Raw genomic sequence first — 44,684 nt, forward strand, 5'->3', positions numbered from 1 at the left:
TACCGGGTGGTGGACAGCTTCAAGGCCGCCTTCGCCGTCGACGACTACGAGGAGTACGTCGAGACCCAGTCCGAGGCCGCCGTCCGGCACCTCGCCACGACGCATCCCTACGACGCGCACGAAGCGGACCGCACCAGCCTGCGCGACGGCGCCGAAGTGGCCGAGGAGCTGACCGTCGAACTGCGTGACCGCACCGAGATGGCGGGTATCGAAGTCCTGGAGGCGCGGATCACCCACCTCGCCTACGCGCCCGAGATCGCCCAGGCCATGCTGGTGCGCCAGCAGGCCGCCCAGGTGGTCGCCGCGCGAACCCGGATCGTCGAGGGCGCCGTCGGCATGGTCGGCTTGGCGCTGGAGCGGCTCGCCCAGCAGGGCGTGGTGGAACTGGACGAGGAACGCAAGGCGGCGATGGTGTCGAACCTGCTCGTCGTGCTGTGCGGTGATCGCGCCACCCAGCCCGTCGTCAACGCCGGTTCGCTGTACTCGTGAGGCGGGCGGCCCATGGCTGAGCGCAAGAAACTGCTGCTACGCCTGGACCCGGCCGTCCACGACGCCATCGCGAAGTGGGCGGCCGACGACCTGCGCAGTATCAACGCCCAGATCGAGTACGCGCTGCGTCTCGCGCTGGAGCAGGCCGGGCGCAAACCGAAGTCGCAGTGACACGACCTCGATACCGATCAGAGATGGTGCCCCGGCCCCATGGCGCGAAGACTGGCTAGGTGTCAGCGACTGTCCTGCTGTCCGCACCGGAAGGGGCAATCACCGAAAGGGGCAATGATGACCACGATTGTGCACATCGACGACACCGTGCGCGACTACGACACGTGGAAGCCCGCGTTCGACGGTCTCGAGCAGTACTTCGCGGAGGCGGGAGCCCGCAACTGCCGCGTGGCGCGATTCACGCACAACCCCAATCGGGTGATCGTCGAGCTGGACTTCGACACCGCGGCGGAGGCCGAGGCCTTCCGGGACGGTTTACGCCAGCTCATCGACCAGCCGCGGACGCAGATGCTGCTGGTCAGCCACGAGGTCTCCATTCTCGAGCTGGTCGACGACCGCCGCCTCACCGTCCGGGCTTCCTCGTGACGAGGATCGCCGTGCCGGGGAACAGCTCGCCGCGCAGCGGGCTCCACTGTCCCCATTCCCGGTCGAGCCATTCCGGCCATTCCGGCTCGACGATGTCCTCCACCACCAGTCCCGCCGCGACGATCTCCCGGACCCGGTCGCCGATCGTCCGATGGTGCTCGACGTAGGTGGGCACGCCGTCGCCGTCGACCTCCACGTAAGGGGTGCGATCGAAGTACGGGATGGTGGCGGTCAGGCCCGCCGGACCCGGATCGTCCGGGAAGATCCAGCGCATCGGGTGGTTCACCGAGAAGACCCAGCGCCCGCCCGGCCGCAGCACCCGCCCGACCTCCCGCATCACCAGCGCGGAGTCGGCGACGAACGGCACGGCGCCGAACGCCGAGCAGGCCAGATCGAACGACGCGTCCGCGAACGGAAGAGCCTCGGCGTCCGCCTGCACCAGCGGCACCCGAGGGCCGCCGCGCGCCATCACCGCCAGGCCCCGCTCGAGCATGCCGCGCGACAGGTCGAGCCCGACCGGCCGCGCGCCCTGCCCGGCCAGCCAGCGAGCGCACGGCGCCGAGCCGCAGCCGATCTCCAGCACCAGCTTGCCGGTGACGTCGCCGAGGAATCGCATATCGCCCTCGTGCAGGCCCTCCGGGCACCACACGAACTCGCCGCCGGGGGAGTCCACTCCGAGGAACTCCGCGTGCGTCTCGTGGTATTGGGCGGCGTCGGCGTCCCACCACCGCCGGCTGGCCAGCTTGCTGGCCGCCGATCCGATTCGGGTCCGCGCGATGCCCGTCGTTCCGAGCAGTGCGTTTGCTTGCGCATGGCGATCTTCCGACACGCCGATCAGACTATCGGCGTGGCGACCCGACGGTTTGCCCGGCCGGACCGAGGTCGCGTACGCTGAACGCGCGAGTGTCTTCCGTACAACCGTACCGAAGTTCAACCCGTGCTGAGTTTCACGCGCGTCGCGTGCGGTACGTTCCTAAGTGTCCGTCTTCACACCTCGCGGTGAGATCGCAGCGTACCGAAAGTTCCAATGTCCGCAACCGACCACAATCCGTCCGGAGCAAACCGACATATGCCCACCACCGTCACCTCGCCGCAGGTAGCCGTCAACGACATCGGCTCCGCCGAGGATTTCCTCGCCGCCATCGACGCCACGATCAAGTACTTCAACGACGGCGACATCGTCGAAGGAACCATCGTCAAGGTCGATCGCGACGAGGTCCTGCTCGACATCGGTTACAAGACCGAAGGCGTCATCCCCTCTCGCGAACTCTCCATCAAGCACGATGTCGACCCCAATGAGGTCGTTTCCGTGGGCGATGAGGTCGAGGCCCTTGTTCTCACGAAGGAGGACAAGGAAGGCCGCCTGATCCTGTCGAAGAAGCGGGCGCAGTACGAGCGTGCGTGGGGCACCATCGAGGAGCTCAAGGAGAAGGACGAGGCCGTCAAGGGCACCGTCATCGAGGTCGTCAAGGGCGGCCTGATCCTCGACATCGGCCTGCGCGGCTTCCTGCCCGCGTCGCTGGTCGAGATGCGCCGGGTCCGCGATCTCCAGCCGTACGTCGGCAAGGAGATCGAGGCCAAGATCATCGAGCTGGACAAGAACCGCAACAACGTCGTGCTGTCCCGCCGCGCCTGGCTGGAGCAGACCCAGTCCGAGGTCCGCAGCGAGTTCCTGCACCAGCTGCAGAAGGGCCAGGTCCGCAAGGGTGTGGTCTCCTCGATCGTCAACTTCGGCGCCTTCGTCGACCTGGGCGGCGTGGACGGTCTGGTGCACGTCTCCGAGCTGTCCTGGAAGCACATCGACCACCCGTCCGAGGTCGTCGAGGTCGGCAACGAGGTCACCGTCGAGGTGCTCGACGTCGATCTGGATCGCGAGCGGGTCTCGCTGTCGCTCAAGGCGACCCAGGAAGACCCGTGGCGTCAGTTCGCCCGCACCCACGCGATCGGCCAGATCGTGCCGGGCAAGGTCACCAAGCTCGTTCCGTTCGGCGCGTTCGTCCGCGTCGAGGAGGGCATCGAGGGCCTGGTGCACATCTCCGAGCTGGCCGAGCGCCACGTCGAGGTGCCGGACCAGGTCGTGGCCGTCGGCGACGACGCGATGGTCAAGGTCATCGACATCGACCTGGAGCGTCGCCGGATCTCGCTGAGCCTCAAGCAGGCCAACGAGGACTACCACGCCGAGTTCGACCCGTCGAAGTACGGCATGGCCGACAGCTACGACGAGCAGGGCAACTACATCTTCCCCGAGGGCTTCGATCCCGACACCAACGAGTGGCTCGAGGGCTTCGACAAGCAGCGCGAAGAGTGGGAAGGCCGCTACGCCGAGGCGGAGCGTCGCCACAAGATGCACACCGCGCAGATGGAGAAGATGGCGGCCGACGCCGCGGCCGAGGCCGCGAACGGCGGCGGCGCGTCGAACTACTCCTCCGAGAGCGGTTCGCAGTCCTCCGCCAACCAGGCCGAGTCCGCCGGCGGTTCGCTGGCGAGCGACGCCCAGCTGGCGGCTCTGCGTGAGAAGCTGTCCGGCAACGCCTGATAGGCAATAGTCCGAACGACTGTGCCCCAACCGGAATCCGGTTGGGGCACAGTCGTTTCCGCTGCGGTCTTCAAACGTTCTCGCGGCGCGAGGGTTTCGTGGTGCCGCGATTGACTTGTGGCGCGTGGGCGGGCCGCCGCGCCGCCTCATGTGGCGCGACCATCTGCGCGGTGGTGAGCGCGACGACCTGAATTTGCTCCAGCCGCAACCCGAGCGAGGCCAGCCGGGCGATGACGCCCAGCCGATGCTCCGGCAATCCGGGGTGGATCACCAGCGGATCCCGCTCCGGACGACGCAACACGTAGGCCCGGCGTTCGGCGTCGAATCGCACGGGTACGCCGTCGCGGATGGCTCGGTAGGCATCCAGATCCAGCGTGCTGTGCCGGATCGGGTCGATCATCAGCGACTCGACGAATTGCTCCGCCTGCCGCAGGAACGGCTCTTGGTCCGACGGGTCCAAGTGCTCGATCCGCTGGGCCACGCGCCACCGATAATCCTCCGCGGCGTGGCGCAGCAGAGACCGGTGCCGCTCGATCTCGGCTGCGAAGGCCACGAGTTCCTCGTGGTCCAGGGCGCGTGGGTCGGGCGTCGAAGCTTGGACGTCGGGCATGGGGGCCCCTATCTCTCGGGTTGCGGATTACATTGCGTGGCAACCAGATCGACGTCCGACACTGTTTATTGTGCCGGAGGGGTCCGACAGAAACGGCGTACGGTCCGTCCGCTCAGTAGCCGACGGTGAAGCGGCGCTGCACGAAACGCGGTAGCTCGGCTTCGTCGAGGATCGCGACGGCCACGTCTTCGGCGGAGATGTCCCGGCCTCCGACCAAGAGCTGATCACCGCCGATCCGGAAGCGGCCGGTGCGCTCGCCGGGATCGATCCGCCCCGAGGAGGGGCTGAGGTAGGTCCACTTGCGGTTGGACAGCCGGTAGATGTTCAAGGCGTCGCGTAGCGCGCGTACCACCTGGGCGTACTCCGCGGGTACGTCGAGCACTTCGGTGAGGGTGCGAGTGAATTGCGCACCGGTGTCCAGCAATTGCGTGCCCGGCGTGACCTCCAAGCTGCCCGCCCCGCCCACGGCGATCAGCCGGACGCGCGGCTGCCGGTCCAGCGCGGCGACCATCGCCCGCGCGCCCACCACGAAGTTGTCGGCCGAGGCGATGGTGTCGGTGATGCCGCGCCCGGCGTTCACCGCGCTCACAACCACGTCGAGGCCGGCGATGGCGTCCGCGATGCTGCCCGCGTCCAGCCAATCGGCCACCGCCCACGTCTCCTCCCCGCGCCGGGCCGGGAAGCGCGCGGCGTCGCGCGTGAAGGCGGTGACCCGATGCCCCCGCCGCACTGCTTCGGTGACGACGCGGGAACCGATGACGCCGGTAGCCCCGAAAACCCCGATATCCACGAGCACTCCTCAACATTGTTCATTTACTACACGCCGTTCAGTTCAGATACGGCAGATAGTAGCCGAACGCTGTAGGGTGTCAACCGTGGCCGAGATCGTGAGAAGTCGCCGGGAGCGCCTGCGCGCCCAGACGCTGGAGGACATCGAGACGATCGCCATGCGGCTGCTCGCCGAGGGCGGGCCGGACGCGATCTCGTTGCGCGCCATCGCCCGTGAGATGGGCATGACGGCGGGCGCGATCTACGGCTACTTCGCCACCCGCGACGACCTGATCTCCACCCTCATCTCGAACGTGTACACCGCCCTGGTCGACCGGCTCGAAGCGGCGCGCGATGCCGTGGCGGTGGAGGATCCGGCCGGGCGCATCATGGCTTGGGCCGAGGCTGTACGCGCGTGGGCGGTGCAGCGGCCGGCCGAATTCCGGCTCATCTACGGGGATCCGGTCGCAGGCTATCGGCCCCCGCCGGGCGGACCCGCCGCCGCGGCGGAATTGCGGGCCTGCGCCGGCCTGGTCGGTCTCGCGGCCGCCGCGTGGCCCCACGCCGCGGCGACACAGGCCGCCGACGACTGCGCGTGGTCGGACTTCGACGCGGATCTGGCCGCGCATGTTCGCACCGGCTTTCCGGAGTTGCCTCCCGATGCACTCGCCCTCGCGCTGCGTATGTGGGGCCGGATGCACGGACCGATCGCGCTCGAGGTGTACGGCCATCTGCGCCCGCAATCCCAGGACCCGGCAAAGCTTTTCCGCGCCGAAATGAGCGACCTGGTCCGCTCGCTCGGGCTAGGTGAACCCGACGGTGTAGGCGGGTCCGCGTAGCCGCCGGAGCGGCCGGTGACCTAGCGGGCCTGCGGTGCCGTCGCGAGCGACTCCGGCTCGGTGGGGCCATGTGCGATGTCGTGAAAAGCGTTCCGTAGCAAAGCGATGATCCGTTGCGGCGGCGCGTCGCGCAACCCGTCGAGTTCGAGCAGGTGGCGGCCGATCACCACCCCGATGGTCAGGGCTCCGAGCAATCCGGCGCGCAGGTCCGCCTCGTCGTCGGCGAGCTGCCCCGCCGCTTCGCGCTGGCGCGCGGTCATGGCCGCGCGCACCTCGTCGGCAGCCTCCGGGACGGTGAGCATCGAGCGGATCGCCGCCAGCGTGTTGATCGGCCGGTCGGCGAGTTTGATGGCGAGCGCGTCGAGCAGGAGCTCGGCCACCTGCTCCGGCGTACCGGTGATCGGGTGGTCGTCGGCGAAGACCGCGACGCGCGCGAACAGATTCTCCTTGGACCCGAAATAGCGCATCACCAGGCTGGGATCGGTGTCCGCCTCCGTCGCGACGGCACGGATGGTCGTCCGGTCGTAACCGATCTCCGCGAACAGCCGGCCCGCCGCCGCCAGGATCCGGTTCTCGGTGTTCCGGCGTTGCTGAGCGCGCGTGGGGGTCGAATCCATGAATTCAGTCTACGTCTGTTGACTCAATAGCCGCGCGGCGGTAGGTTTCGGTCTACAACTGTTGACTGAACTGGAAAGTGAGGTGGTTCCGATGTGGTCCACCGTCGCCCTGTCGCTGGTCGCCGGGATCCTCGGGGTGAACGCCGTTCCGCACTTCGTGAAAGGCATGATGGGGGAGGAGTTCCCGAACGTGACGGGTAACGCGCCGGTCCGCAACGCCGTGGCCGGATTCCTCGGACTGCTGCTGACGGCGATGATCGCGTCCTGGGCCGACCTGCCGAGTCATCCCTGGGCCGGCGCTGTGGGGATCGGCCTGGGCGGCCTGAGCATGGCGATCTTCCACGGCCTCGGCGGGGCCTACCGGCTCAACACCGCGCTGGGTCTGCCGAATCCTCCTCGTCAGCTGCACTCGACGGTGGCGTGATCCGAGATTCACGCCGGTGGTGGACCTTCGACGAGGCCTCCCGTGGCTGCCTCGTCGTCGGTCTCTCCGCCCTTCGGCGATCATTCGGCGCCTCGAGGGCGCGGGGTCACCGAGTCGGCGCCGGGGAGGTACCGGCTCCGGCTGTGATGCCGACTCCGACGAGCACCGCCGCCAGGGCGAGAATCGCCGAACCGGCTTCGAACGCGAGCCGGAAACCCTGAGTGAGGGCGGCCTCGACGGGCGTCCCCGACGCCAGCGACGCGGTACTCCGGTGGATCGCGAGGGTGCTGAGCAACCCCAGTCCGAAAGCGCCCCCGAGTTGTTGAGTGGTGGTCACCAGTCCGGAGGCCAAGCCGGTGATGTCCTCGTGGGTTTCGCCGACAGCGGCGATGGTGATCGATACGAACGCCAAGCCCATGCCGAATCCGGCCGCCAGCATGCCCGGCAGTAGCTCCAGGTATCCGTCGGTCGATGACAGGCGCGACAGCGCGAGCATGCCCAGGCCGCAGGCAACCATGGCGGTGGTCAGTACCGTGCGGACGCCCAGGCGCGGGGTCAGGGTCGCCGAGGTCGCGAAGCCCGCGATCACCAACGCGCAGAACGGCAGCCACGCCGCGCCGGTGCGAGCCGGGGTGTAGTGCATGACCTGCTGCAGATGAGGGTGAGGAAGAACAGCATCGACAGGATCGCCGAGCAGAACATGACATTGGCCGTATTGGCGACGGCGCGATCGCGATCACGGAAGAACGACAGGGGTACCAGCGGTGATTCGTGGCGCCGTTCGCGCACGACGAACGCGATCAACAGCAGCAGGCCGCCACCCAGGCGCAACGCCGTCGTCGGCCAGGCGGCCCGGCCGCTGTCGATCAGCCCGAGGTCGAAGGCCGCGACAGCACCGGTGATCAGGGCCGCGCCGAGCCCATCGACGCGCGGCCCGCCTCCGGTCGTGCGTGCCTCCGAGGTGACCAGCCGGGGGATCGCGACCAGCGCGACCAGCGCGATCGGCACATTGATCAAGAAGCACCAGCGCCAGCTCGCGTACTGGGTGATGACGCCGGAGAGCACCACGCCGAGCGTGGCGGCCAGGCCGCCGAGACCGGCCCAGATACCCAGGGCGCGACTGCGTGCTCGCGGATCGGTGAACAACCCCGCGACGATGCTGAGCGCCGCCGGACTGGCGAGCGCGCCGCCGATGCCCTGCCCCGCACGGCTCGCGATGAGCATGACCTCGTTCTGGGCGAGACCTGTTGTCAGGGAAGAGGCCGCGAAGACGGTAACGCCCACGAGGAAGACTTGTCCGCCGCCGAACAGATCGGCGCACCGGCCGCCGAGGATCAAAAACCCCCGAACAGCGGGAGGTAGGCGTTGACGACCCAGGTCAGCGCGCTCTCGGACATGCCGAGCGAGCGCTGGATCGTGGGCAGCGCGACGTTCACCACGGTGTCGTCGAGATTCAGCATCATCTGGACCGTGCACAGCAGGGTCAACGCCGAATAGGCCGTCGGCATCGTGCGCGGCGCGATAGTCGGAGCGGTCATACTGTCCTCTTATTGGTGGTGTACCACTAATGTCTGCGCCATCATGGCATCGGCACATACTGGTGGTCAACCACCAATTGTTTCGGTTCTGGGTAGGCTGGGCGAGTGAGCGAACCCCGGGAGACGCCGAGCACGGCGGAGTTGGTCGACGTGCTGCAGCGTGCGGTCGGCTTGGTGCGCACGCATTTCGCCGCCGCCACAGCGCGTTTGGGGGTGACTCCGGCGCAGGCGAAAGCCTTGGGGCGATTGGCGACGCCACTGACACCGAAGGATCTGTCCCTCCAGCTGGGTGCCGACCTGTCGAATACCGCGAGCGTGGTGGATCGCCTGGAGGCGCTGGGCCTGGTGCGCAAGGAGATTCACCCGTCCGATCGCCGTGCGCGCCTGCTGACGCTCACCGACCGGGGGGAGGAGCTGCGGAAAACGCTCGACCGGGAGGTGTTCGGCGACGTTCCCGCGCTGGCCGTGCTCGACGAGGCGGAGCGCAAGCAGCTGTACGGGCTGCTGCGACGTGTGACAACCGGCTGAGCCGGTCGGTCTGGGCGCCGCTGGGCGGTCACTGGAGGAGGGGCGCCGCTGCGTCCGGCCGCCGAGTGGTGAGGAAACGGTCTCGGATCGGTGACCGTGTCCAGGAATTTGCCGTCATCGGTGTATCCCGGGCTCCCCGACGACTCGGCGGCTCGGGCTCGTATGGGGTATGCGAAACATGGCACATCGAAATGGCGGACGGCGATGCCGCTGTTTCGCGGTCTTTCGCGCAGTGCCGCGATTAGCGAGAAAATCGTCCTGGGGGTGCGGGAACTATCTCGCCCGCGGCGATTGTCGTCCGAAATGGAATCGAGCGCCCGCGTAGTCCGGCCACCGCGGCGGTACCCCGCGTGCTCGTCGCTCGGTCATGAGAATTCTTCGGTGAAATTCTGCCGGTCGACGAACGGTGATGCCGGACGGTGCGCCGCTTCATTCCCGACCGTGCTCCGGGCGCGCAAAACAGTGGCCCAGCCTTGGCGAGAGGCTGGGCCACTTCGAACTCGGGTTCAGCTTGCGGTAGCAGGTACCCACCGGACCGCGGGTGCGGCCGGACGGTTCCGCATGGCAGCGAAACTGTGCCGCGCGGGACTGATGAACGCGGTGAACCAAGAGCGGCGGTGCTCGGCGAGCGCCGCCGCGACAGCAGGGATGTGAATGCAGTGCACTCGCCCCGCCATGCCCAGGCGGTGGCGACCCGTCTGGTTGATTCTGGTGCCCAATGGTGTTCCTTTGCTTCGCTGGTGTCGGCCTGGATCGCCACGGCGAAGATTAGCGGAACGAAACTGCGGGGCAGAGTATTTTGCCCGAGTAATTGCCTCGGCGTGTCGGAAAGTCGCCGCGGCCGAACCGTAAACTTCCGGAATTGTTGCGAATCGGTCTCGGCGCAGTCACGGATCGGGCAAATAGCACCACCGGTGGTGGAATGCGCAAGCCCACCGGGTGATCGACCGGATCCACCGTTCCCGCGGGTCGGGACCCGATCGGGGCGGCGGATGCCCGCGCGCGGGCCGGATGCGAGACTGGTCGAATGTTACGAATCGGCCTCACCGGAGGCATGGGCGCGGGGAAGTCGACGGTGGCTCGGGCACTCGCCGACCTGGGCGCGGTGGTCATCGACTCCGACCTGATCGCCCGGGAGGTGGTCGAACCGGGCACCGAGGGGCTGGCCGCTCTGGTCGAGGCGTTCGGTGCCGACATTCTCGCCGCGGACGGCAGCCTCGACCGGCCTGCCCTGGCGGCCAAGGCCTTCGGTGACGACGCGGCGCGCGCGAAACTGAATTCGATCACCCACCCGCTCGTGGGAAAGCGCACCGCGGAATTGATCGCGGCCGCGTCCGCGGACGCCATTGTGGTGCAGGATATTCCGCTTCTGGTGGAAAACGGCCTTGCGCCGCTGATGAATCTCGTGCTCATCGTCGACGTCGACGCCGAAACACGTATTCGCCGCCTGGTGGAATTCCGTGGTGTGGCGGAAGCCGATGCGCGGGCGCGTATCTCGGCGCAGGCCACCGATGAACAACGCCGAGCCGTTGCCGATGTGTTGCTGGATAACAGTGGCGCACCCGGTGTCGTCGAGGCCGAGGTGCGCAGGCTGTGGGCCGAGCGGTTGGTGCCGTTCGAGCGCAACCTGCGTGCCGGGACACCCGCGCGCCGTGACGGCATCCGGCTCGTGCCCGCCGATCCGGCCTGGCCCGCGCAGGCGCAGCGGCTGATCGCCCGGCTGTGGGTCGCCTGCGGCAGCGCCGCGTCACGCATCGACCACGTCGGGTCCACCTCGATACCGGGGATGCCCGCCAAGGACGTGATCGATCTACAGATCACGGTCGCCGATCTGGCCGCCGCCGACGGTTTGCGCGACGCCCTCGGCGCGGCCGGATTCCCGGTACGGCCGGAGACCACCCAGGACAATCCCAAGCCGACACCGCAGGACCCGGCGGGCGTCGATGCCGCGCTGTGGACCAAACGTTTCCACCAGAACGCCGACCCGGGCCGGCTGGCCAACGTGCACGTGCGCGCCGAGGGATCACCCGGGCAGCAGTACGCGCTGCTGCTGCGGGATTGGCTGCGCGCGGACGACGAGGCGCGCGCGGAGTACCTCGCCGTCAAGCGCGAGGGCGAAGCCGAAGCCGCCGGGCTGACGGGCGCGGAGGCGACCGCCGCCTACCTCGGCGTCAAGGAACCGTGGTTCGACGCCGCCTATGCGAGGGCTCTCGCTTGGCGGGACACGTCGGCGCCCTAGGCCCCGACGAGCGTCCGAACCGGCGCCGGCAGCGTCCCGCAGGGGGCTACAGCCAGGTCAAGGTGATGTCCATGGTCTCCAGCCAGCCCTCGAAGGTGTGGCCGTTGGCGGCGATGCCGTCGATGGCGGCGGTCGCGTGCTGCACGGCGGCCTCGGCGTCGGTGAGGGTGATCAGCCCGGCCGCGTGCGCGGCGATCAGCTCGTCGACGTCGAGCAGCTGGGTATCGCGCGAGGAGCGCACGATGATGTCGAGATAGTGATCGACGGCCTTCCACTTCTTCGGGGCGACCGCCGTGAAATCACCGACGTCGAGGTAGTAGTCCTGGTCGCGCCGATGCGCCGGGAGGTAGTGGAAGACCGTCGCGCGCAGGTGCAGCTTCGGCAGCAGCCAGGACTCGATGTAGTGGAACTGCGGATGGTCCGACGTGCGCGCCATGTACAGGCCCCACGGCTCGACGCGGTACTTCTCGACCGGGCGCACGAAGCCTTTCGGATCCGTGTTCGTCAGATCCGCGATGTTGAAGTACTCGACCTTCGGGCGGTGCACGTCGACGATAGGTGCCTGCGTCATGCATCAAGAATCTACCGTCGCTCTCGACCCGTCGAGTCGATGGAGTGATCGGCGGGCTACATCCAGGTGAGCGTGATGCCGTGGGTGGCCAGCCACTGCTCCACGCAGTGATCGTGCGCGGCCAGCCCGTCCAGCACCGCCGTGGCCCGCTCGAACGCTCGGTGCGCCTGTGCGGTGTCGACAAGCCCGGCGGCATGCGCGGCAAGCAGCTCGTCGACCCCGAGGAGTTCCGCGGTGTGGCGCGGGCGCACGGCGATGTCGAGGTAGTGGTCGACGGCCTTCCAGCGCTTCGGGCCGACCCGGGTGAACTCTCCGATGTCGAGGCGATAGACGCGTTCGCGATGGTGTGCCGGGTTGGTCCGCGTCAGCGTCGCGCGCAAGGAGAGTCCCGGCAGCAACCAGGATTCGAGGTAGTGCGAATCCGGTCCGGCGACCGGCCGCGCCATGTACAGGCCCCACGGCTCGACGTGGAAACGCTCGACCGGGCGGACGAAGCCCTTCGCGTCGGTATTGGTGAGTTCGGCCAGATTGAAGAATTCCACCCTGGGCCGGTGCGGCGCCGGGGCGGCCGCGGCGAGTGGCCCCGGTGGGGCGGCCGTGGCGCCGCCGCCGACGGAGGGAACCACCGCGCGGATGTCTCTGGCGACGTACCCGGCGAGGCCGGTCACGGCCGGCACGGCGACGAGCAATGGAATCAGACCGCTCATGGCTCTTGTCCTCACGTCCGAACAACCAGATCAGGTTACACCTGGGGCGGGGCCACCGCGCGGTTCGAGATAAGCTGTTCTCGAACACGAAACCTATTGCGGCAACGGACATTTCGGACATGTAACCGAATGCGCCGAGCGGGCTCGGCGCGGCTGTGAGGCCGCCGGCGCGCCGGCGGCCACGCGTCTGCTTCCGGTAACCCCGTGCCACCGTGAGTGATCGGGAGTACGTCCGCAGCGTTTCGTCGAAAATGGTTGGTACGACCCGAGATCGGTGTACCCACGACGCGCAGTCGCGTATCGCTTTGTTTCGGGGTGGCGCCAGGGTTTCCGGGTAGGCGCGGACTCGTCCCCGGCTCTCGCGTCCGGCGGCCGGTGGGTCGCCGTCCACTCCGAGTGTGACCGGCTTCACATGGTGGGTTCGGTCCAGTGAAATCCCGGAATCGGGCCCGCCCGCCACCCCGGGAAAGCTGTCGGTGGGTGGGCCTACGCTGGTGAGCATGGCATTCGCAACCGAGATTCCGGCGGAGGGCTTCGAGGACAGGGCGGCCGAGCAGCCGCTCGCGCACTCGGAGTTCCGCCCCGTCGGCGAGATCGAGCGCGTCGGCGGCCGGTTCGAGGTGGTCAGCGAGCACCAGCCAGCGGGAGACCAGCCCGCCGCGATCGCCGAATTGGAGCGCAGGATCAAAGCCGGGGAGCGCGACGTGGTGCTGCTCGGCGCCACCGGTACCGGAAAGTCGGCCACCACGGCCTGGCTGATCGAGCGGTTGCAGCGGCCCGCGCTGGTGATGGCGCCGAACAAGACGCTCGCCGCCCAGCTGGCCAATGAACTGCGCGAGATGCTCCCGCACAACGCCGTCGAGTACTTCGTCTCCTATTACGACTACTACCAACCCGAGGCGTACATCGCGCAGACCGACACCTACATCGAGAAGGACAGCTCGATCAACGACGATGTCGAGCGGCTGCGCCATTCGGCGACATCCAGCCTGCTGTCCCGGCGCGATGTGGTGGTGGTCGCGTCGGTGTCGTGCATCTACGGCCTCGGCACGCCGCAGTCGTATCTCGATCGGTCGGTGCAACTGCAGGTCGGCACCGAGATCGACCGGGACGCGCTGCTGCGGCTGCTGGTCGACGTGCAGTACACCCGCAACGACATGGCGTTCACCCGGGGCTCGTTCCGGGTGCGCGGCGACACCGTGGAGATCATCCCGTCCTACGAGGAGCTGGCCGTCCGCATCGAGTTCTTCGGTGACGAGATAGAAGCGCTGTACTACCTGCACCCGCTCACCGGTGACGTGGTCCGCCAGGTGGACATGCTGCGGATCTTCCCCGCCACCCACTACGTGGCCGGGCCGGATCGGATGGAGCGCGCGGTGCGCGACATCGAGGCCGAACTCGAGGATCGGCTCGCCGAGCTGGAACGCCAGGGCAAATTGCTCGAGGCGCAGCGACTGCGCATGCGCACCCAGTACGACCTGGAGATGATCCGTCAGGTCGGGTTCTGCTCCGGCATCGAGAACTATTCGCGTCACATCGACGGCCGCCCGGCCGGTTCGGCGCCCGCGACGCTGCTGGACTACTTCCCGGAGGACTTCCTGCTCGTCATCGACGAGTCGCACAACACCGTTCCGCAGATCGGCGGTATGTACGAAGGTGACATGTCGCGCAAGCGCAACCTGGTGGAATACGGCTTCCGGCTGCCCTCCGCGGTGGACAATCGGCCGCTGACCTGGGAGGAATTCGCCGATCGGATCGGGCAGACGGTCTACCTGTCGGCCACCCCCGGCCCCTACGAGCTCGGGCAGACCGGCGGTGAGGTGGTCGAGCAGGTCATCCGGCCGACCGGCTTGGTCGACCCCAGGGTGGTGGTGAAGCCGACGAAGGGCCAGATCGACGATCTGATCCACGAGATCCGGCAACGCACCGAGCGCGACGAGCGCGTCCTGGTCACCACGCTCACGAAGAAGATGGCCGAAGATCTCACCGATTACCTGCTCGGGCTGGGGGTCCGCGTGCGCTACCTGCACTCCGAGATCGACACCTTGCGCCGGGTCGAGCTGCTGCGGCAGCTGCGACTCGGCGAATACGACGTGCTCGTGGGCATCAACCTGCTGCGCGAGGGCCTGGACCTGCCCGAGGTGTCGCTGGTGGCGATTCTCGACGCCGACAAGGAAGGATTCCTGCGCAGCACCACCGCGCTGATCCAGACGATCGGCCGCGCGGCGCGCAACGTCTCCGGCGAAGTGCACATGTACGCGGACAAGATCACCGACTCCATGCAGTTCGCCATCGAGGAGACCGAGCGCCGCCGCGCGAAACAGGTCGCCTACAACGAAGAGATGGGCATCGATCCGCAGCCGCTGCGCAAGAAGATCGCCGACATCCTCGACCAGGTGTACCGGGAGGCCGACGAGACCGAGGTGGAGGTCGGCGGCTCCGGCCGCAATGCCAGCCGCGGCAGGCGTGCGCAAGGCGAGCCAGGACGAGCGGTGAGCGCGGGCGTGTACGAGGGCCGCGACGTCAAGTCGATGCCACGCGCCGAACTCGCCGATCTGGTCAAAGAACTGACGGCGCAGATGATGAACGCCGCGCGCGAGTTGCAGTTCGAGCTCGCCGGACGTCTGCGCGACGAGATCGCGGATCTGAAGAAGGAACTGCGCGGCATGGACGCCGCCGGATTGAGTTGACCCGGATCGCAGCGGCGCTGCCTCCGCGGGCCGTTCGCCGGACAACCGCGGAGGCAGCCGAGCCGTCAGGACTGGGTGGCCATCCATTCGTTCACCCGGCGCTCGGCCTCTTCGCGCGAGACGTCCTCGACCTTGGTGAGCACCGCCCAGCGGTGGCCGAAGGGATCGATGACCACGGCGAACCGATCGCCGGTGACAAAGGTCTGCGGCTCCTCGACGCTGCGGGCGCCGTGTTCGACGGCGCGCCGCACGACCGCGTCGACGTCCGGGCAGTAGTGCACGATCGAGGTGTGCACCCACTCGCCGTTCGGTGCCAGGACGCCGTTGTCGGGAATGGGCATCCCCATCTGCAGGGTCGAATCGCCGATCTTCAGTTCCGCGTGCGCCGGCTGACCATCGGGCAGGTCGTTGCGAGTGATCACCTCGGCCTCGAAGACGGCGGTGTAGAAATCGATCGCTTTGTTGCCGTCGCCGACCGCGAGAAAACAGGTGATCGAGTGGTAGCCGTCGGCGATGGGATTCACTGTGTTCGTCATGCCCACCACTTTCGCCGGTCGCGGCCGGTGGGTCTTGTAAGAAAGCGACACCGTGGCGCCTAGTGCCGAACCCGCCGCCGAGCCGCCGCAGGCCCGCAACCCCGCCGCGCCCACCGACACCAAGGGGATCTTGCATCCCGACGAGCAGGCGAAGCATCGCTCCCTGCTCCGCTTGCCGCCGAGCCCGGCGGTGGACCGCTACGTCGAGTGGTACTGGGCGGTGCAGTGGGATCTGCGCGGAAGGCCGCCGTACCGAGCCGAGGTGCTGTCCTACCCGAGCGTGAACCTCACCTTCGAACGGTCCGAGACGCGCACCGGTGGATTCGTCAACGGCGTGGTCACGACGAAATTCATTCGGGAACTCAGCGGGCAGGGGGAGACGTTCGGGATCCGTTTCCGCGCGGGCGGGTTCGGCGCGTTCACCGGCCTCGATGTCGGCTCGTTCCGCGACCGCGCCGTGCCCATCGGCGACGTGCTGCCCGACGCCGCGAGCCTGACCGAGCAGGTGTTCGACGCGCCGACCGCCGAGCGGCGCCGCCTTGTGGTCGAGAACTACCTCGCGGACCATCCCGTCGTGGCGGACCATACGTATCACTTGGTGCTGCGCATCGTCGACGCCATGGCCACCGACCAGGAGCTGACCAGGGTCGATCAGATCGCCGAGCGATTCGATGTGCCCGCCCGTACCTTGCAGCGCATGTTCCGCCGGTACGTCGGTGCGGGTCCGAAATGGGTGCTACGGCGCTACCGGTTGCAGGACGGGGCCGATCTGCTGGCGAGGGGCCGTACCGAAGATCTCGCGGCGTTGGCCGCGGAACTCGGTTATTTCGACCAGGCGCACTTCTCGCGTGAGTTCACCGCGGAAGTGGGTATGGCCCCCCTCGAATACGCCAAGAATTCGCTACGCTTCCGCAACGAGGTCACCGCGAAGGTCGTACGGACGCGGGATTAGTTGCCGGACTGCCGACGAGGAGCCGGACATGGACGTCGTGGTGTTGATCGGACGAGTGTTGTTCACGGTGCTGTTCCTGACTTCCGCCGTCGGGCACTTCACCCGGACCGAGGCGATGGCCGGGTACGCCCAGAGCAAGGGTGTCCCGATGGCGAAGGCCGCCGTGCTCGGCTCGGGCCTGCTGTTCGCCCTCGGCGGCCTGAGCGTGCTGCTGGGTGTCTGGGCCGACCTCGGTGCACTGCTGCTCGCTCTCGCGCTGCTGCCCACCGCCGTGGTGATGCACCGGTTCTGGCAGGAGACCGACGAGGAGACCAAGCAGAGCGAGTTGATCAGTTTCAGCAAGGACGTGGCTCTGGCGGGCGCCGCCCTGATGTTGTTCGCGTTCTTCGCACACGTCGACGAACTCGGATTGACCATCACCGGGCCCCTTTTCGACCTCTAGTCCCGCCCCTGCGCGCTAATTTTGCGCATCGTTTTCAGCGCAGGAAGAGGAAGCCTTGGACCGCATAGGAGCGATTCTCGGCATATTCTGGGCAAACGATCGGCAGTGGCCTTGGCCGCACGGTAGTCCGGTTCCCATCGGCCTGTTCCCGGCGCGTGATTCACGTGCCGGACAGGCCGGTCTTCCTGTGACGGACCTGGCTCTGTGATGAATATCCCAGGGCCGCAAAACGGTTCGACGCGGTTGTGGCACCTCACAGGTTTAGTTCCCCGGAATTGAGTCTGCCCTGGTTGCTCAGGCCCTTCCGGCATTCCCTGGCGAATCCGCGGCGGGAATGGCCGAACACCCCGAGTGTGATGTCTTGCGATTTCTGATATTTCCGCCCGGTTTGCCGCTATGGTCGAGCCCAGTCGCCGCGCCGGCGTCCCGGTCGAACCGGGACGAATCCGCGCGCGGCACCTGACCCACCGCATAGTTGGAGGAGAGAATGACCGCCTACCGGACCATTGTCGTCGGTACCGATGGCTCGGACTCGTCGTATGTCGCCGTCGAGAAGGCAGGGGCCCTGGCCGGTGTGTCCGGCGCGACCCTGGTCATCGCCTGCGCGTACTACCCGACCGACGACCGCGATGTCGCGGCCGCGGCCGACGTGCTGAAGGAAGAGGCCTACCAGGTACGCGGTTCCGCGCCGACCAACGAGATCCTGCGCATCGCCCGCGACAAGGCGATCGCGGCGGGTGCGGCCGACATCGTCGAGCGCGCGATCGTCGGCGAGCCGGTGGAATCGCTGCTCGCGCTGATGAAGGAGGTCGACGCCGACCTGTTGGTCGTCGGTAACCGGGGCCTGAACACCCTGGCCGGGCGGCTGCTCGGCTCGGTGCCCTCCGACGTGGCGCGCAAGTCCCGCTCCGACGTGCTGATCGTGCACACCGTGCGCTGAGTCTCGCGACGATCGAAAGGCTCCGTGTCCATCGCGAATCGCGATGTGGCGCGGAGCCTTTCTCGTTCCGAGGTCCGGGCGCCAATCAGCGCAGCCGGGCGAGCACGCCGGGCAGGTCCGCACCGTGCACCACGCCGAGCCGCTGGGTGGCGCGCGTCAGCGCGACGTACAGATCGTTGAGCCCGCGGGGCGATTCGCCGAGGATGTCCCGCGGTTCCACCAGGTAGACCGCGTCGAACTCCAAGCCCTTCACCTCCTGCACGGTCAGCACCCGCACCGACTCGCCCGCGAGATCGGCCAACTCCGCCACCAGAGCCTGCGGCGCGATCACCGCCGTGGTGCCCGGCCCCGTCTCGGTGGCGACCAGCCGAGCCACCTCCGCGTGCACCTCGCCGGGCGCGACCCGGTACGCACGCGGCGCGACGCCGCTCTCGCGGACCGAACGCGGCGCGGTCGCCGCCGGATCGATGGCGGCGAGGACGTCGGCCGCGACGTCCATGATCTCGGCGGGGGTGCGGTAGTTGACGGTGAGTTCGGTCAGCTTCCACCGGGACGCGACGTAGGGCTCCAGCATCCGCTGCCAGGAGGACGCGCCCGCCGGGTCGCCGGTCTGGGCGACGTCCCCGACCACGGTGACCCACCGGTTCGGGATGCGCCGCATCACCATGCGCCACGCCATCTCCGACAGCTCCTGCGCCTCGTCCACGATCACGTGACCGTAGGTCCAGGTGCGATCGCCCGCAGCGCGCTCCGCGGTCGTCTGGCGGGAGCGGGTGTCCTGTCGTTCGGCCAACTGGCTCGCGTCGATCAGGTCGTAGGCCATGAGGATCTCGGGATCGAGATCGTCCTCGAGATCCTGCGGGGCGGAGCCGGTGAGGATGTCGAGGGCGTCCTGCGCCTCGGCGATCCGGGCGCGCCAGCGGCGACGGGCGCGCTCGCGTTCCTCGGTGTCGTCTACGCCGAGCAGCTCGGCCAGCTCGTCCAGCAGCGGCGCGTCGGCGGCGCTGAACCGCCCGTCGTCCGGTCGCAGCAGTTCGGCGCGGTCGGCCGGGTCCAGCGAGCTCGCGGCCCGGTCCAGCCGCTTCGGGTCGGCGAGCAGGTCGGCCAGCACGTCCTGCGGGGACAGGATCGGCCAGAGTTTCGCGATGGCGGCCTGGATCTGCGGATCGGCCCGCATCTCGTCGCGGATCTCGGTGAGGTCGGCCGAGCTGAGCAGGCTGGGGCCGCCGGAGAGATCGGAGCCCATGGTCTCGGCCAGTTGATCGGTCAGCGCGTCGATCACCGAGGCGGCGAAGATCGGCCGGGCCAGGTTGTGCGGGCGACGAGAGGACCGGGCGCGGCCGCGGGCCATGGTGGCGATCCTGCGATCCAGCGTGACCGGATAGCCGTCGAAGCTGAGCCGGACGGGTTCGGCGGGCACTTCCTGGCGGTCGCGCACCGCCTGCTTGAGCACCTCCAGGATCGTCAGCGAGCCCTTGATCTCGCCGGCGCGCAGCGAGTCCTCGCGGGCCGCTCGCACGCCCGGATACAGATCGCCGATGGTGGAAAGCAGCACGCCGGTCTCGCCGAGCGACGGCAGCACCTGGCCGATGTAGTCCAGGAAGGTGGCGTTCGGTCCGATGATCAGCACGCCGCTCTTGGCCAGCTGCTGACGGTAGGTGTAGAGCAGATACGCCGCGCGATGCAGCGCGACGGCGGTCTTGCCGGTGCCGGGCCCGCCCTGCACGACGAGCACGCTCTTGTGCTCGGAGCGGATGATCGCGTCCTGCTCATGCTGGATGGTCTCGACGATGTCGTTCATGTGACCGGTGCGCGCGGCGTTGAGCGCGGACAGCAGCGCGCTCTCGCTGCCGACACCGCCGTCGGCGTCGGTGACTCCGGCCCGGCGCGCGGCCTCCAGATCGAGGTACTCGTCGTTGATCGCGGTGACCTTGCGATTGCGCGAGCGGATGTGCCTGCGCCGGGTCACACCGTCCGGCGCCGCGGTGGTGGCCAGGTAGAACGGACGAGCCAGCGGGGCGCGCCAGTCCAGCAGCAGGCTCTCGTAGTCGTCCTTCTCGTCGAGGATGCCGAGCCTGCCGATGTAGCGGTACTCCTCCTGCTCTCCGTCGAGGTCTATGCGGCCGAAACACAGGCCGTGCTCGGCGGCATCATATTTCGCCAGGTCCTCGGTGTAGAGCTGGCTGAAGGACTCTCGTTCGCTGCGCGCTTGCGGGGTGCCCCCGGTCTCCAGCAGCACCGTGCGCAACCGGTTGTTCGCATAGTCGCGCATCTCGTCCAGCCGCTCGTACAACACCGACAGATACGCCTGTTCCCGGTCGGTCTCGCGGGTCCGCTCGGGGGTGCCGTCGTGGGCGGCACGGTCCTGAGTGAGGTCGGGCAAACTGAACTCCTTGTCACCGCGAACAGGCGCGCGCACGCAACCCGGGCCGGGCAGGTGAACACGCGGAAAGCAGAGTTGTCGAGTTTACCGGGGCGGCGGCGGGCTCGCCGCAACCGCAGGTCAGCGCCCTGGCTGCGCAGTGGGGCACGGGTGGTGGTCCGGGGTGAGCGGTACCGGCGTGAAGTGCTCGACCACCGGGAACGGGTCGTAGAAGTGGTGTAGCAGGTCCTTCCAACGCTGATATTCCGGCGAGCCGCGGAATCCGACGACGTGATCGTCGAGCCGGTCCCATTCCACCCGGAGCAGGTAGCTGCCCGGCGACTCCACACCGCGCGACAGCGACAGCGAACGGAAGCCGGGCATGCTCGCGATGATCGGCCGCGCCGCGGCGAAAGCGGCCTCGAAATCGGCCGCACGCTCGGGGCGCACCGGCAGCAGGGCGTGTTCGATGATCATGCGCGTCAGGAGGCGTGGGTGCTGTTCGGCCTGCGGCCCTTGGTGACGGTGCCTTCGCGTCGCCCCGGCGGCTTCGCACGGTACATCGCCAGGTCCGCGTCGTGCAGCACGGCTTCCGGGCTGCGCCGGTCGCCCACCTCGAGTTCGGTGACGCCGATCGAGGCGTTCACCTCGATCCGGTGCCCGCGCGCGATGATCGGCTCGGCCATGGTGGAACGCAATCTGCTCACCAGTGCGTCGATGTCGACGCGGCGGGTGCGGCCGGACAGCAGCACCAGGAACTCGTCGCCGCCGAGCCTGCCGACGATGTCGTCGCCGCGCAGCGCGCGCTGCAACCGCTGGGCGACGATCTGCAGCACCGTGTCGCCGATGGCGTGCCCGAGGGTGTCGTTGATCGCCTTGAAGCCGTCCAGGTCGATGAACAGCACGGTGGACACCGGCAGCAGTTCGTCGGTGCTGGCCAGCGCGGCGGCCAGCTGGGAGAGGATCAGCGAGCGGTTGGCCAGCCCGGTGAGCGAGTCGTGCGTGGCCTGATACTCCAATTGCCGCCTGCTGGCACGGAATTCGGTGATGTCGGCGAAGGAGGACACGGCCGAGGAGCGCGGGTCGCCGGGGTTGAGCAGGCGGCTGCTGCCCGACAGCCAGCGGCGCTGACCGTCCACCCGGTCGACGCCGAAGACGTAGCCGGTGATGGTCTCGCCCGTGGCGAGCGTGCGCGCCACGGGATGGCGGCTCGGCGGCAGCAGCTGGGCGTTCGCGTCCAGCAGCACCAGCGGCAGCGACTGGATGGTGCGCCCGATCACCTGGCGGTCGGGTCCCTCGGTGCCGAAGATGCGTTTGGCCGCCGGGTTCATCGATTCGATGCGGCCCTCCGGATCGATCACCACGACGCCCTCCTCCAACTGGGACACGACCGTGGTGAAGTAGTGCTCGGCTCTGCGCTGCGCGGCCTCGGCGTGGCGCTGGGCGGTGAGGTCGTGGATCACCACCTGGTAGGCGAGGCGGTCGTGCCAGGCGGTCAGCACCGACACCGTCTCCACCGGGACGGTGCCGCCGTCCACCCGCATCAGCGTCATCTCGGTGGGGATCGAGGCCGCGCCCGCGGTGGTGAGGGTGCTGATGCGGTCGAGCATCGAGGGGACGGACGCGGGGTGGACGAAGTCGGTCAGCGGGCGGCCGACGATCTCCTCGGCGTTCTCCGCGGCGAGCAGGCGGACGGTCGCCGGATTGACGTAGACGACCCGGCCGCGCTCGTGCACACAGATTCCGTCCGGGGTGTGTTCGACCAGGGAGCGGTAGCGCGCGGCCAGCTGTTCGGCGGCGTCGACCGCGGCGGCCAGCTTGTCGTCACCCACTCGAACCCCCGATCATCGACCCGATTATGGCCATTGGAACACGGGATCATTCTGGTATCGACGTGTACAAGATCACATCGTCCACGGTATTGCTTCGATCACAGTACTGGCACGTTCTCGGCCGGGGTCCGGCGATCATGGCAGATACCGGTTGCCGAGTCGAGAAGGGGCGAACCGCTCGAGCGTCCCGGGCAGCCGGCGAAGGAGCGAGACATGCCGGGTGCCGACCCGAACCCCGCCGCGCGGTTCCGAACTCCGCCGAGGCATCGAGATCCTATGACCATCGCCGGGATCGGCGCGATCACCGGCTACGGGTGGGGCCGGGAACGACTGTGGAACGGGTTGCTCAGCGGCAAGTCGGCCGCCGCCCTGCTGCCCGGCTACGGGCCCGGCCGGGACGAGGACGCCTGGGTATCGCTGGTGCCCGACGGCGGCGATCCCGAGCTGAGCACGAGCCGTTACGGCCGGGCCGTGCACGAGGCGGCGCGGGAGGCCGTCGCCGACGCCCGCGAGCGGGGCTGGCGGCCCGGCCGCACGGTCGGTCTGCTGCACGCCATCGTGCTCGGCGACGTGGCGGACTGGCGCGACTTCTACCTCGTCGACGGGGGCAACCGCCGGTCGAGGGACTACCTGCGGCTGCTGCCGTCCACTCCGGTCTCGATGCTGATGCAGGAGTTCGGCTTCCACGGTCCGGCCATGAACGTGTCCGCCGCGTGCAGTTCCGCCAACGTCGCGCTGATCACCGCGAAGCTCTGGCTGGACGCAGGCATGGCCGACGACGTGATCTTCGTGGCGACCGACCTGTCCGCCACCCCGGACATGGTGGAGAGCTTCGTCCGGCTCGGCGCCGCGGTCACCGACGCCGAACCGCTGGACGCGTGCCGTCCCTTCCAGCAGGGCAGCCGCGGGTTCAGCATGGGGGAGGCCTCGGTGGCGTTCGTGCTGACCCGTTCGGCGGACCGGCCCTACGCCGCGGTCCTCGGCGGCGCGATGTCCAACGACGCCTATCACGTGGTCTCGGTCGACCCGACGCACGAGCAGATCCTCGACTGCGCTCACCGCGCGCTCGCCGACGCGGAGGTCGCCGCCACGGACGTGCGTTATTTCAACGCGCACGGCACCGGGACCAGGCAGTGCGATGTGGCCGAGCATCATCTGATCGAGCACCTGTTCGCAGGCCCTCCGCACATCTACGCGCTGAAGCCGCTGGTGGGCCACTGCCAGAGCGCGGCGGCCGCCGTCGAGGTGGCGGCGGCCGCGCTGGGCTACGAGCGCGGCATCGTGCCCGCGGCCCCGATCGTCGCGCCCGCGCATCCACGGTTGCTGGACGGCCCGGCGCCGTTCGAGGGCGGCGTCACCCTGAAGCTCTCCCTCGGCATGGGCGGCAACAACTCCGTCGTAGTGCTCGGCGCCGCCTGACCGCGATTCGCCGCGCGGGCGAACGCCCCGCCCGGCCCGGTCGGCCTGATTCGGGCCTGTGCCAGCACTTTTCGCCGATGGGGACTTTCGGCCCTGTTCGCGGCAGTACACGCGGTGCTGGCATAGGGGCGGGACGGATCGATCTGGAGAGCGGGGCAATGCAGATGGTCTCATCAGGGTTGCGGTGCGTATCGGAACAGTGGACGACGGCCGCGGGGCCGGAGGTCGCGGTGACCACGCGAGGGGAGGTGGCCGCCTTGGATGTCACGCGGGCGGTGCGAGCCGTCTCCCGGGTGCTGCGCAGACACCATCTCGACGCTCCCGCCCGGGTGCGTCTCGGCGCGCTGCCCGGCCCGGAGGCCCTGACAGTGGTGCAGGTCGACGTCCACCACCGGGACGTCGTGACCCGGGTCCAGGTCACCGGGCCGCGCGGGTTCGCGGTGACCTTTGCCGCCGAGCGGCTCGACCGCCGGTTGGCCCGGCTGGCCGCGCGGGAAACGCGGACCTGGCCCGATCCGGCCCGGCCGCCGCTGTCCCGCGCCGGGGAGCCGCGTCCGATCGTTCGCCGCAAGCAGTGCGCCCTGTCCACCTGCACCCCCGCCGAAGCGGTCGCGGTGCTGGACGCCATGGATTACGAGGCCCACCTGTTCACCGACGCCGAGACCGGCGAGGACGCGGTGGTGCACTGGGCAGCGCCGGGCGTGCGGCTCATCCGCCAGCGCGCGACGTATCCGCCGATCCGGTCGCCGGAGCCGGTCCGGAGCACCCCGCCGATCGTCGTGGACGCCGAGCCCGCCGCATGCCTGCCTCCGGCCGAGGCTGCGACGGCGTTGTGCCGCAGCGGACTGCCGTTCCTGTTCTGTACCGACCCGGACAGCGGCCGGGGCGGGCTGCTGTACCGGCGCCACGACGGCGATCTGGCGCTCGTCGCGCCCGTCTGATCGCTAGGCCAGCGGCGCGGACCAGTGCACCCTGGTGCCGCCGCTCTCGGTCCGCCCGACCGTGCAGCGGCCGTCGGACATGCTCGCGCGCTGCGCGAGGTTGGCCAGCCCGCTCGGTGTGACCTCCGCGGGCATGCCCGCGCCGTTGTCCTCGACGAGCACGGTCAGCTCGTCGCCGACGGTGATCTCGACGGCGAGCCGGGTGCCGCCGGAATGACGCACCGCGTTACTGACCGATTCGCGCACCACGGCTTCCGCGTGGTCGGCCAGTGCGTCGCCCACCACCGACAGCGGGCCGGCGAATCGCACACTGGTCCGGAAGGCGCCGTCGGCGGTCTGCTGGCGGATCGCGTCCTCCAGTCGCCGCCGCAGCGGGTCGCCGCCGTGCAGGTCGAAGATCGACGTGCGGATCTCCTGCACGACCTCCTGTAAACCGTCCATCTCCGTCGAAAGCCGTTGCCGGACTTCGTGATCCTGCGTGCGTGCCGCGGTCGCCCGCAACCCGAGCCCGACCGCGAACAATCGTTGGACGACGTGGTCGTGCAGGTCGCGCGCGATGCGGTCGCGGTCGGCGAGCACGTCGAGTTCGCGCATCCTGCGCTGGGTCTCGGCCAATTGCATGGCCAGGGCCGCCTGGTCGGTGAACGCGGCGGTCAGTTCGATCAATTCGCCGGGGTAGGGGGAGCCCCGGGTGGCCGCGCGATGATCAGCACACCGAGCGCGAGATCCGCGGTCTGCAACGGCAGCACCAGCGCGGGCCCCGCCGGGCCCACCGCGGCGCCGAGATCCTCCGCGGCGGCCTCCGGCACCTGTACCGGCGCGCGCTGCGTGAATGCCGTGCCGGTGACGGTGCCCGCGATGCGCACCCGCTCCGGGCCCGGTCCGGGGCCGAACCATTGCGCCACCACGAGTTCGGTGGCTTCGTCGGGCGGCGTCGCGGGCGCCACCACGGCCAGCAGCGCCTGCTGCGAACCGGTCAGCGCGCGGGCGCGGGCGACCACCTGCGCGAGTACCAGATCCGGCGCCGTGCCCGCGAGGAATTCGGTCGCGATGTCGCGGGTCGCCTCGATCCACGCCTGCCTGGTCCGCGCGGATTCGTAGAGCCTGGCGTTCTCGATCGCGATGCCCGCCGCGGCGGCCAGCGCAAGCACGACGGCCTCGTCGTCGTCGGTGAACGGTTGCCCGCCCGCCTTCTCGGTGAGGTACAGATTGCCGAAGATCTCCTCGCCGACCCGCACCGGGACGCCGAGGAAGCTGCCCATCGGCGGATGGCCGGGCGGAAAGCCCACGGAGGCAGAGTGTTCCGACAGGTCGTCCAGCCGGATCGGTCGCGGGTGCGCCAGCAGCAGGCCGAGTACGCCCTGCCCTCGCGGGGTGCGGCCGATGTGGTCCGGTGTCAGGTCGTCGACGCCCTGGAAGATGAATTCGACCAGCCGGTCGCCGTGTCCGCGTACGCCGAGCGCCCCGTAGCGGGCGTCGACCAGACGGGTGGCGGTCCGCACGAGGGCGCGCAAAGTGTCGAGCACCGTTGACGAGAGATGGGGGGTGAGTTCCGTCATGAAGGAGTCGGGGGAGGCCGGTGGGGGGCGCACAGCGCGCTCAGTCTAATCGGCGGTTCGTGCGTGCGCTGCGGAGTTGCGCCGAGCGATGACCCGGACGAGCCGGCGCGGCCGGAGCCATCGGCGCGGTCTCGACCAGCGTGAGTTCCAGGGTCGCGATGTGGGTAGTCACACACACGGGGTGACGTCGGGCACCGGGCGGCCGCGCGCCACTCCCGCAGTCGATCACTCGCCTCCCAGGTCCCGGCTGCCCCGGGTGCGGGCGGCGGCAGCGTGACGGCTGCGTCGAGGGGAATGACGAGTGCGGCCGCGCTGTTGACCAGTGGTGCCGGGAGGGCGATGCTACGGAGGCGTCCTGGCCTGTTTCCCCGGCCCGATCCGTAATGTCCGGTCGCCGGGTTCCCGCTATTCGTCGAGGTGACGGGCGGTCCGCGAAACTTGTCGGTGCCCATGCCTAGCATGGCGGCCGGGGGTATGTCTGGACGCCGAACACGAAGGAGAAGGGACGACCTGTGGCGGAACGCCTCACTGTGCGCGGAGCTCGGGAGCACAACCTGAAGGGTGTCGATCTCGACCTGCCCCGCGACAGCCTCATCGTGTTCACCGGTCTGTCCGGCTCCGGCAAGTCCAGCCTGGCCTTCGACACGATCTTCGCCGAAGGCCAGCGCCGCTACGTCGAGTCGCTGTCGGCGTACGCGCGGCAGTTCCTGGGACAGATGGACAAACCCGACGTCGACTTCATCGAAGGTCTGTCGCCCGCGGTGTCCATCGACCAGAAGTCGACCAACCGCAACCCGCGCTCCACCGTGGGCACCATCACCGAGGTCTACGACTATCTGCGGCTGCTCTACGCGCGGGCGGGCACGCCGCACTGCCCCGTGTGCGGCGAGCTGATCGCCAAGCAGACGCCGCAGCAGATCGTCGACCAGGTGCTGGCCATGGAGGAGGGCATCCGCTTCCAGGTGCTCGCCCCGGTGGTGCGCACCCGCAAGGGCGAGTTCGTCGACCTGTTCGACCAACTGAACTCCCAGGGCTACTCCCGCGTGCGGGTCGACGGCGTGGTGTATCCGCTCACCGACCCGCCGAAACTGAAGAAGCAGGAGAAGCACGACGTCGAGGTCGTGGTCGACCGGCTGGCGGTGAAGCCGGGTTCCAAGCAGCGCTTGACCGATTCGATCGAGACCGCGCTGCGGCTCGCCGACGGCATCGTGGTGCTCGACTTCGTCGATCGCGACGAGCACGCGCACGACCGGGAGCGCCGCTTCTCCGAGCGTCTCGCCTGCCCGAACGGTCACCCGCTCGACATCGAGGACCTGGAGCCGCGTTCGTTCTCGTTCAACTCGCCCTACGGCGCCTGCCCGGACTGCACCGGTCTCGGCATCCGCAAGGAGGTCGACCCGGAACTGGTGGTGCCCGACCCGGCGCTGAGCCTCAACGACGGCGCCATCGCGCCGTGGTCGCGCGGCCAGACCGCCGAGTACTTCACCAGGCTGCTGTCCGGTCTCGCCGACGCCATCGGCTTCTCCATGGACACCCCGTGGCAGGATCTGCCGCCCAAGGCACGCAAAGCGGTGCTGGAGGGCAGCGCCGACCAGGTGCACGTGTCCTACACCAACCGCTACGGCCGCAAGCGCTCGTACTACGCGGACTTCGAGGGCGTGATGCCGTTCCTGCAGCGGCGCCTGGAGAGCACCGAGTCCGAGCAGATGAAAGAGCACTACGACGGGTACATGCGCGACATCCCGTGCCCGGTGTGCAACGGTGCCCGGCTGCGCCCGGAGATCCTCGCCGTCACCATCGCCGCGAACGGCGACAAGAAGTCCATCGCCGACGTCAGCGACCTGTCCATCGGCGAGTGCTCGGCGTTCCTGAATTCGCTCACCCTGGGGGAGCGCGAGGCGGCCATCGCCGGGCAGGTGCTCAAGGAGGTGCAGGCGCGGCTGGGCTTCCTGCTCGATGTGGGCCTGGAGTACCTCTCGCTGTCCCGCGCGGCCGCCACGCTCTCCGGCGGTGAGGCGCAGCGCATCCGGCTCGCCACCCAGATCGGCTCCGGTCTGGTCGGCGTGCTGTACGTGCTCGACGAGCCGTCCATCGGCCTGCACCAGCGGGACAATCGCAGGCTCATCGAAACCCTCACGCGCCTGCGCAATCTCGGCAACACGCTGATCGTGGTCGAGCACGACGAGGACACCATCCGCGCCTCGGACTGGGTGGTCGACATCGGCCCGTTCGCCGGCGAGCACGGCGGCACGGTGGTGCACAGCGGGCCCTACGAGGAACTGCTCACCGACCCGAACTCGCTGACCGGGGCGTATCTGTCGGGCCGGGAGCGGATCGAGGTGCCGCTGGTGCGCCGTCCGGTCGCCAAGAAGCGCCAGCTGACCGTCGTCGGGGCGAGCGAGCACAATCTCCAGGGCATCGACGTCGCCTTCCCGCTCGGCGTGCTCACCTCGGTGACGGGCGTCTCCGGATCGGGCAAGTCGACCTTGGTGAACGACATCCTGGCGACGGTGCTGGCGAACCGGCTCAACGGCGCGCGGCAGGTGCCCGGCAGGCACACCCGGGTCAACGGCCTCGACCACCTCGACAAACTGGTGCAGGTGGACCAGTCGCCGATCGGCCGCACGCCGCGGTCCAACCCGGCCACCTACACCGGCGTCTTCGACAAGATCCGCACGTTGTTCGCGGCCACCACCGAGGCGAAGGTGCGGGGATACCAGCCGGGCCGGTTCTCGTTCAACGTCAAGGGCGGTCGCTGCGAGGCCTGCTCCGGCGACGGCACGCTGAAGATCGAGATGAACTTCCTGCCGGACGTCTACGTCCCCTGTGAGGTCTGCCACGGGGCCCGGTACAACCGGGAAACCCTCGAGGTGCACTACAAGGGCAAGACCATCGCCGAGGTGCTGGACATGTCCATCGAGGAGGCCGCCGAGTTCTTCGAACCGGTGACCTCGATCCACCGCTACCTCAAGACCCTGGTGGACGTGGGGCTCGGCTATGTGCGCCTCGGGCAGAGCGCTCCCACCCTCTCCGGTGGCGAGGCCCAGCGGGTGAAGCTCGCCGCCGAGTTGCAGAAGCGGTCCACCGGCCGCACGGTGTACATCCTCGACGAGCCGACCACGGGTCTGCACTTCGAGGACATCCGCAAGCTGCTCAACGTCATCAACGGCTTGGTGGACAAGGGCAACACGGTGATCGTCATCGAGCACAACCTGGACGTCATCAAGACCTCCGACTGGGTGATCGACATGGGCCCCGAGGGCGGCTCCGGCGGCGGCACCGTGGTGGCGGAGGGCACGCCGGAAGAGGTCGCGGCCGTCGCGCACAGCTACACCGGCCAGTTCCTCAAAGAGGTGCTGGACCAGCCGCCCGCGCTGCAGACCACCGCGAAGAAGGCTCCGGCGAAGAAGGCCGCCGCGAAGGCCACCAAGCGCGCGGTGAAGAAGACCGCGGCGGTCGGCTGACCCGTCGTCCGATGCGGCGCGGCCCGGATGCTCCGGGGCCGCGCCGCTTTTCGCCTCAGCGGTTGGCGATGGTGTGGATCAGTGCGGCGAGTTCCTTCGGCTTCGACCACATGGGCCAGTGTCCCGTGGGCAGGTCGACGTACTCGGCATCGATGCGCGCCAGCTCGGCGAAGAGGGGCGCTTCCCCGTTGTCCCGCAGCTTCTCGACCAGATCGGCGGTCATGCTGCTGCAGATCACGGTGGTCGCCACGGCCAGCCGCGCCGCCGAATCGCTCAATCGCAGCGGCGCGGCCGCGACGGAGGTGGGCTCCGGCACGGCGCGTTCGCGGAAGCGCGTCAGGGCGGATTCGTCCAGGCCCGCCAAGCTGCTGCCTCCGGCCTCCAGTTCGGGCCACTCCGGCAGCGCCCACTCGCGCGCGGCGATGTCCAGGGCGGAGTTGATGACGAAGCCGTTGGGCAGCGGCGCGCTGTCGACGTAGATCGCCCGGCGGAACAGGGCGGGCGACCGGTCGATGGCGAGATAGGCGGGCGCCGCGCCGCCGGAGTGCGCGACGAGCACGACGGTCTCGCCCGCGGGCACCGCGTCGATGATGGCTTGCGCTTGGGATTCCAGGGTGGCCGACAACCGATCGGGATCAGCCGCGTCCAGGCCGGGGAGCGTGAGCGCCGTTACCTCGTTGCCACGCTGCCGCAGATCGGGTGCGACCTCGTCCCACGCCCATGCACCGAGCCAGAATCCGGGAGCGAGCAGAATCCGAGTAGCCATGGGCTCACTGTGCCCTACCCGTTGGGAAATTTCCTAAACATCGTTGTCCCAGTGCGTGATTCGCCCACAATTTCCGCCGTGCTTCGGAATTCCGTCGGGCCGGGAGCGACCCGACGGGAATGTCTTCGCCGCATGCCCGCCGCGGTCGGCGGCTCGGCGCAGCGCGCCACCGGGCGTCGTCGCTCAGCGCCGGGATCGGGCCGCTGGGCGCGCGACGTCCGCGTCCCCAGCGGCCGAGCGGGTCAGTAGACCGGGCCGGTGTACTTCTCGCCAGGGCCCTTGCCCGGCTCGTCGGGATGCGCGGAGGACTCACGGAAGGCGCGTTGCAGCGACTGCAACCCTTCGCGAATCGGTCCGGCGTGCGGTCCCAGGTACTCCACCGACGCCGTGACGAGCCCCGCCAGCGCGGTGATCAGGCGGCGCGCCTCGTCCAGGTCGCGGCGCGGGCTGGCGTCCGGGTCCTCGTCGGCCAGCCCGAGCTTCTCCGCCGCCGAACTCATCAGCATCACCGCGGCGCGGCTGATCACCTCGACCGCGGGGATGTCGGCCAGTTCGCGTACGGAGGCGTCGAGCTCGTCAGTCATGCCTTCAGGCTAGCGACGCCGCGCGCAGCATCCGGAGGTGGCCGATCTCCGCGACGTTCTTCATCAGCTCCGCGTTCACCCAGCCCGCCAGGTGCGCGACGGTCGATCCGGCCTCGGCGGGCCACGGATAGGCGCAAGGGCGGTCCAGAGCGGGCTCGTCGAGCCGGTCGAGCACGCGCGTCCACTCGCCGTGCAGATCGCGCAGGCAGGCGATGGCGCCGGTACCATCGCCGGGCCAGTGCACGTCCTCCCGCGCCGGCGGGGTGACGCCTTCGGCATGATCGATGGCGGCGCCCCACCACCAGCCGATGTGCCAGGTGAGCCAGCCGATCGTGGGGACGGGCACGGGGTCGGGTTCGGTGTCCGCCCAATCCGGTCGCCATACGCCGTCGGCATCGGGGCGGACCGTCCAGCTGAGTTCGGCGGGTTCCCAGAGGAAGTCCTCCGGCGTGAGAGCGTCGAGGTGGATCCCGGCGAGTGACCAGGTCAGGTCGAACTGCCATCGCAGCAGGTCACGGCGTGATGTGAGCACCGGGGGAGCGTGGCACGCGGGACACGGCCGGGCAAGGTGTTTTCGGCCCGATTCGGCGATAGCGGAACGGAATGTTAGACTTCCCGCTGACGACCGCCCCGGGCTTGCCCCGGGGCTGATAAGTGGAGCCCGACTCCCACCGTTGCCGACGAATCATCGTACGGCCAACGGTCCGGTCGCCCGCCCCGCGAGGGCGGGTTTCTCGTGCCGAGGTTCTCTGTGGAGAACCGGGACGCGAGGGTCGGCCCGAGTTCACTCGTGGCCGGCGATCGGTCGACATCGGGCCCCGTCGCGGAATACCGCACCGGGGCCTTCGTGTTGAACAGGGGTTGCAGTTATTGCGCGCGGTCGTCCGACGACACCGCTTGACCTAGGAGGCCCCATCAGCACTGAGACCCGCATCAACGATCGCATCCGTGTTCCCGAGGTCCGGCTCATCGGACCGGGCGGCGAGCAGGTTGGGATCGTGCGTGTTGAAGATGCACTACGCGTCGCCCTCGAAGCCGACCTCGATCTGGTCGAGGTGGCACCGGATGCCCGTCCGCCGGTCTGCAAGATCATGGATTACGGCAAGTTCAAGTACGAGACGGCGCAGAAGGCGCGCGAGTCTCGGAAGAACCAGCAGCAGACGGTGATCAAGGAGCAGAAGCTCCGTCCGAAGATCGACGACCACGACTACGAGACCAAGAAGCGCAACGTCGTTCGCTTCCTCGAGGCCGGGTCCAAGGTCAAGGTGACGATCATGTTCCGGGGACGCGAGCAGTCCCGCCCCGAACTCGGCTTCCGGCTGCTGCAGCGCCTGGCGTCCGACGTCGCCGAGCTCGGATTCGTGGAAACCTCGGCCAAGCAGGACGGTCGCAACATGACCATGGTCCTCGCCCCCCACAAGGGTGCGAAGACCCGGGTGAAGGCGCAGCAGGAGTCGGCCCCGCGCCCGGCGCCCAGCGCCGCCCCGGCCGGTCAGCCCGCTGCGGAGCAGGCCGAGACCGCCGGCCCGCAGTAACACCGATCAGAACACCGGCGGTCCGCCCCGACCGCCGGGACGACAGATAGAGGAATCCATGCCGAAGATGAAGACCCACAGCGGCGCCTCGAAGCGATTCAAGGTGTCCGGTAAAGGCAAGCTGCTGCGCCAGCAGGCGAACCGTCGCCACCTGTTCGAGCACAAGCCCAGCCGCCGGACTCGTCGTCTGGACGGCGTGGAAGTTGTCGCCTCCGCCGACGTCCGTCGCGTGAAGAAGCTGCTCGGTCTCTGATCGCGCCCGCGCAGACCGAATAGGCACACCGCGACCGGACCAGCTCCGTCGCCACCCACCGACCCATTTCCGGGCGCTGCCCCGCGCCCCCAGATCGAACAGGACTGACCAGTGGCACGCGTCAAAAGGGCCGTCAACGCTCAGAAGAAGCGCCGTTCCATCCTCGAGGCCTCCAAGGGCTACCGCGGCCAGCGCTCGCGGCTGTACCGCAAGGCCAAGGAACAGCAGCTGCACTCGCTCACCTACGCCTACCGGGACCGCCGGGCGCGCAAGGGTGACTTCCGCAAGCTGTGGATCGCGCGCATCAACGCCGCCGCGCGGATCAACGACATCACCTACAACCGCTTCATCCAGGGCCTGAAGGCCGCCGGTGTCGAGGTGGACCGCAAGATCCTCGCCGAGCTGGCGGTGTCGGACGCCGAGGCGTTCGCCGGTCTCGTCGCCGTCGCCAAGGCCGCTCTGCCGCAGGACGTCAACGCGCCGGCCGCCTGAGTCGCATCCGTTGGCACACGGACACCTTTCGGAACGACCCGTGGAAGCGCTCAGTGAGCGCAATCCGCGGGTCGTTTCCGCTGTCAAGCTGCAGCGTGGCGCGCAGCGTCGTAAAACGGGCCGATTCCTCGCCGAAGGCGCCAATGCCGTCGCCGCGGCGCTGGAGACCGCGCGCGTCCACGAGTTGTTCTTTTCGGCGGCGGCCGCCGAACGAGACCACGCGCTGATCGCGGGAGCGGCCGCGGTGGGGGTCCGCACCACGCTGGTCAGCGATCGAGCGGCACAGCATCTCGGGGAAACCGTGACCGCGCCGGGGCTGGTGGCGGTCTGTGACCTGCTCGACGTGCCCTTGAGCCGGATCTTGGACGCGCGACCGCGCATGCTGGCCGTCCCGGTCGAGATGGCCGAGCCCGGGAACGCGGGCACGCTCGTGCGGGTCGCCGACGCGGTCGGCGCCGACGGCGTGGTGCTGGCGGGTGACACGGTCGACCCGCACAACGGCAAGTGCGTGCGGGCCAGTGCGGGCAGCATCTTCCACGTGCCGATCGCGCGGCACCGCGATGTGGCCGAGACGCTGGACGCGATCGCCGCGGCGGGTATCACGATCCTGGCGACGGCGGCGAACGGCGAAGTCGGCCTCGACGACGCCGACGCACTGTTTACCGGGCCGGTGGCCTGGCTGTTCGGCAACGAGGCGCACGGCTTGGACCCGGCCGTGGCGCGCCGGGCCGACCATCGCGTCCGCATTCCGATTCGTGGCCGCGCCGAGAGCCTGAACCTGGCGACGGCCGCCGCGATCTGCCTGTACGCGAACTCCCGCGTTCGCTACGGTGCTTGATCTCCCACGCCAGGTCACGCGGCTGTTTCGTATTCCAGGGGGACCGAACGTCGGATCGTCAATCGCCGTGGGTGCTCAGATTCTCCAGCAGCTCCGTCGCCCACGCCGCGGGAATCGCGTCCGGTCCCGCCACCCGCATCGCGCTCATCACCGTGAGCAGCATTCCGGTGGAGAGGAAGCGCCGAGTCTCCGTTCCCGATGCTCCCGTCAGTTCCCGGATCAACTGGTAGATCTCCCCGAATCGGGCCCTGACCTGGTTGCCGATCTCCGGCTCGATGCTCGCCGCGAACCCGTGCAGCAGTAGCTGGAGCAGCTCGCGTTCGGCGAGGAAGACCGAATAGCCGCCGCCGAGTGCCGCCAAAGCCGCTTCCGGGTCCGCGTCGGGCGCCGCCTCCGCACGCGCGGCGCGGAAGACCTCCTCGATCCGGTCGCACACGCGGTGCAGGGCGGCGCGGAACAGGTTCTGTTTGGTGCCGAACAGCCGGATCACGTACGGCTGTGACACGCCCGCGCGCCGGGCGATCTCGTCGGTCCGGGTGGCGGCGTAACCGGCTTCGGCGAACGCGCGGATCGCCGCGAGCAGCACCTGCTCGCCCCGTTCGCTGGCCGTCATCCTGGTCCTGGTCGCCATCGTGCTCCGTGTTCGCTGGTCTGGGCTCGGTCTTGACATGTTATCAGTCGATGCATAACGTTCTCCACGTTAGTTATCAGTCGATTACAACAAGGACTGGACATGACCGAGACCCTTCCACCCGCCGCCGCGCCCGTCGCCGCGCCCGCGGCCACGATCGGTGGTCGCAGGCTCGCCGCCGTACTAGCCGCGGTCGGCATCCCGATGTTCATGGTCACGCTGGACAACCTGGTCGTGACGAACGCGCTACCGGTGATCCGCACCGAACTCGGCGCCTCGCTGGCCGACCTGCAATGGTTCGTGAACGCCTACACGCTGTCGTTCGCTTCGCTGCTGCTCACCGCGTCCGCCCTCGGTGACCGGCTCGGCAGACGCCGGATCTTCCTGCTCGGCATCGCGGTGTTCACGGCGGCCTCCGCGATCTGCGCGGTGGCGACCGCACCGGGCATGCTCATCGCGGCGCGGGCGGTACAGGGCTTCGGTGCGGCGGCGGTGATGCCGCTGTCGCTGACACTGTTGTCGGCGGCGGTGCCGGAGAAGATGCGCAGCGCCGCCATCGGCATCTGGGGCGGGATCGCGGGCCTCGGTGTGGCACTGGGTCCGCTCATCGGCGGCGCGGTCGTCGAGGGGCTGAGCTGGCAGTGGATCTTCTGGGTGAACGTGCCGATCGGCCTGCTGGTGCTGCCGTTCGCGCTGCGGGTACTGGGGGAGTCGCACGGCGGCAGCAGGCGGGTCGACCTGCCGGGGCTGCTGCTGTCGGCGGGCGGCGTGCTCGCGGTGGTGTGGGGCGTGATCCACGGCGCCGACGACGGCTGGACGTCTCCCGGCGTGCTGTCCGCGCTGGTCGGCGGCGTTGTGCTGCTCGGCTGCCTGATCGCCTGGGAGCTGCGTACGCCGGAGCCGATGCTGCCGCTGCGATTGTTCCGCTCCCGCGCCTTCCGAGTGAGCAATGCGACCGGCTTCACCTTCTCGATGGGCGTGTTCGGTTCTATCTTCCTGCTGGCCCAGTACTTCCAGGTCGTGCAGGGCTATGGGCCGTTGCAGTCCGGCATCCGCACCATGCCGTGGACGATGGCGCCGATGGTCGTCGCTCCGCTGGCCGGTTTGATCGTCGACCGGGTCGGCGCCAGGGCGCTGCTCAGCACCGGGCAGGCGTTGCTGGCCGTCGCGCTGGCCTGGATGGCGGTGGTCGCCTCCGTCGACGCGAATTACCTGTCGTTCGTCGGTCCGTTCCTGCTCGGCGGCATCGGCATGGGCCTGACCTTCGCGCCGAGCGCCACCGTGGTGATGGCCGCAGCGGCGGAGGAGGACCGCGCGATAGCGTCGGGAACCAACAACACCCTGCGGGAAGTCGGGGTGGCCATGGGCGTCGCGGTGCTGGCGTCGGTCTTCGCCGCGCAGGGCTCCTACGAGGACCCGCAGAGCTACGTCGACGGACTGGTGCCCGCGGTGTGGGTCGGCGCCGCGATCGTCGCGGTCGGCGCGGTGGTGTCGCGGTTGCTGCCCGCCCGCATCGCCGTCGCCCGCTGACCGCCGAACCATCGCGCGACGCCCGGTCGCCGGAGTTCTCTCCTCGGCCGGGCGTTCCGCGGCGGCTGCCGGAACTCCCCTTATCCCTTCCCTGCTCGGCCTGCGTCCGGAGGTGGTGACGGTCCGCGCCGTTCCGGACCGGTTGCCGCGCGGTTCCGGCGCATGCCCGGCCTGCTCGGCACGTACGGGTGCACGGCCCGCGTGGCTACCACACGGCTCGCGCGGCGTCGCGGGTAATCCGGGTGAATCCGCCATAGCGCATCGAATACGATTGCGACCAGCAGCAATGCGGGCAGGCGGCAGCCGTGCCCGTGAACCGATCCCCAGGGGAGAGACGGAGCATCGTGGCCGACGACATCGACGCAGGCGAGCAGAACGCGGCGCTGACCGAGGAGGCACTGGCCGCGGCAGCGGCGGCCGCCGAGAAGGCGTTCGCCGCTGCCGCCGACCTGGATGCCCTCGCGGTCGCGAAAACCGAGCACCTCGGCGGCAAGGCGCCGCTGGCCCTGGCGCAGCGTGCGCTGGGCAGTCTGCCCAAGTCGGAGAAAGCCGACGCGGGCAAGCGGGTCAACGTCGCCAGGTCCCGGGTGTCGGAGGCGTTCGAGGCGCGCCGCGCCACCTTGCTGGCCGAGCGCGACGCCGCCGTGCTGGTCGCCGAGGCCATCGACGTGACGCTGCCCGCGGGCCGCACGGCCGTGGGCGCCCGGCACCCGATCACCGTCATCTCCGAGCAGATCGCCGATGTGTTCGTCGCGATGGGCTGGGAGGTCGCCGAAGGTCCCGAGGTGGAGACCGAGCACTTCAACTTCGACGCGCTGAACTTCCTGCCCGACCATCCGGCCCGCACCATGCAGGACACCTTCCACATCGCGCCGGAGGGCTCGCGGCAGGTGCTGCGCACGCACACTTCTCCGGTGCAGGTGCGCTCGATGCTGGAACGCGACCTGCCGATCTATGTGGTCTGCCCGGGCCGCACCTTCCGCACCGATGAGCTCGACGCCACGCACACTCCGGTGTTCTCGCAGGTCGAGGGCCTGGCGGTAGACAAGGGCCTGACCATGGCGCATCTGCGCGGCACGCTGGACGCGTTCGCCAGGGCGTTGTTCGGCCCGGAGACCCGCACTCGCATGCGCCCGAACTACTTCCCGTTCACCGAGCCCTCGGCCGAGGTCGACGTGTGGTTCCCGGACAAGAAGGGCGGCGCGGGCTGGGTCGAGTGGGGCGGCTGCGGCATGGTGAACCCGAAGGTGCTGATCGCCAGCGGGATCGATCCCGAGGTGTACAGCGGGTTCGCGTTCGGCATGGGCCTGGAGCGGACGCTGCAGTTCCGCAACGGCATCCCGGACATGCGCGACATCGTCGAGGGCGACGTGCGTTTCACGCTGCCCTTCGGTATCCGGTCCTGACCCCACCCTTCGATCGAGAGAGCGAAACGTCAAGTGCGAGTAGCGCAGTCCTGGCTGACCGACATCATCCAGCGCACCAACCCGGAGTGGTCGGTGACGCCGGAGGAGCTCGACGCGGGATTCGTCCGGGTCGGACTGGAAGTCGAAGAGGTCGACAAGCTCCAGCGGGTCGCGGGCCCGGAGGACGGCGAGCCGCCGCTGGTGGTCGGCCGGGTCGCCGAGATCACCGAACTGACCGAGTTCAAGAAGCCGATCCGCTTCTGCAAGGTGGACATCGGCAAGCCCGAGCTGCAGGAGATCATCTGCGGCGCGCGGAATTTCGAGGTCGGTGACCTGGTGGTCGCGGTGCTGCCCGGTGGCGTGCTGCCCGGTGGGTTCGAGATCACCTCGCGCAAGACCTACGGCCACGTCTCCAACGGAATGATCTGCTCGGTCGCCGAACTCGGGATCGGCAAGGACCATTCCGGCATCCTGGTGCTGGAACCGGGCACCGCCGAGCCGGGCACCGACGCCAACGCGCTGCTCGGTCTGGACGACACCGTCATCGAACTGAACATCACCCCCGACCGCGGCTACTGCTTCTCGGTGCGCGGCCTGGCGCGCGAACTGGCCTGCGGCTTCGATCTCGAATACGCCGACCCGGCGGTGCGTACCCTGCCCGACCACGAGCAGGAAGCCTGGTCGATCCGGGTCGAGCCGGACTCCCGGTGCACCCGCTTCGCGGCCCGCCGGGTCACCGGCATCGACCCGAAGGCGGTCAGCCCGTGGTGGTTGCAGCGCAGGCTGCTGCTGTCGGGCGTGCGCCCGATCTCGCCCGCGGTGGACGTCACCAATTACGTGATGCTCGAGCTGGGGCAGCCGCTGCACGCCTTCGACGCCGCGAAGGTGTCGGGCGGCCTGGTGGTCCGCACCGCGAACCAGGGCGAGACGCTGCGCACCTTGGACGAGGTGGAGCGCACGCTCGACGCCGAGGACGTGGTGATCGCCGACGATTCGGGTGTCGTCTCGCTGGCGGGCGTGATGGGCGGCGCGAGCACCGAGGTCGGCGCGCAGAGCACCGACATCCTGCTCGAGGCGGCCACCTGGAACCCGTTGCTGGTCTACCGCACCGCGCGCAGGCACAAGCTGGTGTCCGAGGCGGGCAAGCGGTACGAGCGGGTCGTCGATCCGGAGATCAACGTCGCCGCGCTGGACCGCGCGGCCACCCTGCTCGCCGAAATCGCCGGTGGCACCGTCGAACCCGTGCTGACGGACTTCCGGGCCCCGATCCCGGCGCCCGAGCCCATCCGGATGGACATCGACCTGGCCGACCGCGTCGCGGGCGTCACCTACCCCACCGGAACCTCCGCGCGCCGCTTGGCCCAGATCGGCTGCACCGTGGAGGTCGCCGTCAGCGAGGCCGGGCACGGCCAGCTGGTGGTGACCCCGCCCAGCTGGCGGCCCGACCTGGCCCAGCCCGCCGACCTGGTGGAAGAGGTGCTGCGGCTGGAAGGCCTCGAGCAGATCCCGTCCGTGCTGCCCGCCGCACCGGCCGGGCGCGGACTCACGCCGACCCAGCGCCGCCGCCGCGCCGTCAGCCGCGCACTGGCGTTCGCCGGCGCCGTGGAGGTTCTGCCGCCGGTGTTCCTGCCCGCCGGGGTGTTCGACACCTGGGGCCTGGATGCCGACGACCCGCGCCGCGCCACCACCAGGGTGCTCAATCCGCTCGACGTGGAGCGCGCCGAACTGGCCACCACCCTGCTGCCCGGCCTGCTCGAAGTGGCCGTCCGCAACATCTCGCGGGGTGCGCGTGATCTGGCGATCTACGGCATCGCGCAGGTCGTGCGGCCCGGGGCGAACATCAGGGCGGTCGACCCGCTGCCGGTGGACCGGCGCCCCACCGACGCCGAGATCGCCGAGCTGCTCGACTCGCTGCCCGAGCAGCCGGTGCACGTGGCCGCCGTCCTGACCGGCCGCCGCGAGCCGCGCGGGCCGTGGGGTCCGGGTCGTGCCGTCGAGGCCGCCGACGCGTTCGCACTGGCCGACGCCGTCGCCGACGCGGCCGGTGTGACCATCGAGCGCAGGGCGGCGGCCCAGCTGCCCTGGCATCCCGGTCGCTGCGCCGAGCTGGTGGTCGACGGAACGGTCGTCGGCTACGCGGGTGAACTGCATCCCGCCGTGCTGGAACGTTCGGGTCTGCCGCCGCGCACGTGCGCCGTCGAACTCGACCTGGACGCGTTGCCGCTGCGGGAAGCGCGGCCGGTTCCCATTGTGTCGCCGTTCCCCGCGGTGCTCCAGGACGTCTCGGTGAGCGTCGAGAAGACGATTCCGGCGGCGACCGTACAGGCCGCGCTGCGCACCGGCGGCGGGGAGCTGCTGGAGGACATCGCGCTGTTCGACGTGTACGAAGGCGCTCAGGCGGGCGAGGGACGCAAGTCGCTCACCTATGCGCTGCGTTTCCGGGCCGCCGACCGGACGCTCACCGAAGACGAGGCCAGTGCGGCGCGCGACGCGGCCGTCGCGGCGGCGGCCGACGCCGTGGGCGCGGTGCTGCGAGGCTGACGCGGTGCGGCACCCGGCCCGTCCGATCCTCAACGCGCTGACCTACCTGCCGGAGCGGACGGTGCTGCAGACCCCGGCGCTGCTCGGCATGGAGTACGCCGAGCTGTCCCTGCCCACCTCGGACGGGGAGATCGTGCACGCGTGGTGGATGCCCGCCAGGAACTCGGTCGGTCACATCCTCTTCGCGCACGGCAACGCGGGCAACCTCGGCGACCGCGTACCGATCTACGCGTTGCTCACCGAGGCCGGGTTCGACGTGCTGGCCTTCGATTACCGCGGGTACGGGCGCAGCACCGGCAAACCGACCGAGCACGGCACCTACCTGGACGCGCACGCCGCGCACCGGGCGCTGCTCGCGCAACCGGGTGTCGATCCGAATCGTGTGCTGTATCTGGGCAAGTCCCTCGGCGGCGGCGTCGTGCTCGAGCTGGCGCAACACCATCCGCCGGCGGGGGTGATGCTGATGTCCACCTTCAGCGGTCTGCGCGCCGCGGCTCGTTCGGTGTATCCGTTCCTGCCCGCGCCCCTGGTGCCGGACGCCTATCCGAACGAACGCCGCATCCGCACGCTGCGCGCTCCGGTACTGATCATGCACGGCGACCAGGACGAGCTGCTGCCGCTGCGGCACGCGCACCGGCTCTACGCCGCCGCGCCGGAGCCCAAACGGCTCGTCGTCTTTCCCGGCGCCGGGCACAACGATCTGATCGTGGTCGGCGGCTCGGCCTGGTACGACCTCGTGCGCGACTGGGCGGGCGCACTCGTCCGGTCGTGAACCGCGTGCGGCGCGGTCGTGGCTGCGTAGCCTGGCGGTATGAGTGACAACAGCGATATCGCGAGCCGGTTGGGCGGGCTGTCCGACGCGGAACTGGCAGGTGTTCTGCTGGTCGCCACGGCGGGCCGTCCCGGGTTCGCGGCGGTCCACGCCGCGTTGCTCGGGCTGGTGGAGACGGGGGATACCGGTACCGCCGGGGATGTGACTCCTACCACCCCGGTCGGCGGCACCGCGCTCCCTGGGCAGGAGCCGGAGGTATCCGGCCAGGTAGGCGGCGGTTCCGCGGTACCGGCGGTACCGGTACCGCCGCCGGGTATGCCCGGCACCGCCCCGAGCGGCGGATATTCGGTCTCCGGTGTTCCTACTTTCGAGTCAGTTCGCGATAGGGTCGAGCAGCGCTACGGCACCGCGCAGGGGATGGGCGAACTCGACCGGCAGACTCCAGCGGGCCGCAGCGTGGACGAACAATGGCAGGCACGCGAGAAGGCCGCGCGTGAGCGACTGGACCGGATCCGGGAATCGTTGCACGGCAACGACACCGAGCCGCACCAGACGTGAACCGGTCCGGGCGCGCCGGATGAAGATGGGTGGAATTCGATGAGCGAGCCGCGTGAGATCGCCGAACGGCTACTGGACGCCCAGGTGGAATTCCTGCTCGGCGAGGTCACCGGCGAGCGCTTCGCGGAGGTGATCGCGCGCGACACCGAGGCGGTCCTCGGAGTCGCCGATACGATCGTCTTCCGGGACGTAGTCGAGGTCGAGCAGGCCAAGCAGACCGTCCGCACCATCGTCGAGCTGATCGGCGGCAGTCCGGTGTTCGCCGACATGGTCGGTGTGTTCGCCGACTCCATCTACGACCACATCGCGACCAACAACGACTACACCCTCGGCGAGGTGGTCGAGCGCGAGCCGGTCGAGGCGCTGCTGGAGAAGATCTTCGGCATGCACCAGGCGCAGGAGCGCATCCTGGACCGGCTCACCGAGAGCCCGCTGGTGGCCACCGTCGCGTCGAAATTCGTGGACAAGCTGATCAACGATTTCATGCAGGCCAACCGCGAGCGCGCTGAGAAGATCCCGGGCGTCTCCTCGCTGATGTCGCTGGGCCAGTCCGCGGCCAATCGCGCCAAGAAGGCCGCCGACGGCACGTTCGTCGGTGACCTGGCGGGCAAAGGCGCGCTGTTCGCCCTCAAGCGCACCAACAACGCCATCCGCGAGATGCTGCGCGACGCGCCGGTGCACGCCGCCGCGATGGAGTTCTGGGATCTGCACGCCGACGAACCGGTCAGCGGTCTGCGCGAATACCTCAGCCGCAAGGACCTCAACGAATTGGTACTGCTGTGCTACGAAATCGCCGTCACCACGCGCGAGAAGGAGTACTTCGGCCTGCTGCTGGACGAGTGCGTGGAGGTGTTCTTCACCAAGTACGGCGATTACACCCTGGCGGCCATGCTGCCCGAACTCGGCCTCAGCGGTGACGACATCGCCGCGGAGATCCTGCGGTACGGGCCTGCGGTCATCGAGAGCGCGAAGCGGGAAGGAGTGCTCGCCGGGCTGATCCGCGAGCGCCTCGCCCCCTTCTACACCTCCGACAAGGTGCTCGACATCCTCGGCGGCTGAGGCCCAGGGCTTTTCATCTCGGCAGGGTAGGCACGATCGCTTCGCCGACGGTCGCGAGGCGTTCGCAGGGGTTCTGCTCGGTGGTCTTGTTGACCAGCGTCAATTGCAGCAGGCCCTGGCGAGCGGGGAAGAGCACGTCGCACATCTGGTCCTTGGCGGCGTCGTCGACGCGGAACTGGCGTCCGGTGCGCCCGCCGATCGTGACGTCCTGGAAGTCGACATTGCCCGGCTTGCGCTCGAACTCGGCCACGGACATGCCGTTGGAGAACACTCCGAGGGTGAAGTCGGCGCCCTTCCAACCGCAGATCTCCCAGCCGGGCTGTTTCACCCCGCCGACACCGACCTGCTTGCTCGCCGGATCGAGGCCCGCGCTCGTCAGCGCGGTGTCGGGGATGCCGGTGCACGGATCGAACAGCTGGGTGGCGGTGCTCGCGGCCTGCGTGGTGGTGGTGGTCGCCGGTGCCCCGCCGGACTCGTCGCCGCAGGCGGCCGCTCCGAGCACAAGTGCTATTGCCAAGGGAAACAACGTAATTCGGTGCGCCATCCAGCCCTCTTGCCCTCCGGTGTGTCGCGCCGGACTGTATCAGAGTCGCACCGCGAGGTTTCGCGGCGGGCGAGGACGGGTACCACGTTTCTCGTGCGGCTGTGCCGGCAGTCGCATTTCCATCGCCGAAATCGGTACCGCGCTGGAAGTCCCGATCGGGATCGGCAAGCCGTCGTCCGCGACCGGGCCGCCCGACACGTGATGTGCGCGTCGCCGTTGCCATCGAGAGGATCAGCGCCATTGTCCTGGCACTGCGACACGCGAAAGCAGACCATGCCGTCCTCGGTGAAGATCGTGGTGGGCGGCGGACTCGGCGCCGGGAAGACGACGTTCGTCGGGGCCGTCTCCGAGATCGGCCCGCTGGTGACCCAGGCGGAGGCGGCCGAGCCGATCGTCGTCCTGGACGCCCCGGAGCGCCGGGCGGACCGGAAGCCGGCCACCGTCCCCGTCGACGTGGGGCGGATCGACCTGGACAGCTCTTTGCTGCTGTACCTGTTCGGCGCCCCGGGTGCGGACGACCTCGCCTGGCTGTGGGACGACTTGGCCGACGGTGCGCTCGGCGCGGTGATCGTGGTGGACACCAGCCGCGTCCACGACTGCCATCCCGTGCTGGACTATTGCGCGCAGCACGGCACGCCCTTCGTCGTCGCGGTCAACCGCGCCCGTGGCACCCACGCCGACCTCGGCGAGGTGCGTGCGGCGCTCGCGCTCGCGGACTGGATCCCCGTGCTGGATTGCGATGCCAGCCGGCGTGATTCGGTCAAGGCCGTATTGGTGGCGCTGCTCGAACAGGTGCTGTCGCACCGGGCGGATCACCTCGTCGCCCGTAGCGCGGGTTGAGCGTGGCGCCGGGCGCTCCCGTCACTCGGGTCCGGTGAACGCGCCGCGCACCCGTCCGCTGTATCGGACTCGCGCTCGAGGGGTTTGCGGCGGTCGAAGGCGGGGATGAGCCGACGGTCTCGGCATCCGCTCGCGCGTGCACGCCGATGTCGGTTTGTCGTGCTCGTAACTCCTCGTTGCCAGTGTGTTTAGAAGTCCGCACACTGTCCGATTTGTCCGGTTTTCGCGTTGACGGCGCGGCGGCCCTGTGACAGTTTGCCCTTGATTTCCGTGTGCTCGCTGTGGAGCAGGCGCGGCGGCTGATCGGAGGAGCAGAGGGTGGTGCGGTCACCTCGACGACCGGAGAGTTCCGGGGGCGCAACGGTTGTCCCGCTCCGCGCTCACGACGGTGAACGCCGAATGCCGGGCAGCGGCATCGTGCGTCCGCGGACCATCCGCGGGCAGCTGGCTCGCATCCTCGTCGTCTCGCTCGTTCTGGTGCTCGCCCTTCTGGGTGGGATGGTCGCCCGCGAGAGAGAGGCGTATCGCAAGAGCCGGGACACGGTGGCCGCGGTGTCGCTGGCGCTGGCGGTGCAGGATCTCGTGCACGAGACGCAACGCGAGCGCGGCCTGACCAATGGCTTGCTCGGCGGCGACCAGCGCTTGCGGCAGCCGGTCGACGACCAGCGCGGCGCGGTCGACCGCGCCCTGCGCACGTTGCGGCAGGCGTCGGCGGACGGCCCGCCCGGCGCGGAG

Annotated in this window: 47 protein-coding genes (1 of these 47 only partly in view); 27 read left to right on the forward strand and 20 right to left on the reverse strand. The window is 69.2% G+C overall.

What is annotated here, in order from left to right:
- From ON29_RS10750 to ON29_RS10755, 3 genes are all read left to right on the forward strand, one after another.
- On the forward strand, positions 1-489 hold the 3' portion of the coding sequence (locus ON29_RS10750) for an SPFH domain-containing protein (RefSeq protein WP_040866054.1). 396 nt of this gene lie to the left of the window's left edge; the window shows 489 of its 885 coding nt (coding positions 397-885); its start codon lies beyond the left edge, outside the window; its stop codon occupies positions 487-489.
- Between the two features lie 12 nt (positions 490-501).
- Positions 502-660, forward strand: a complete 159-nt coding sequence (locus ON29_RS36385; RefSeq protein WP_168434213.1) for a type II toxin-antitoxin system antitoxin — start codon at positions 502-504, stop codon at positions 658-660.
- 117 nt (positions 661-777) lie between these two features.
- A complete protein-coding gene (locus tag ON29_RS10755) occupies positions 778-1,086 on the forward strand; it encodes a hypothetical protein (RefSeq protein WP_157172735.1) in 309 nt (102 codons plus the stop codon).
- Here the strand turns inward: ON29_RS10755 and ON29_RS10760 are convergent.
- Positions 1,064-1,915 carry a class I SAM-dependent methyltransferase gene (locus ON29_RS10760; protein ID WP_040866055.1) on the reverse strand — a complete coding sequence of 284 codons (852 nt, stop codon included), beginning with the start codon at positions 1,913-1,915 and terminating at the stop codon, positions 1,064-1,066. The genes ON29_RS10755 and ON29_RS10760 overlap by 23 nt on opposite strands.
- 240 nt (positions 1,916-2,155) lie before the next feature.
- On the opposite strand from ON29_RS10760, the gene rpsA reads away from it, so the two are divergent.
- The gene (gene rpsA, locus ON29_RS10765) at positions 2,156-3,622 is read left to right on the forward strand and encodes a 30S ribosomal protein S1 (RefSeq protein WP_040866056.1); all 1,467 of its coding nucleotides are present in this window, start codon (positions 2,156-2,158) and stop codon (positions 3,620-3,622) included.
- A gap of 70 nt (positions 3,623-3,692) precedes the next feature.
- Here the strand turns inward: rpsA and ON29_RS10770 are convergent, their stop codons facing one another.
- Both ON29_RS10770 and ON29_RS10775 read right to left on the reverse strand, forming a co-directional pair.
- Positions 3,693-4,232, reverse strand: coding sequence for a hypothetical protein (locus tag ON29_RS10770; protein WP_040866057.1), 540 nt, complete (start codon positions 4,230-4,232; stop codon positions 3,693-3,695).
- A 112-nt stretch (positions 4,233-4,344) separates the two neighbouring features.
- The gene (locus ON29_RS10775) at positions 4,345-5,022 is read right to left on the reverse strand and encodes an NAD(P)-dependent oxidoreductase (protein WP_040866100.1); all 678 of its coding nucleotides are present in this window, start codon (positions 5,020-5,022) and stop codon (positions 4,345-4,347) included.
- Between the two features lie 85 nt (positions 5,023-5,107).
- Between ON29_RS10775 and ON29_RS10780 the strand changes: the two genes are divergently transcribed.
- Entirely contained in the window at positions 5,108-5,839 is a 732-nt protein-coding gene (locus ON29_RS10780; RefSeq protein ID WP_040866058.1) for a TetR/AcrR family transcriptional regulator, read from the forward strand.
- 20 nt (positions 5,840-5,859) lie between these two features.
- Here the strand turns inward: ON29_RS10780 and ON29_RS10785 are convergent, their stop codons facing one another.
- Positions 5,860-6,456, reverse strand: coding sequence for a TetR/AcrR family transcriptional regulator (locus tag ON29_RS10785; RefSeq protein ID WP_040866059.1), 597 nt, complete (start codon positions 6,454-6,456; stop codon positions 5,860-5,862).
- Between the two features lie 91 nt (positions 6,457-6,547).
- Here ON29_RS10785 and ON29_RS10790 point away from each other — a divergent pair, with 91 nt between their 5' ends.
- A complete protein-coding gene (locus ON29_RS10790) occupies positions 6,548-6,880 on the forward strand; it encodes a hypothetical protein (RefSeq protein WP_040866101.1) in 333 nt (110 codons plus the stop codon).
- A 106-nt stretch (positions 6,881-6,986) separates the two neighbouring features.
- On the opposite strand, the gene ON29_RS37450 is transcribed toward ON29_RS10790, so the two are convergent.
- From ON29_RS37450 to ON29_RS35740, 3 genes are read right to left on the reverse strand one after another with little or no spacing between them, the layout of a single operon-like run.
- Entirely contained in the window at positions 6,987-7,523 is a 537-nt protein-coding gene (locus tag ON29_RS37450) for an MFS transporter (protein WP_083863354.1), read from the reverse strand.
- Positions 7,466-8,164 carry an MFS transporter gene (locus ON29_RS37455; protein ID WP_281032524.1) on the reverse strand — a complete coding sequence of 233 codons (699 nt, stop codon included), beginning with the start codon at positions 8,162-8,164 and terminating at the stop codon, positions 7,466-7,468. Before ON29_RS37455 ends, ON29_RS37450 begins: the two co-directional genes overlap by 58 nt.
- 50 nt (positions 8,165-8,214) lie before the next feature.
- Positions 8,215-8,418, reverse strand: coding sequence for a hypothetical protein (locus ON29_RS35740; protein ID WP_157172737.1), 204 nt, complete (start codon positions 8,416-8,418; stop codon positions 8,215-8,217).
- 105 nt (positions 8,419-8,523) lie between these two features.
- Here ON29_RS35740 and ON29_RS10800 point away from each other — a divergent pair, with 105 nt between their 5' ends.
- Together ON29_RS10800 and coaE are read left to right on the forward strand one after the other, a co-directional pair.
- Positions 8,524-8,946: a MarR family winged helix-turn-helix transcriptional regulator gene (locus ON29_RS10800; protein ID WP_040866060.1), complete on the forward strand. Its 423-nt coding sequence runs from the start codon at positions 8,524-8,526 to the stop codon at positions 8,944-8,946.
- 1,027 nt (positions 8,947-9,973) lie between these two features.
- On the forward strand, positions 9,974-11,185 hold the full coding sequence (coaE, locus tag ON29_RS10805) for a dephospho-CoA kinase (protein ID WP_040866061.1): 1,212 nt from the start codon (positions 9,974-9,976) through the stop codon (positions 11,183-11,185).
- Positions 11,186-11,231: 46 nt separating this feature from the next.
- Here the strand turns inward: coaE and ON29_RS10810 are convergent, their stop codons facing one another.
- Complete coding sequence (locus tag ON29_RS10810) at positions 11,232-11,756, reverse strand: ribonuclease FAU-1 family protein (protein ID WP_040866062.1); 525 nt, start codon at positions 11,754-11,756, stop codon at positions 11,232-11,234.
- Positions 11,757-11,812: 56 nt separating this feature from the next.
- Complete coding sequence (locus ON29_RS10815) at positions 11,813-12,463, reverse strand: ribonuclease FAU-1 family protein (protein WP_040866063.1); 651 nt, start codon at positions 12,461-12,463, stop codon at positions 11,813-11,815.
- 500 nt (positions 12,464-12,963) lie between these two features.
- Between ON29_RS10815 and uvrB the strand changes: the two genes are divergently transcribed.
- Positions 12,964-15,153 carry an excinuclease ABC subunit UvrB gene (gene uvrB / locus ON29_RS10820; protein WP_040866064.1) on the forward strand — a complete coding sequence of 730 codons (2,190 nt, stop codon included), beginning with the start codon at positions 12,964-12,966 and terminating at the stop codon, positions 15,151-15,153.
- Positions 15,154-15,218: 65 nt separating this feature from the next.
- Here uvrB and ON29_RS10825 read toward each other — a convergent pair whose 3' ends face one another.
- Positions 15,219-15,689, reverse strand: a complete 471-nt coding sequence (locus tag ON29_RS10825) for a VOC family protein (RefSeq protein WP_040866102.1) — start codon at positions 15,687-15,689, stop codon at positions 15,219-15,221.
- 52 nt (positions 15,690-15,741) lie between these two features.
- Here ON29_RS10825 and ON29_RS10830 point away from each other — a divergent pair, with 52 nt between their 5' ends.
- From ON29_RS10830 to ON29_RS10840, 3 genes are all read left to right on the forward strand, one after another.
- Complete coding sequence (locus tag ON29_RS10830) at positions 15,742-16,641, forward strand: AraC family transcriptional regulator (protein WP_083863357.1); 900 nt, start codon at positions 15,742-15,744, stop codon at positions 16,639-16,641.
- 28 nt (positions 16,642-16,669) lie between these two features.
- Positions 16,670-17,083, forward strand: coding sequence for a DoxX family protein (locus ON29_RS10835; RefSeq protein WP_040866065.1), 414 nt, complete (start codon positions 16,670-16,672; stop codon positions 17,081-17,083).
- A gap of 487 nt (positions 17,084-17,570) precedes the next feature.
- Positions 17,571-18,023: a universal stress protein gene (locus tag ON29_RS10840; RefSeq protein ID WP_040866066.1), complete on the forward strand. Its 453-nt coding sequence runs from the start codon at positions 17,571-17,573 to the stop codon at positions 18,021-18,023.
- Between the two features lie 85 nt (positions 18,024-18,108).
- Here ON29_RS10840 and ON29_RS10845 read toward each other — a convergent pair whose 3' ends face one another.
- The 3 genes from ON29_RS10845 to ON29_RS10855 form a co-directional block, all read right to left on the reverse strand.
- Complete coding sequence (locus ON29_RS10845; RefSeq protein WP_040866104.1) at positions 18,109-20,406, reverse strand: HelD family protein; 2,298 nt, start codon at positions 20,404-20,406, stop codon at positions 18,109-18,111.
- Positions 20,407-20,526: 120 nt separating this feature from the next.
- Positions 20,527-20,862 (reverse strand): antibiotic biosynthesis monooxygenase family protein, encoded by a 336-nt coding sequence (locus ON29_RS10850; protein WP_040866067.1) that lies wholly within the window; start codon positions 20,860-20,862, stop codon positions 20,527-20,529.
- 5 nt (positions 20,863-20,867) lie between these two features.
- Complete coding sequence (locus tag ON29_RS10855; RefSeq protein ID WP_040866068.1) at positions 20,868-22,217, reverse strand: diguanylate cyclase domain-containing protein; 1,350 nt, start codon at positions 22,215-22,217, stop codon at positions 20,868-20,870.
- Between the two features lie 276 nt (positions 22,218-22,493).
- On the opposite strand from ON29_RS10855, the gene ON29_RS10860 reads away from it, so the two are divergent.
- Together ON29_RS10860 and ON29_RS10865 are read left to right on the forward strand one after the other, a co-directional pair.
- A complete protein-coding gene (locus ON29_RS10860; RefSeq protein WP_040866069.1) occupies positions 22,494-23,636 on the forward strand; it encodes a beta-ketoacyl synthase N-terminal-like domain-containing protein in 1,143 nt (380 codons plus the stop codon).
- Positions 23,637-23,866: 230 nt separating this feature from the next.
- On the forward strand, positions 23,867-24,577 hold the full coding sequence (locus ON29_RS10865; protein ID WP_245548898.1) for a sigma 54 modulation/S30EA ribosomal C-terminal domain-containing protein: 711 nt from the start codon (positions 23,867-23,869) through the stop codon (positions 24,575-24,577).
- 3 nt (positions 24,578-24,580) lie between these two features.
- Here the strand turns inward: ON29_RS10865 and ON29_RS36970 are convergent, their stop codons facing one another.
- Together ON29_RS36970 and ON29_RS36975 are read right to left on the reverse strand one after the other, a co-directional pair.
- On the reverse strand, positions 24,581-25,243 hold the full coding sequence (locus ON29_RS36970) for a sensor histidine kinase (RefSeq protein WP_051175077.1): 663 nt from the start codon (positions 25,241-25,243) through the stop codon (positions 24,581-24,583).
- Positions 25,240-26,169 (reverse strand): GAF domain-containing protein, encoded by a 930-nt coding sequence (locus ON29_RS36975; protein WP_245548899.1) that lies wholly within the window; start codon positions 26,167-26,169, stop codon positions 25,240-25,242. The genes ON29_RS36970 and ON29_RS36975 overlap by 4 nt, the downstream gene beginning before the upstream one ends.
- A 479-nt stretch (positions 26,170-26,648) precedes the next feature.
- Between ON29_RS36975 and uvrA the strand changes: the two genes are divergently transcribed.
- The gene (gene uvrA / locus ON29_RS10875) at positions 26,649-29,600 is read left to right on the forward strand and encodes an excinuclease ABC subunit UvrA (RefSeq protein WP_040866070.1); all 2,952 of its coding nucleotides are present in this window, start codon (positions 26,649-26,651) and stop codon (positions 29,598-29,600) included.
- A 55-nt stretch (positions 29,601-29,655) separates the two neighbouring features.
- On the opposite strand, the gene ON29_RS10880 is transcribed toward uvrA, so the two are convergent.
- The 3 genes from ON29_RS10880 to ON29_RS10890 all read right to left on the reverse strand — a co-directional run bounded on the left by ON29_RS10880 (position 29,656) and on the right by ON29_RS10890 (position 31,482).
- Positions 29,656-30,366 (reverse strand): alpha/beta fold hydrolase, encoded by a 711-nt coding sequence (locus tag ON29_RS10880; protein WP_040866071.1) that lies wholly within the window; start codon positions 30,364-30,366, stop codon positions 29,656-29,658.
- A gap of 242 nt (positions 30,367-30,608) precedes the next feature.
- Entirely contained in the window at positions 30,609-30,950 is a 342-nt protein-coding gene (locus ON29_RS10885; RefSeq protein WP_040866072.1) for a DUF1844 domain-containing protein, read from the reverse strand.
- Between the two features lie 4 nt (positions 30,951-30,954).
- Positions 30,955-31,482 (reverse strand): DinB family protein, encoded by a 528-nt coding sequence (locus ON29_RS10890; RefSeq protein WP_040866073.1) that lies wholly within the window; start codon positions 31,480-31,482, stop codon positions 30,955-30,957.
- A 337-nt stretch (positions 31,483-31,819) separates the two neighbouring features.
- Here ON29_RS10890 and infC point away from each other — a divergent pair, with 337 nt between their 5' ends.
- The 4 genes from infC (at position 31,820) to ON29_RS10910 (ending at position 34,068) form a co-directional block, all read left to right on the forward strand.
- On the forward strand, positions 31,820-32,485 hold the full coding sequence (gene infC, locus ON29_RS10895; protein WP_083863358.1) for a translation initiation factor IF-3: 666 nt from the start codon (positions 31,820-31,822) through the stop codon (positions 32,483-32,485).
- 58 nt (positions 32,486-32,543) lie between these two features.
- Positions 32,544-32,738 carry a 50S ribosomal protein L35 gene (gene rpmI / locus ON29_RS10900; RefSeq protein ID WP_039797322.1) on the forward strand — a complete coding sequence of 65 codons (195 nt, stop codon included), beginning with the start codon at positions 32,544-32,546 and terminating at the stop codon, positions 32,736-32,738.
- A gap of 111 nt (positions 32,739-32,849) precedes the next feature.
- Positions 32,850-33,230, forward strand: coding sequence for a 50S ribosomal protein L20 (rplT, locus tag ON29_RS10905; protein WP_039797323.1), 381 nt, complete (start codon positions 32,850-32,852; stop codon positions 33,228-33,230).
- 40 nt (positions 33,231-33,270) lie between these two features.
- A complete protein-coding gene (locus ON29_RS10910) occupies positions 33,271-34,068 on the forward strand; it encodes a TrmH family RNA methyltransferase (RefSeq protein WP_040866075.1) in 798 nt (265 codons plus the stop codon).
- A 58-nt stretch (positions 34,069-34,126) separates the two neighbouring features.
- Here ON29_RS10910 and ON29_RS10915 read toward each other — a convergent pair whose 3' ends face one another.
- Positions 34,127-34,699 (reverse strand): TetR/AcrR family transcriptional regulator, encoded by a 573-nt coding sequence (locus ON29_RS10915; RefSeq protein ID WP_051175079.1) that lies wholly within the window; start codon positions 34,697-34,699, stop codon positions 34,127-34,129.
- Positions 34,700-34,801: 102 nt separating this feature from the next.
- On the opposite strand from ON29_RS10915, the gene ON29_RS10920 reads away from it, so the two are divergent.
- From ON29_RS10920 to ON29_RS10945, 6 genes are all read left to right on the forward strand, one after another.
- Complete coding sequence (locus tag ON29_RS10920; RefSeq protein ID WP_040866077.1) at positions 34,802-36,229, forward strand: MFS transporter; 1,428 nt, start codon at positions 34,802-34,804, stop codon at positions 36,227-36,229.
- Between the two features lie 344 nt (positions 36,230-36,573).
- Entirely contained in the window at positions 36,574-37,635 is a 1,062-nt protein-coding gene (gene pheS / locus ON29_RS10925; protein ID WP_051175080.1) for a phenylalanine--tRNA ligase subunit alpha, read from the forward strand.
- Between the two features lie 33 nt (positions 37,636-37,668).
- Positions 37,669-40,176: a phenylalanine--tRNA ligase subunit beta gene (pheT, locus tag ON29_RS10930; protein WP_040866078.1), complete on the forward strand. Its 2,508-nt coding sequence runs from the start codon at positions 37,669-37,671 to the stop codon at positions 40,174-40,176.
- Between the two features lie 4 nt (positions 40,177-40,180).
- Positions 40,181-40,948, forward strand: coding sequence for an alpha/beta hydrolase (locus tag ON29_RS10935; protein ID WP_040866107.1), 768 nt, complete (start codon positions 40,181-40,183; stop codon positions 40,946-40,948).
- Positions 40,949-40,987: 39 nt separating this feature from the next.
- Positions 40,988-41,506, forward strand: coding sequence for a PspA/IM30 family protein (locus ON29_RS10940; RefSeq protein WP_040866079.1), 519 nt, complete (start codon positions 40,988-40,990; stop codon positions 41,504-41,506).
- A 39-nt stretch (positions 41,507-41,545) separates the two neighbouring features.
- Positions 41,546-42,565 (forward strand): hypothetical protein, encoded by a 1,020-nt coding sequence (locus ON29_RS10945; RefSeq protein WP_040866080.1) that lies wholly within the window; start codon positions 41,546-41,548, stop codon positions 42,563-42,565.
- A gap of 13 nt (positions 42,566-42,578) precedes the next feature.
- On the opposite strand, the gene ON29_RS10950 is transcribed toward ON29_RS10945, so the two are convergent.
- Positions 42,579-43,082 (reverse strand): DUF3558 domain-containing protein, encoded by a 504-nt coding sequence (locus ON29_RS10950; protein WP_157172738.1) that lies wholly within the window; start codon positions 43,080-43,082, stop codon positions 42,579-42,581.
- A 267-nt stretch (positions 43,083-43,349) separates the two neighbouring features.
- Here ON29_RS10950 and ON29_RS10955 point away from each other — a divergent pair, with 267 nt between their 5' ends.
- Both ON29_RS10955 and ON29_RS10960 read left to right on the forward strand, forming a co-directional pair.
- A complete protein-coding gene (locus tag ON29_RS10955) occupies positions 43,350-43,949 on the forward strand; it encodes a GTP-binding protein (protein ID WP_245548900.1) in 600 nt (199 codons plus the stop codon).
- 399 nt (positions 43,950-44,348) lie between these two features.
- Positions 44,349-44,684, forward strand: a 336-nt coding sequence (locus ON29_RS10960) for a nitrate- and nitrite sensing domain-containing protein (protein WP_040866081.1), incomplete at its 3' end; no start/stop codon positions are given.

Source organism: Nocardia exalbida NBRC 100660 (genome assembly GCF_000308575.1).
Classification (GTDB): domain Bacteria; phylum Actinomycetota; class Actinomycetes; order Mycobacteriales; family Mycobacteriaceae; genus Nocardia; species Nocardia exalbida.

Excerpts from the sequence above, each read along its gene's own strand:
- ON29_RS35740 (WP_157172737.1), bottom strand. The coding sequence starts at position 8,418 with ATGACCGCTCCGACTATCGCGCCGCGCACGATGCCGACGGCCTATTCG.
- ON29_RS10810 (WP_040866062.1), bottom strand. The coding sequence starts at position 11,756 with ATGACGCAGGCACCTATCGTCGACGTGCACCGCCCGAAGGTCGAGTAC.
- ON29_RS10945 (WP_040866080.1), top strand. The coding sequence starts at position 41,546 with ATGAGCGAGCCGCGTGAGATCGCCGAACGGCTACTGGACGCCCAGGTG.
- ON29_RS10850 (WP_040866067.1), bottom strand. The coding sequence starts at position 20,862 with ATGATCATCGAACACGCCCTGCTGCCGGTGCGCCCCGAGCGTGCGGCC.
- ON29_RS10885 (WP_040866072.1), bottom strand. The coding sequence starts at position 30,950 with ATGACTGACGAGCTCGACGCCTCCGTACGCGAACTGGCCGACATCCCC.
- ON29_RS36385 (WP_168434213.1), top strand. The coding sequence starts at position 502 with ATGGCTGAGCGCAAGAAACTGCTGCTACGCCTGGACCCGGCCGTCCAC.
- ON29_RS10940 (WP_040866079.1), top strand. The coding sequence starts at position 40,988 with ATGAGTGACAACAGCGATATCGCGAGCCGGTTGGGCGGGCTGTCCGAC.
- rpmI (WP_039797322.1), top strand. The coding sequence starts at position 32,544 with ATGCCGAAGATGAAGACCCACAGCGGCGCCTCGAAGCGATTCAAGGTG.
- ON29_RS10860 (WP_040866069.1), top strand. The coding sequence starts at position 22,494 with ATGACCATCGCCGGGATCGGCGCGATCACCGGCTACGGGTGGGGCCGG.
- ON29_RS10815 (WP_040866063.1), bottom strand. The coding sequence starts at position 12,463 with ATGAGCGGTCTGATTCCATTGCTCGTCGCCGTGCCGGCCGTGACCGGC.
- ON29_RS10840 (WP_040866066.1), top strand. The coding sequence starts at position 17,571 with ATGACCGCCTACCGGACCATTGTCGTCGGTACCGATGGCTCGGACTCG.
- rpsA (WP_040866056.1), top strand. The coding sequence starts at position 2,156 with ATGCCCACCACCGTCACCTCGCCGCAGGTAGCCGTCAACGACATCGGC.
- coaE (WP_040866061.1), top strand. The coding sequence starts at position 9,974 with ATGTTACGAATCGGCCTCACCGGAGGCATGGGCGCGGGGAAGTCGACG.
- ON29_RS10915 (WP_051175079.1), bottom strand. The coding sequence starts at position 34,699 with ATGGCGACCAGGACCAGGATGACGGCCAGCGAACGGGGCGAGCAGGTG.
- ON29_RS10920 (WP_040866077.1), top strand. The coding sequence starts at position 34,802 with ATGACCGAGACCCTTCCACCCGCCGCCGCGCCCGTCGCCGCGCCCGCG.
- uvrB (WP_040866064.1), top strand. The coding sequence starts at position 12,964 with ATGGCATTCGCAACCGAGATTCCGGCGGAGGGCTTCGAGGACAGGGCG.
- ON29_RS10770 (WP_040866057.1), bottom strand. The coding sequence starts at position 4,232 with ATGCCCGACGTCCAAGCTTCGACGCCCGACCCACGCGCCCTGGACCAC.
- ON29_RS10835 (WP_040866065.1), top strand. The coding sequence starts at position 16,670 with ATGGACGTCGTGGTGTTGATCGGACGAGTGTTGTTCACGGTGCTGTTC.
- ON29_RS10825 (WP_040866102.1), bottom strand. The coding sequence starts at position 15,689 with ATGACGAACACAGTGAATCCCATCGCCGACGGCTACCACTCGATCACC.
- ON29_RS10755 (WP_157172735.1), top strand. The coding sequence starts at position 778 with ATGACCACGATTGTGCACATCGACGACACCGTGCGCGACTACGACACG.
- ON29_RS10785 (WP_040866059.1), bottom strand. The coding sequence starts at position 6,456 with ATGGATTCGACCCCCACGCGCGCTCAGCAACGCCGGAACACCGAGAAC.
- ON29_RS10790 (WP_040866101.1), top strand. The coding sequence starts at position 6,548 with ATGTGGTCCACCGTCGCCCTGTCGCTGGTCGCCGGGATCCTCGGGGTG.
- ON29_RS10880 (WP_040866071.1), bottom strand. The coding sequence starts at position 30,366 with ATGGCTACTCGGATTCTGCTCGCTCCCGGATTCTGGCTCGGTGCATGG.
- ON29_RS37450 (WP_083863354.1), bottom strand. The coding sequence starts at position 7,523 with ATGCACTACACCCCGGCTCGCACCGGCGCGGCGTGGCTGCCGTTCTGC.